This is a genomic window from Tractidigestivibacter sp. (assembly GCF_057241865.1).
In genome coordinates, this window is sequence record NZ_DBHHPX010000010.1 from 1 (window position 1) to 56,500 (window position 56,500).

The following is a 56,500-nucleotide window of genomic DNA, read 5'->3' on the forward strand; positions in this document are numbered from 1 at the left end:
TCGGGAAGCTGTGCCTCAATCTCTGCAACGCGCTGCTGGTTGTCGTCAATCTGCTGCTCGAGCTGGGTGACCTTGTCGTTGGCGGTGTCAAGTGCCTCGTTGGTCTCCCCGACCTTTGCCTGGAGGTCATCGAGCGTATCGCCCCACGCTATGGCGGGTCTGGCGGCCCCGGCGCCGAGCGTGATGGCGCCGACGAGCGCTATGACAAGGGCTCCGGTACGTGCTGTAGACGGGAACGACAAAGGTCACCTCCGTGTCTGGCGGGTACGGCGCACACTCTGAGGTATGGCAAGTGCGCAGTTAGATAACCTTAGCGCGAAAATTGAGATATCACGTTTCCTGCAAAAAGTCTCAAGTCGTCATATAGGGTTGCAGCCCCCCTGAGCGAGAGGGGCTGCAACCAAAAGCACATCGTCTACCAGCTAATTTACAAGTCATCTTCGCCTTACATCCAGAGGGGAGAACAAGCTATGGGATTTCTGTGGGATGCCGCGAAGGTCACCAAGAAATCCGTGAGCGGATGGCGAGCTCCCGTGGCTGCGCTACTTCACCACGAGGACGTCGCAGGAAGTTGACCGGGTGAGGAAGGTGGAGATGGAGCCGAGAATTGCGTACTTGATGGACGAGAGCCCGCGTGCCCCGCAGATGACAAGGTCGGGCTTGACAACGTCAATCATGTCGTCCTTCAGGGTCTCGCGGATGCGCCCGGCCTTGACGATGACCTTGACGCTCTTGATCTGCGGCTCTGCTTCGGCTTCGGCGACCTGCTTGGCAATGGAATCGCGGAAGTCCTTCTCCAGCGAGGGGATGAGGTCGATGGGATAGGTGCCTGCGGTCTCGAGCGCGGTCGAGTCGATCACGTGCCCAATGTAGAGCTCTGCGTTGTCGTTGGCCGCCATCACGATGGCACGATGGAGCACCTCGGTCTGGCGTTCTGTCCCGTCAAGCGATACGAAGATTCTGTCGTACCCAAGGTCCTGATAGGTCTGGTTAGTCTCTGCCATGGCGTCCTCCTTTGTAAGCGTGCCGTAGGGCAACGCCTGCGCACTGCCCTACGGCAGGTTTACCCGTCACAGCGGCAATCTGGACGAGAAAAGGCGCGGGATGTGCGTCCCGCGCCCCTGAACGGCAGATGCCCTAGACGAGTGAGTCCACAAAGCCCACGCGATAGGCCCTGAAGACCGCGGCGCCTTCGTCCTGCGTTGCATCGAGGTCCACGTCGCCCCAGATGCCAAAGTCGTGGTCATCGTCCGAGTCGCGGAACACCTGGTGGACGTGCCAGACGCGGTCGGTCCTCTCGTCTGCCTCGTCGATGTCGAGGTAGGCCGACGAGCGGGCGTCTGCGTCCAGCAGTATGCCCTCGTGCTCAGCGTGAAACGCGTCAAGCGCCTGCTGCCACACAACCGAGCGGTAGCCCCAGTCTGCATCAAGGTCGCCAAGCTCCTCGACCCTGCCTAGGGCAGCCAGTCGCACGCGGGCAAAGAGTGCGTTGCGTACGAGCAGGGTGAGACCGCGTCTGTCGTGGACGACCTCGTCTGCGATGGGGGCTGCCGGATTGGCGCCCTCGTCCTCGGTGCCGACGCCTTCCCACTCGTCGACGAGCGAGGAATCCGTGGTGCGCACAACAAGCCTGAGCCAGGTCACGATGTCGCCTAGGCGCTCATCGCGCTTCTCGGCGGGTACCGTGCGGTCAAGCACGCGGTAGGCGTCGGAGAGATAGCGCAACAGCGTTCCCTCCGAGCGGGCTATCTTGTAGCGTCCAATGTAGGTTTTGAAGTCACTGGCCGTCTCGACCATGTCGCGTAGGACGCTCTTGGGGCGTAGGCAGTAGTCGCTTGCCCAGGGAACCTTCTCGCAATATTCCGCAAAGGCCGTGTCGAGCAGCCCCTCGAGTGGCTTGGGATAGGTGACCTCCTGGGCGCGTTCCATGCGCTCCTCGTACTCGACGCCCTCTGCCTTCATGGCGGCGATGGCGGCACCCCGAGCCTCGCGCTCCTGAGCGCGCAGAATCTGGGGCGGGTCCTCGAGCGTCGCCTCGACCATCGAGATGAGGTCGAGCGCATAGGCCTCGCCCTCGGGGTCCAGAAGCTCGATGGCGGCGAGGAGGAAGGGCGAGAGGGGCTGGTCGAGCGCAAAGTCCTCGGGCAGGTCAACGGTGAGCAGGTAGGATGCCGTGCCGTCTGCCTCCTCGTGGCGCTCGATAACGCCGGCATCGATGAGCGTGGCAAAGACCTCGTCGGTGCGCTGGGAGAGCGCGGCCTTCTCCTCGGACGTCTGGGCCGAGTCTTCGATGAGCTTGTGCGTGCGCATCCAGGCATCCCCGCCCTGCTCGATCTCTGCGAGCACCATGGAGTGCGTGATGCGCAGCCGTGGGCGGAGCTTCTCGGGCTCTGCCGCAATGAGCCGCTCAAAGGTCTGCTTGTTCCATCCCACGAAGTCCGATGGAGGCGTCTTCACCTTGATCTTCCTGGCGCGCTTGGGGTCGCCGCCTGCCTTTGCCAGGGCCTTGGCGCGCTCGATGTCGTACTCGGTGGCCTCGGCGACTACGCGGCCCTCGGTGTCGAAGCCGGCGCGACCCGCACGGCCTGCTATCTGGTGGAACTCGCGCGCGTTCAAGCGCCGCATGCGCTTGCCGTCGAACTTGGTGAGCTGGGTGAGGAGCACGGTGTGGATGGGCACGTTGATGCCCACGCCCAGCGTGTCGGTGCCGCAGATCACGGGGAGGAGGCCCTGCTGCGCGAGCTTCTCGACCAGCAGGCGGTAGCGCGGCAGCATCCCAGCGTGGTGCACGCCCACGCCCGTCAGGATGAGGCGCTTCAGGGTCTTGCCAAAGGTGGTCGTGAAGCGCGTGCCCTTGACGGCGTCCTTCAGGGCCTCGCGTTGCCCTTTGGACGAGACGCCATAGCTCGAGAGGGCCTGTGCGCTCTTGAGGGCGGCCTCCTGCGAGAAGTGCACTATGTAGAGCGGTGCGTCGCCGTCGCGAAGCGCCAGCTCGACCGTGCCCTCGAGCGGGGTCTCGACGAACTCGTAGGAGAGAGGCACTGGTCTGGGCGCGTCGAGCACCTGGTCAACGGCGCGCCCGGTGTGCTCCTCCAGCGCGCTGGCGATGTCGGTGACGTCACCCAGGGTGGCGGACATGAGCAGGAACTGCGTGTGGGGAAGCGCCAATAGCGGCACCTGCCACGCCCAGCCACGGTCGCGGTCGGCGTAGAAGTGGAACTCGTCCATGGCGACGCAGCCGATGTCGGCGTGCTCGCCAAAGCGCAGCGCGTCTTGGGCCAAGATCTCGGCCGTGCAGCAGATGACGGGTGCCTCGCTGTTTATCACCACGTCGCCCGTGATCATGCCCACGCTGTCCTTGCCGAGGAGGTCCACGAGGTTGAAGAACTTCTCGCTGACAAGCGCCTTTATGGGCGCCGTGTAGTAGGCGCGACGGTTCGTGCAGTTGGCGATGAAGAGCATGCCCACGGCCACCATGCTCTTGCCCGAGCCGGTGGGGGTGCCCAAGATCACGTGGTCACCCGAGGCTATGTCGAGAAGGGCCTCTTCCTGGTGGTCCCAGAGCTGCATCCCGCGTGACTCGACCCATCCGAGGAAGAGCTCGAGTGCGTCCTCGGCGGGGATGTTGGGGTAGGTCTCGTCGTCTGGCCAGGGGATGAGACGCCCCAGCGAGCCTGGCCCGTTGGGGCCAAGGTCCACGGGGGTCGGCCCAGTCGCGTCGCTTGCTGTCGCGCTCATCGCTTGCCCCCCGAGCAGGGCTCGGCACTGCCGGCCAGCTCCGCGCGCACCACATCCTGGAGGTGTCGTTCGGCGGCAGCCGTGGCCTCGGCGTCATCTGAGCGCCTTGCCTGACGGTAGGCTGCCATCGCCTGGGCAAACGGTCCCTCGACGAGGCTCTCCGGATCATCCTGCTCATCCGCCGGTACACCCTGGGACGAAGTGCCGAAGGCCGTTCTCGCCCCGCCCGCCTCGAGCTGCTCGCGAAGTTGCTCGGCAAGCTTCCTGTCACTTTCGTCCATGCTGCCCTCCTCGGCCACCGGGGCCGGCCTCTCTCGCTATCCTGCGTTATCTTCCATGCGCCCGCTGGCGGCGCGGAGCTTGGTGGTCTCGCGCCTGGCCCAAGCGGGCCTGTTCAGTATCGCACGTCCAACGCCTGCGAGGTCGCACGCACCCTGCTCGAGAAGCACCTCCGCCGCCATGCCCGTCTTGATGCCGCCTGCCAGGAGCACGGGCACGCCTACGGTCTGGCGGATGGGGGTTGACGAATCGGCAAACCAGCCCGGCATGTCCTCGTAGCCGGGCCTGTCGTAGTAGCACATGCCGCCCGAGACGGATATGAGATTTGCGCCGCTGGCCTCCACCATGCGCGCGAGCTTTACGGCGTCAACGATGGCGTTGCCGCCGGGCAGGTAGTCGCAGCCGCCCAGACGCACCGAGACCGGGTAGTCAGAGGGAAGCTCGGCTCGCATCGCGGCGAGGACCTCCAAAAGCAGCCGCGCCCTGTGGGCAAGCGGGCCTCCGTAGGCATCCTGCCGCTGGTTCGTGAGAGGCGAGAGGAACTGATTCAGCAGATACCCGTGCGCCGCGTGGATTTCGACTCCGTCGAAGCCGGCCGCGCGGGCACGGCGTGCCGCTGCCGAGAAGAGCTCGGGTATGAGCGCGATGTCATCGCCGCCCATGGGGCGGGGGAGCGGGTGGCCCACCTTGGCTCCGGGGCAGGTCGCGGCCGAAGGTGCCAGGGGACGCATGCCCGTGAGCGCCTCCGTGGCGGCCGAGCCCGCATGCGAGAGCTGCACAAAGACGGGGACGCCCTGGTCGTGTACGGCTACGGCCTCGCGCTTGAGGCCCTCGATGTCTGCGTCGCGGGCAATGGACGCCTGGCGTGCCGTGGCGCGTCCCTCCTCGCAGATAAAGTGGTGGCCGCACTCGACAAGGCCGAGGTGGCCTCCGTGCGCCCGTGCGGCGTAGTGCTCGCAGAGGGCGGCTGTCACCTGACCCCGCGCGTCTGCCTTGCCCGTGGCGACAGGTACCATGACCAGGCGATTTCTCAGCGTGAGGCCACCTACGGCAAGCGGCTGGTCAAAGATCATGCATTCTCGCCTTCTGCTCCTGGGGCACAGACGACGGCTGTCGCCAGCGCAACGCCAGCTTCGTTCGTGATGGAGATGCGCGGAGGGTCCATGTTGCGCGCGGCTAGGGTGGCAGCCAGGTGTCCCGTGACCGTGCAGACGGGTGCGCCTGACGGGGCGTCTGTGGTCTCCAGCTCGAGGGGATTGATTGCCGTGCCCGCAGGCAGCGCCCGCTCCAATGCGTCTATCGCCGCACGCTTTGCGGCGAGATGCCCGGCAACGTACTCGGCGGGGTTCCTGCGTGCCTCCGCCTGTGCGAGCTCGGCGGTCGTGAGCAGGTGGGCAGTTCTGCCGTCTGCGCTCGCGGCAAGAAGGCGCTGCGCCGTGGCTATGCCCACGAGGCGCGTTCCCGTGGCATGTGTCCCCTCAGCCATGAAGTCCCTCTCGCCTCCGTGTTTCTCCGCAATGCGTACCAGCATAGGGTAGCGCGGACGGAAGCTATTCGTGCGATTGGGCCTTTCGGGGAGGCCGCTTGTCGCTCTTGCCGTGCGGGGGCTTCTGACTGTCCCAAACCTCTTGCAGGATGCGCTGCGGAGACACGCCCAGCGCCTCGGCGTAGGCGTAGACCTCACCCAAGTGGAGCGAGCGGTCGCCGGACTCGAACTTCGAAATCATCGACTGGGACGAGTCAAGACGCTCTGCGACCTGTTCCTGCCTCAGGCCGGACTCGATCCTCAGCTTGCGGAGGACCTTTCCCACGAGTCTGTCGGCAATTTCATACATGCGCGGGAATGTAGACCCCCACGCGCAACATTCAAAAATGGAATATTCTTGTGTCTACCGGGCAGACAACGCTATGTGGCAGGTGATACCTTGGAAAACCCACAAGATGAGCTCCATGGTTGCGCAGACATCGCCAGGGCGCTCGCCCGCCAGGCCGCCAGCGACCCCGTTTCGCCGGAGTCGCTCGACCTTCTCGCCGACAAGATCGAAGAAGCGGCGCGCCTGCTCGACGGGGAGCGCATCGAGCGTTGGGTGGAGGTCATTCGTGACGACAATGGCGTCGAGTGTGAGGTCCACACCCAGACGCGTTAGGTTGTGTTTGTCTGTGCGGGAGCGGGGCTATATCCCGTAGTCGAAGAAGGACGAGACGTGCACGGTGACGCAGCCGGTCTCTTGGTCGACAAGGTCGAGCGTCTTTACCGTGTCCTCGACGATGGCCACACGTCTCTCGGGAATGTCCAGCTCGCGCGCGAGCCGGCGGAGGAACTCGACCTTCTCGGCCTTCTGCGTGACGGTCACGACGTGGCTGGGGTCTAGCTCGTAGCAGCGCGTGACAAAGGCCCGCTTGCCGAGGGTCTCGAAGTCGCTTGCCTGAGAGCAGGCCCACACGTGGTCTGCGCCCTTGTCCGCGATGAAGCGCTGGATCTGCGGAACGGGGCGCGAGCTGGCATAGGGGTCGTGCGTGCGCACGTAGTCCTCCCAGTCCTCGTCGGGACAGGCGCTATGGGAGAGCTCGCCAAACTCGTAGACCGCGAGCACGCCGTCGATGTCGAAGACCACGGCGGTCTGTGGTTCTAGCAGGTAGTCCATGAGCCTGGTCATGCGCGTCCCTTCTCTGCGCTGCGGTAGTGTGCCTCGGAGTTTATCGCCTCTCTCAAACTCACACCTGGCTAGCCGGGCGAGCGCAGGGGTTTCCAAGAAAGGTTTCTCAGGGCGTGCGGTCAGCGATAAGGGGTATGCGTACGTACGATGCGGGATTCTGGGAATGCGTACCCGACGGCTTTCCCACCCTGCGGAGCTCGTCGCTCCTTCTGAAACGCCGTAAGCGCCCTCTGGGCAAACGTGAGGGCGTTTCAGAAAAAGCGATGAGCTGCGAGAATCGCAGGGGCCTGAGCTGACACGCCAACGCCCAAGTGGGTAGACGGAGTAGTGTTCGGTATGTCTTCAATGCCCCACCGGGCAGGAAGAAGGTTGCCATGGCTCTCGATGCCAAGGTCGCAGACGCTCTCAACACACAGATCAACGAGGAGCTCTACTCGGCTTACCTCTATCTCACCTTCGCCGACTACTACGAGGAGCGCGGCCTTAAGGGCTTTGCGAACTGGTACATGATCCAGGTGCAGGAGGAGGTTGCGCATGCCAAGATCCTCCGCCGCTACCTCTTGGACAACGACTATCCGGTCAAGATGGCAGCCATCGCCGAGCCGGACAAGACCTTCTCGAGCGATATCGACCCGCTCGAGGCCGGTCTCGAGCACGAGCGCCACATTACGGCTTGCATCAACAGGTGCTACCAGGCTGCGTATGACGTGCACGACTTCCGTACGATGCAGCTGCTCGACTGGTTTGTGAAGGAGCAGGGCGAGGAGGAGACCAACGCCTCCGACATGGTCAAGAACATGGAGCTCTTCGGCTCTGACCCCAAGGGGCTCTACGACCTTGACCGCGAGTATCAGACCCGCGCCTTTGTGGCACCTACGATGCCGATGTAGGGATGTAGGCTCTCACTTCTCGCATAGTCGCCCTTCACGAGGGGCGTGGTGGACGCAGGCAGTCCGCCGCGCCCCTTGCTGTGCCTAAAGCCACGCCTCGTTGACGTTTTCTCAAAACTGTTCGTTGCCACACATTCTCTCCACAACCTATGATTGAAGTCATCTCGTTGACAGGGTGTCAGCCAAGGAGGTGTGTCCCATGCGTGGTGAGATTGGTCAGGCGCGACGCGAGCAGGTCATTGCCGCAACCCGCTCGCTCTACGAAGAGCGGGGAATCGATTGCGTCTCGGTAAAGGACATCGCCGACAGGGCAGGCATCACGCGCAGCCTCTTCTACCATTACTTCTCAAGCCGCGACGAGGTCACCGACGCCATCCTCGACGACTACGTCGAGAAGTTCGTGGCTGCCGTGCGCGAGTGGAACGCGCGGCGCGTGCGTGGCGACGTCGCCGGTGCGCTCGAGAGTTGCGTGGCCATGCTCCGTCGTCACCTCTTTGATGCGGGCTCCTTTCGCACCGACCTTCTCAAGAGCCAAAACGCCCTTCTCTACCAGCGCTTTAGTCAACGGGTAGCCCGTACGCTCGCAAAGTACCTTACCCACACCACCGTGTCGGAGTACGCGCGCTACCACCGGATTGAGATCCGTCATCCCTACGAGGAGTTCTACCTCCTCATCATTGGCCTCATGAGCTACATGAGGACCCATCCCGACGCCTCGGACGGGCTTGTCGCCGATCTCATCGCCGACACCCTTCACCTCGACCTTGGCTCCCAACAAGACTAGCCGCGCAACGGCGCGACAGTAGCGTTTCTCCAAGAACGAGAGAGAGGAAGTGCCATGTTGTTCGACCACAGTGCCAACTTGCCATTCCAGCTTCTGGGGTGGGTAATGGTGTTCGTTGGGCTTATCGTGCTTAACGAGTTTGCCCGCAGGTCCAAGGTCGGGGGCCTTGTCATGTTTGGCGTGCTGCCCGTGGCCATGACCATCTACTGCATTGCCATTGCCGTGGGCGTGGCACAAGGCCAGGAATGGGCGCTCGCCAACCCCACCCATATCTACCAGAACAGCTGGTTCCACTATGCCAAGGTGTATGCCGCACTTGCCGGCTGCATCGGCTTCATGATCATCAAGTACCAGTGGGGGAGCCTTGGGCGCGCTCACTGGTTTCGTGCCTTCCCGTTTGCGATCGTCGCCATCAACATCCTGATTGCCGTGTGCTCCGACTTCGAGAGCGCCTATCACTTCTTCGCCCTGGGCGAGACCACGTGGGTTACCTCTGAGGGGGCGACGCAGCTCGCAGGCTGGAACAACGTCTTCAACGGGATCGCTGGCCTCATCAACATCTTCTGCATGACCGCCTGGTGGAACGTCTACTCCTCCAAGGACGGCCGAGACATGCTGTGGCCGGACATGACCTGGGTCTTCATCGTTGCCTATGACATCTGGAACTTCTGCTACACGTACAACTGCCTGCCCCACCATGCCTGGTACTGCGGCCTGGCGCTGCTGCACGCCCCCACGGTTGCAAACGCCGTGTGGAACAAGGGCGCCTGGATCCAGAACCGCGCCAACACGCTGGCCATCTGGTGCATGTTCGCTCAGGTCTTCCCTGCGTTCCAGGAGGAGTCCGTCTTCGTGACCCACTCGACGCTCGACCCTGTGGCAGCAACCACGGTCTCGCTCATCGCGCTTGCAGCCAACGTCGCCGCCATCTGCACAATCGCCTACCGTGCGAAGAGGCTGGGCGTCAACCCCTACAAGCAGGACGTCTTTGTTGGCACCCGTGACTTTGGCCAGGCCACGGCCCGCCGCGCAGACCTCGCGGCGTAGGGCACGCCGAGCGGGGACGTGTTCCCAATACGCATGCGGGGTGCCAGCCTGTGCTGACGCCCCGCGTTTTGTGCCGCCTGCGCGTGTGCGCTACTTCACGCCGTACTTCTCGTAGTACTCGGCAATGGCGTCCTTGAGCTGGGGGGTAACCACCGTACCCTCGAGCGCCTCGATGACCTCGGCCATGGTCACGATGCTTGCGACAGGAAATCCATAGCGCTCCTGGATCTCCTCCTGGGCGCTCACCCTGCCGCCCTTGCCAACCTCCATGCGGTTAAGGCTCACGATGAGGCCCTTGACCTCCACGTCTGCGGCCGAGCAGACCTTCGGGTACGTCTCGTCGATGGACTTTCCCGAGGTGGTGACGTCCTCGATCATGACCACGCGGTCACCGTCCCGAAGCTGGTGGCCGAGAAAACCGCCCTTGTCGGCACCGTGGTCTTTGGCCTCCTTGCGATCGGAGCAGTAGCGAACCTCCTTGCCGTAGAGCTCGTCCATGGCAATGGCGCAGCTCACGGCCAGCGGGATGCCCTTGTACGCGGGCCCGAAGAGCACGTCGAAATCAAGGCCGAAGCTGTCGTGGATGGCGCGGGCGTAGAACTCTCCCAGGCGTTTGAGCTGGGAGCCTGTCACATAGGCTCCGGCGTTCATGAAGAACGGGGACTTTCTGCCGCTCTTGAGCGTGAAGTCGCCAAACTTGAGAACGTGGCTCTCGACCATGAAGTCGATGAACCCGCGCTTGTACTCCTCCATCGTGGTCCTTCCCTCGGGTGTCTGCCTCGGTGTGATTCTACGTCCAGGGCTGTGTTGCGCGTACGGCGGGGCCTGCAAGACCGGCGGATTCCTCGACTGCTCGCGCAATGAGCCCGAAGCCTTCCTGGTCTTCTGCTGAGAAGCGCGTCGGGTGTGGGCTATCGCAGTCGAGAACTCCCCAGACGCGGCGTGTGCCATCTGCCGTTGGGACGAAGAGCGGAACCACCAGCTCTGAGCGCGAGGCAGCGTCGCAGGCAATGTGCCCGGGGAAGGCGCGAACGTCGGGGACGAGGACGCTGCGCCTCTCGGCGGCCGCCGTGCCGCACACGCCCTTGCCAAAAGGAATCGTGACGCAGGCGATGTGCCCCCAAAACGGGCCAAGTACCAGCGTGTCGTTGGGTGTGGCCACGTAGAAGCCCACCCAGTTGACGTCATCGAGCCTCTCGCCGAGAAGCGCTGCAACGTTGGCGAGTGCGGGCACCCAGCCTGGTGCCCCCATGGCGAGCGAGCGCACCTGGTCTGCGAGGAGCTGGTAAGCGTCGACGTCTTGCTGCACGGCAAGCCATCCCTTCTCGGCATACGAAAGAATCGGGCACCGGCTCTGCCGGCGACCCGATTCTACGGCTTTCTCGCTGCGCGTCTACCTCTCGGCAGGCTTGGCGTCGCGCTGCCCATGGCCACCCCTGCGGCCGTGCCCCTCGTCATGGCAGCATCCGTGGCCGTGCCCCTCGCCGTGGTGGCATCCGTGGCCGTGACCATTGTGGGGGCCGTGTCCGCAACCGTGGTGCGGTCCCTCGCCAAGATCGGTGAGCTTCTTCTCGACTTCTGCGGTTGCCTTGTCTACGAGCCTGCCCAACTCGGCGCGCTCCTCCTCAGTGAGCGAGTCAAAGGCGTCAAGATGCTGGCGCACCTCATCTGCCGGCGGCATGGCGGCGCGTCCGGCCTCGGTGAGGGTTACGGTGGTGACGCGCGCGTCCTCGTTGGAGCGCCCACGCTCCACATAGCCCTTCTCCTCGAGCTTTGCGAGCAGCTCCGATACGGACTGCTGGCGCATGTCGAGCCCCTCCTGCAGCTCCCTCTGGGTGACCTGCGGGTTCTCCCTGAGGAGGGAAAGCACGCGGCCCTGCCCTCTGAGGGGGTCACCCGCAGCGCCGCGGGCGTGGGCGCTTGCCATGTAGTAGTGGTGGACGAGGTGCCCGAGCCTCGAGACCTTGTGCTCGAGCGAGCCGTCCCCGTGGTGGCAGGCGTGAGCCCTGTGGTTGGTGTGGATGTGCCTCTCGTTGGAATTCGCGCTCTTCATATGAGCCGTCCTTTCGTCTTGCCTGCACCCGAAGCGCGGCCGTCACGCTTAACAACAGGTGCCTGTGTAACTGGGGACGATACTAACAGGTAGCTGTTGAACCTTGCGAGAACGGGTTCGAGCTCCATCATCCCTCCACAAATAACAGGTACCTGTGTAAGCTGATGGCGAGAGAAGCGGCTGCCGTCTCCCGGCATGCGTTTCTCGCTTGTCTCGCTGCGATATGATGGGTCGGTTAACGCGCTCGACACAGTTCTGGAGGAAGGAAGTCTCTTGGATCGCACAAGGATCGCCGCGCTGTACGCGGACATGGACCAGCTTGGCGGCACCAAGCTCGTGGTTGCGGGGTGGGTTCGCTCCATCCGAGACATGAAGAACTTTGGCTTTGTCACCCTGAACGACGGAAGCTGCTTCAAGGACCTGCAGGTTGTTGTCAACAGAGAGCGCCTTGGTGACGAGGAGTACGAGAGGATCGTTGGACAAAACGTGGGCGCGGCCCTTGTCGTCCACGGGACGCTTGCCCTCACGCCAGACCGTCCGCAGCCTTTCGAGCTGCAGGCGGCAGCCGTTGCCGTCGAGGGCATCTCCGCACCCGACTACCCCATGCAGAAGAAGCGCCAGACGCGCGAGTTCCTGCGCACCCAGCAGCACCTGCGCAGCCGCACCAACCTCTTCCGTGCGGTCTTCCGCGTGCGCAGCGTGGCGGCCTTCGCCATTCACCGCTTCTTCCAGGAGCGCGGCTTCCTCTATGTGAGCACCCCCATCATCACGGCAAGCGACGCCGAGGGTGCCGGCGAGATGTTCCGCGTGACCACCATCGACCCGGCCAACCCGCCGCTCACCGAGGATGGCAAGGTCGACTACAGCAAGGACTTCTTTGGCAAGCCCACCAACCTCACGGTGTCCGGCCAGCTTCAGGGCGAGAACTTCGCCATGAGCTTTGGTGACGTCTATACCTTTGGCCCCACCTTCCGTGCCGAGAACTCCAACACGCGTCGCCACGCAGCGGAGTTCTGGATGGTCGAGCCCGAGATGGCCTTCTGCGACCTTGAGGGCGAGATGGACGTCTCGGAGGAGATGCTCAAGTACGTCATCAACTACGTGATGGGGCACTGCCCGGACGAGTTGGACTTCCTCAACAGGTGGGTGGACAAGGGCCTCAAGGACCGTCTTCATCACGTTGCCACGAGCGACTTTGCCCGCGTGACCTACACCGATGCCGTGAAGGTCCTCGGGGATGCCCAGAACTCGGGCACGATGTTCGAGTATCCCGTCTCTTGGGGCGTTGACCTGCAGACCGAGCACGAACGCTACCTTACCGAGAAGCACTTCGAGCGCCCGACGTTCGTGACGGACTACCCGCGTGACATCAAGGCGTTCTACATGCACCTGAACGACGATGGCAAGACCGTTGCCGCTGCGGACTGCCTGGTCCCCGGCATTGGCGAGATCATCGGCGGCTCCCAGCGCGAGGAGCGCCTGGACGTGCTTCGTGACCGCATCAAGGAGCTGGGTATGGATCCCGAGCAGTACAAGTACTACCTTGACCTGCGTCGCTATGGCGGCTGCCACCATGCGGGCTTTGGACTGGGCTTCGAGCGCCTGGTCATGTACCTCACGGGCGTCGACAACATCCGCGACGTCCTGCCGCACCCGCGCACCGTGGGCAACGCGGACTTCTAAGGAACCCGCCTGGCGCCGGATGGCGCCCGAAGCCCAGGTTTGCGACGGGGTTGCCGAACAAACGCGCCCTCCGGCGCCAAAACGGCACCGGAGGGCGTTACTCTGGGAAGTGTTGTCGGGAAGGGGCCTTGTGGCGTCACGCCCGCGGCGCTTCGCCGCCCATCTCCCAGGAGCACGCACGCTCGCAGGTGGCATGCATGGTGACCAGCAGCGTGTCCGCGGTGGGGAACCACCTGGTGGAGAGAACCGCCGCACCGTGGTTTGCATAGACCTCGACGGCAGAGCCGTCAATCAGCACGCGCAGGTCGTGCAGGCTCTCGAGCGGCAGTATACGCTCGGTGCGTCCAGCCGCGGCCCTCTCGTCCACAAATGCCATGCTCAGCTGGCCTGCCCCTGCAGAGAAGGAGAGCCCAAGCGCCCCATCGAGCCCCAGCTCAAGGTCGCCTTCGATGCCTTCGAGCTCAATGTCGGCATAGTGGTGGGGGAGAATCGCGCCCACTGCCGGATCCACGGGCTGAGAAAAGCCACGCAGCCCGTCGATCTCGGTCACCGGCCACTGGCAGAGAAGGCCATCCTTGCCTACCGAGACCTCGCGCGGCACGGTGAGGCAGTGGCACCACGCAAGGCCATCCGGCGCTGAGGTGTAGTCCGCGTCTGGCATGCCCATCCAGCCGATGAGGATGCAGCGGTCCCTCTCGTCCCTAAACACCTGTGGCGCGTAGAAGTCAAAGCCATAGTCAAGCTCAACGAAGCAGCTCTCGTCCACCACCTGCGTATCGAGCACGCTCTGCGGCAGCGGGAAGTACCCTGCCTGGTAGACGTTTTGCCAACGCGCCTCTCCCGAGGGCAGCCCCTGCGGGCATACTACCAGGTAGTCGTGGCCGTCCGGCTGAATGACGTTGGGACACTCCCACATGTATCCAAAGGGGCGCTCGGACTCGATTCGCCCGCGGTAGGTCCACGCCACGGCGTCGGTGGACTCGTAGAGCAGGACATCGCCCACGTCATCCGCGCGGCGTGCGCCCAGCATCATGTAGTAGCGCCCGTCCTGCTCCCAAACAAAGGGGTCACGCACGTGGCGGGTGAGGTCCGAGGGGTAGTCCTCGGGGCGGAGAAGGACCTGCTTCTCCGAGAAGGACAGGCCGTCCTCGCTCGTGACCATGACCTCGTTTGCGTCACGCCCCGTGTGGATGTGGTCGCCCTCGTACTTCACGTTGCCGGTGTAGTAGAGCCGCATGAGGTCGCGGCCATCCGGGGCACCACCATGCACGACGAGCGCGGAGCCCGAGTACGCACCGTCCTTGTCCTCGGGGATGGAAGGGACCAGGGCCTCCCCAAGGTCCTCCCAGCTCACAAGGTCGCGGCTCGCAAAGTGCCCCCAGCCCTTCTTGCCGGGTGCCGGCCAAGAGGGATCTGCCTGGTAGAAGACGTGGTAGGTGCCATGGAACTGGCAGAGGCCGTTTGGGTCGTTGAGCCAGCCCGTGTGTGGAGCCAGGTGATAGCGCGTTGTCCAGCGCTCGTGCGCGGCGGTCATGGTGCTCCTCTCGGGTGAAAGGCGTTCCTCATTAGGGTAAAGCGCGGGCAGCCGCAAAGCGACCGCCCGCGCAACGATGTGCATGGGGTTCTATCTGGTGGCCACTACGGCGTCGCCAGCCTTGACCTCACCGGTGGCAAGCTGGTCGACCGAGGCATATGCGTCGGTGTTCGTGATGACGAGCATCGTCGTGGCCGCCTTGCCAGCGGCCTCGATGGCGGAGAGGTCAGCGTCCATGAGGACGTCGCCGCGCCTTACGCGGTCGCCCACCTTGGCGTGAGGCGTGAACGGCTCGCCCTTGAGCTCCACCGTGTCGATGCCAATGTGGATGAGGACCTCGGCGCCGGAGTCGGAGAGAAGCCCCAGGGCGTGTCCGGTCTCGGCGACAACGGTCACCGTGCCGTCGACGGGCGAGACGATCCGGCCGTCCGTGGGCTCCACGGCAATGCCCTTGCCCATGGCGAGAGAGGCGAAGACGGGGTCGGAGACATCTGCGAGCGCGACAGCGGTCCCCGTGGCGGGGGAGCCGATGGTCTCGGGGACGACACCAGCGGGAGCACCTGCTGCCTCGGCCTTCTCCTCGGCCTCGAAGGCGTGGTCCTCGTCAGCCGCGGCAGCGGTCTCGGCGGCCACCCTGCCTGCGTCTGCCGGGGGCTGCTCGTCGCGGTAGACCATGGTGGTGAGCCCGAAGGCAACGCCAAAGGCGACGGCGAACATGATGATGTACTGGACGGGCTGGGCGATGCAGAGCAGGATGCCAAAGATGCCAGTGACACCGATGCCCGTGGCGGCGAGCTGCGTGACGGAGCAGATGAAGGCGCCCACGGCGGCGCCGATCATGCCACAGACGAAGGGCTTCATCTTGGGGAGGTTGACGCCGAAGATGGCCGGCTCGGTGATGCCCAGCAGGCAGGAGATGCCGGAGGGTACGGCGAGGGCCTTGGTCTTCTCGGAGCGCGTCCTGAGCGCCACGGCCAGGCAGGCGCCGCCCTGCGCGATGTTGGCGGCCGATGCGATGGGCAGCCAGTAGGTGACGCCCAGGTTGGAGAGCATGCCGATGTCGATGGCGGTGTACATCTGGTGCAGGCCGGTGACCACCGATGGGCTGTAGATGAGGCCGATCACGATGGCACCAATGCCAAAGGGCACGCTGAGCAGGAACTGCAGAAGGCCGAGGATGTTGTTCTCGAGCCACACGAAGATGGGGCCGATGAACAGGATGGTGATGTAGGCGGCCAGGGACACGGAGACGAGCGGCGTCACGAAGAGGTCGAACATCTCGGGGACGACCTTGTGCAGGCGCTTCTCGAAGAAGCAGAGGATCCAGACGCCCACGAGGATGGGGATGACGTGGCCTTGGTAGCCAATCCACTGGATGCTGTAGAGGCCAGGGATGACGTCGAGTACGGGAATGGAAGTGATGCCGGGAACCTTGCCAGCCAGGATATTGGCGACTTGGTTGGCATTGATGAAGTCGGAGCTGATGAGTAGGGCACCGAACGATGCACCAAGGTAGGGGTTGCCGCCGAAGACGGTCGCCGCTGAGAAGCCGAGCAGGATCTGCAGGTTGGCAAGGGCGCAGGCATTGATGAGCCCAGCGATCTTCCACCACACGTTGGTGGTGTCGAGCACAAAGAGACCGGCGCCCTCGGGGGCGGGGGTGCCCATGAACTGGATGGCGCTCATGATGCCCATGAGCATACCGGAGGCCACGATGGCGGGGATGATGGGCACGAACACGTCGGAGAGCACCTTGATGGCGCGCTGGAACGCATTGCCCTGGTTGGCGGCGGCCTCCTTGGCCTCGGCCTTCGTGGCAGCGGTGACGCCGGACTGCTTGATGAACTCGTCGTAGACCTTATCGACGGTGCCGGTACCAAAGATTACCTGCAGCTGGCCGGCTGCCTGGAAGTTGCCCTTTGCACCAACGACGTCATCGAGCTTGGCCTTGTCAACCTTCGAATCATCGGCAATGACCAGGCGTAGGCGTGTGGCGCAGTGTGCGGCCGAGACAATATTGCCCGAGCCCCCAATGGCCTCCAAGACCTCACGCGCCGCCTGTGCGTAATCCAAAGCCATGCATGCTCCCTTCCCCTCTTGGTTTCGTAGATGTGGAACCGTTCCCACAATAGATTTCATGGAGTAAAAAGTTATTTAAACTAGTTACTTATGAAATCGTTCTCACAGACTCAATGGTAGTCAAAGGCTGGCCATGCAAATGTGGATTGTAGGAATAACGGTGAGTGGTAGAAAAGCAGACGCGAACGGTACGACATCATTGCGCTGGAGCTAGCGCGTGCTGGTGCGCGCATAGATTTCGTAGCCCATGCGGAGTTCGCGGGGGACACCATCTCCGTCGGTCATGGCATCCACCAACATCTTTGCCGCTTCGACGCCGCTCGTTTGGTAGTAGAAGTGCACCGTGGTGAGGCTGGGGATCATGATCTTCGAGAGCTTGGAGTCTCCCACACCTGTGACCTGGACGTCTTCGGGGATGCGCTTGCCGTACTCACGCAGGCAGGTCATGGCGCCAAAGGCGATGTCATCCGTGGCGCAGACAAGCGCGTCAACATCGGGCACGGCGTCGAGGACCTTCTCGGCGCAGAGATAGCCTGAGTCCACCGTGAACGTGGCGCTCTGCTGGGCCTCGGGAGCTACGACCACGCCCATGCTGCTGCAGGCGTCGAGGAACGCACGATGCCGCTCGAGGCCTGCCGCCACGTCCTTCTCGTACACCCCTATGTAGCCAGGCTTGTGCGCGGTCTTGAGAAGCGAGTGCGTGAGGTCGTAGACGGCGTGGTAGTCGTCCTGGTAGACGCATGAGTGGGCATCAAGGCGCTGGCCCAATATGACCACGGGGATGTTAAGCGAGTCGATGGCACGATGGTGCGCGTGGGTGAAGACCGTTGCGATGAGGATGATTCCGTCGACCTTGTTGCGCTCGGCAAAGAGGTTGAGGTAGTCGACCTCGACCTTCTCGTCGTTGTCCGTGTTGGCGAGAAGAACCTGGTAGCCGTCTCGACTCAGCACCTTGGTAATGCCAGCTACCATGCGGCCGATGGAGTGCGAGTTGACCTTGGGAATGATGACGCCCACGAGCTTGGTCTTGCCCGTGCGCAGCGTGCGTGCCTGCTGGGAGGGGACATACCCCGTCTCGTTAATCACATGCGCGATGAGCTCACGCTTCTCCTTTGAGACATAGCCGTCGTTGAGGTAGCGCGAGACCGTCGCCCGGGAGACCCCGGCGAGCTTTGCAATCTCGTTTATGTCCACGTCTACCTGCCTTCCGTTTCCCTGTGGATCCCCCGCGCGTCCTGAGAACGATACCAGACGAAAAGGGGCAATGCCTTACGAAAGCGGTGAGGGGTGTGGGGTAAGCTTTTGGACGGAGCGTCGCTCGTGTGGGTGACAAGGAAGGAGCGCACCATGCTGATGGAAGACGTGCGCGAGCGCATCGTCGCGTTTGGAAAGCGGATTGCTACGGAGGGCCTTGCCGTTGGGACGAACGGGAACCTCTCGGAGTATGACCCCACGACTGGCCTTATGGCCATAAGCCCCTCCGGGCTTGGGTACTTCGATACCACGCCCGAAGACATCGTGGTGCTTCGCCTGGACGGCACTGTGGTTGAGGGCACCCGTCGGCCGTCCTCCGAGGCGCCGCTGCATGTCGAGGTCTATCGTCGTCGCCCTGCGGCTCGCGCTGTGGTACACACGCACTCGCCCTATGCGACCACGCTGGCTGCACTCGCCGAGCCCATTCGCGCGGTGCACTTTACGATTGCAGACTCCGGAGCCGAAGAGGTGCCCCTCTCGCCCTATGCTACCTTTGGCACACCGGAGCTTGCCGCCTCGGTGGGCAAGGCCTTTGGTGAGCACCCCGAGACAAGCGCGGTGCTCATGGAAAGCCACGGCCTTGTCGCCTGTGGGCCCAATATGGCTGCTGCGTTCGGCTTGGCCGTCAACCTGGAGTTTGTTTCGCGCATCCAATGGCAGGCCGAGTGCGCGGGCACGCCGCGCGTGCTCTCGGGTGAGGAGGTCATGGGCGTCGCGAAGCGCTTTGAGGTGTATGGTCAGCCTGCTGATGGCAAAGAATAGTTGCCCCGTGCGGGAGTGCATGGGTGTGTCTGCTGGGTCTTCCCCCAAGTGAAGGAGCATGTGATGGACGAGAACCACGTGAACGGCTGGCCGTTGCGCTTTGACTCCGAGGGGCACTTCCGCGTGCTGCAGCTCTCCGACATCCAGGAGGTCTCGCATGTGCGCAACGACACGATGGCGCTTATCCGCGCGGCCCTCGACGAAGCGCGGCCGGACCTTGTGGTGCTCACCGGCGACCAGATCAAGGGCTATGCGATGGAGTTTTCGCTTGCCGATGGCGCGGCGCGTGCCCGCACGGTGGTGCGAAAGGTCTGCTCCCCCATGATCGAGCGGAACATTCCGTTTGTTGTCACCTACGGCAACCACGACCGCCAGTGCGGCGTTGGGAACGAGGAACAGGAGGGCTGGTACAGGGCCATTCCCGGGTGCGTGAACGAGCTTGTGGCATCTCGCGAGCCCGCGCTCTACCGTAGTGCCGGGACGCTTGCCGTGCCTGTGTTGTCGCACGGTCGAGAGGACATCTGCCTTGCCGTGATGATGGCAGACTCCGGTGCGGGCACGGGTGTCGGCGGCTACGAGCCCTTTGACCCCGCCGTGACCTCATGGATCACAGGCTGTGCGCACGACCTTGCGGAGCGGATGGGACACCAGGTGCCCTGCATTCTCTACCAGCACATACCGCCTGCCCAGGTATATGACTGCCTGTGCGACGCCTTTGGTGCCGAGCGTGGCGTCCCGGGGTTTCGCGCCCACTACCGACCCGGCCACACGCTCGTTCCCATCGACGACCTGCGGGTGTCCGGAGAGCTTCGGGAACCCGTGTGCGGTTCCGACACGGACACCGGCGAGATTGCCGCCCTCGCTCGCGAGGGAAGCACGTTTGCGGTCTACTTTGGCCACGATCACAAGAACACGCTTGTCTGCCGCTGCGGCGACATCGACCTTGGCTATGCACCCGCCGCCGGCTTTGGCTCCTACGGGCCAGGCACCTCGCGTGCGGCTCGTCTCTTCATCTTTGACGAGCAGGACCCTGCGCGCTATGTGACGCGCCTTCTCACCTACGCGGAGCTCGTTGGTCCTCGAACGGAGCGCCCCCTTACGGATTGGGCGTCCGAGCGGGTCCCCCTCACGGCGGAGGAGGCTCGCGAGGCGGTTCGCCCTGCGTTGCCGGCGCTTGGTGCGGCGGCGGTCGCGGCGCTTGCGCTCGGTGTGGCAAAGCGGCAGAGGAAGGGCAGGTAGATGGCCGAGAAGAAGCAAGACGAGATCGTCGGCCGCAGTCTTGCCATGCTCAACGTGAGGCGCACCGTCCTGGTGACGCTGCCCTTCATGGGGGCGCTCACGTTCTGGCAGGCCTACGACGGCCTGGTCCCCCTCATGCTCAAGAATACCTTTGGCATGGGCGATACCTCGACCGGCGTTTTTATGTCGCTCGACAACGTGCTGGCGCTCTTCATGCTCCCACTCATGGGAGCGCTTTCCGATCGCACGACTACGCGGTGGGGCAGGCGTACGCCGTTTATCGTTGTGGGTGCGCTTCTCGCTGCGGCGCTGACCCCGCTTATCGCAGTGGCTAACGGCATGCACAACCTGCCACTCTTTGTGACGGTGCTCGTAGCGACGCTTGTCGTGCTCTCAATCTACCGTTCTCCCTCCGTGGCGCTCATGCCCGACGTCACGCCGCGTCCGGTGCGCAGCAAGGCCGACGCCTTCAACTCGCTTATGGCCGCCGTGGGCGGCGTCATTGTGCTTGTCGCCATCTCGCTGCTTGTCCCTGCCGAGGAAAATCCGGACTACATTCCCGTCTGCCTCGTCATCTCCTTCATGCTTTTGATGACGACCATCATCTTCATGGTGTTCTTCCGCGAGCCTAGGGAAGTCGGGGCGATGCACCACGAAAGTGCCGAGCTCGGCATCCCCGAGGATGAGATTGAGGCCTCTGACGAGGGTGGCAAGGAGCGCGAGAAAGATCCGGTGAGGAGGCGCTCCCTTGTCTGCGTGCTTGCCTGCGTCTTCTTCTACTTTATGGCGAACAATGCCGTGACCAGCGGAATTTCTCGTTACGCAGACGTGGTGTGGGACATGGCCGGGGGTTCCTACGCGCAGGTGCAGACTGTGGCCACGCTTGCGGCGATTGTCGCCTACATGCCCATGGCCGAACTCTCCTGCAGGATAGGGCGAAAGGTTACGACCTACGTTGGCATTGCGCTTATGGTGGCGTCCCCGCTGCTCATCTCAGGTGCCTCAGAATTCTCAATCATCATCTACATGTGGGTGGCCGCCTTTGGCATAGGTATGGCGACGGTATCACTCACCGTGTATCCCATGATCATGGAGCTGGCGAGCGCCAACTCGACGGGGCGCTACACCGGGCTCTACTATACGGCAAGCATGTCGGCGCAGATAGTAACGCCCATTCTTTCCGGTGCCGTCATGCAGTTTGTGGGCTACCGATATCTCTACGTCTACGTTGCGGTTTGCGCTGCTATCTCGGCCGTGCCACTGCTGTTCGTGAAGAATGTGGACTCGCTCACCATGGATGAGGTGCGCGAGCGCCAGGCTGCTGCAGGAGAGGGGGAGCCTGGGTGACGCCACCGCATGCACCAGTGACGCCGAAAGGCCCCCTTCCGACGTGATGCATAGAGAGAGACCCTCCGGCGCCGGGTTCACGCCGGGGGTCTCTCTCTATGCAGTTCAAACGCTGGCCGATAAGGGCTATGCGCCGAGAAACTACAGTGCGCAGGACCAGCGGACGTTCTCGTCGTCTAGCTTGGTAGGGTCAAAGTCGTCCTTCACAAGGCGAGGCCCGCTAAAGCGACGGTCGCGCACGACCTTGGCCGGAACTCCCGCAACTGTCACGTTGCACGGGACGTCGTGGACGACAACCGAGCCAGCGGCAATCTTGGCATCGTCGCCAACGGTGATGTTGCCAAGGACAATGGCCCCGGCACCCACCATGACGTTGCTGCCGAGCGTGGGGTGGCGCTTCCCACCGTGCTTGCCGGTCATCCCCAGGGTCACACCCTGGTAGATAAGGCAGTCATCGCCAATGATCGACGTGGCGCCAATGACCACGCCAATGCCGTGGTCAATCGAGAAGCGCCTGCCAATCTGCGCGGAGGGGAAGATGTCTGCCCCAAGCTTGCGACGGGTACGCTTGGCAAGGAGCAGGGCCAGCCCCTTCATGCCGTGGGTGTAGAGCCAGTGGTGGCGCCTATACGTCCAGACGATGTGGGTCCCCGTGGAATAGAGCACGATGTCCCAGATCGAGGTGGCCGAGGGGTCACGCTCAAGCGCCGCATAGGCGTCCTCGCGCATGACCTCGTGAAGCGGCATCTCGTCAACGGTCCGCGTGTCCTCGGCAGAGCTGGCTGCGCCGACAGGGCGGGTCATAGGGCGGGCGTCCATTAGAGGTCCATCGAGAGGTAGCGCTCGCCCGTGTCGGGGAGAATTGCGACAATGACCTTGCCGGCGTTCTCGGGACGCTTGGCAAGCTCGACGGCAGCGGCCACCGCCGCGCCCGAGGAGATGCCAACGAGCAGGCCGTAGTCTGCCGCGAGGCGCTTCTTGATGTCGATGGCGGTCGCAGAAGTGACGGGCACAACCTCGTCAACAACGGAGGCGTCATAGGTCTTGGGGATGAAGCCAGCACCGATGCCCTGGATCTTGTGGGAGCCAGCGGGCTTGCCCTCGAGAACCGCGGACTCTGCGGGCTCGACGGCGATACCCTTAACGGAAGGCTTCTTCTCCTTGAGGAAGCGAGCGGTTCCGGAGATGGTGCCACCGGTACCAACGCCTGCCACGATGAAATCGACCGTGCCCTCGGTGTCCCTCCAGACCTCGGGGCCGGTGGTCTCGTAGTGGGCCTGCGGGTTGGCGGGGTTTTCAAACTGGCCGGCAACGATGGCGCCCGGGGTCCCCTGACGGAGCTCCTCGGCCTTGGCAACGGCGCCCCTCATGCCGTCCTTGCCAGGCGTGAGAACGATGCGTGCGCCATACGAGGCGGCAAGCTTGCGGCGCTCAATGGACATGGTCTCAGGCATAACGAGAACCATCTTGTAGCCACGTGCCGCAGCGAGCATGGCCAGGCCCACGCCGGTGTTGCCTGAAGTGGGCTCAATCACAGTGCCGCCGGGCTTCAGGCTGCCGTCCTTCTCGGCCGCGTCGAGCATCGCGCGAGCGATGCGGTCCTTGACGGACCCGCCTGGGTTCGTGGCCTCGTATTTGCCATAGATGGTTGCTGCGCCATCCACGAGCCCCGAGAGGTCTACGAGGGGGGTTGAGCCAATGATGGCTTCGATCTTCCTTGCTGCCTTCATCCTGCTACTCCTTGTGCGTCTGGTGACGAGGCAAGTCGGCTGCTCCCAATGGGGCTCCTCCGCCGGACAACTCGTCACGAACAAGGGTGACACTTATAAACCCACTGTACAAGTAGGAATTAATGAACGGAAACAAAATCCTATTTTGGTGGTGGGGTATTTCCGTCTCGCCTACCACAGGTTGCAGTCCGTTGACTTACTTCGCACAAGATGTTGTTACGTCGAAGCAGAAGACGACCGCACACGGAGAAAAACGAACCGCCTGCATGAAGCCTGCTGCATTTGCTGTCCAAGCAGCAATGTGAGCCGGGTAGACTATACCTGTATGCACAGGGCCATGAGTTCTCGGCTCGGGATGGCAATCTTTGTGAGGGATGCCATGTACTCGAGTTACCCCATCCAGACGGGGGAGCGCCAGAGGCGGGGAAGCGCCGGTGCGCCGTATGGGCGCTCGGTCGCCCTCACAAGGCCTCGCGCAACTGCCTCCAGACGCCAGCGTGTTCGCAGAGGCGCTGCCGCAAGACCGCATCCCCGCGAAGACACGTCGTGCTTCGCGGTTCAGCATGCTGCTGCGGCGAGAAACGCCCGCATCCACGAGGCACCCATCCCGCAGCTGCCATCCTACGTGGCACGCCATTCTCGCCCACGGCCAGTCTCCACGTTTCCTGTGGTTGCCGCTGTGCTGGTCATCGTTGCCATTGTGCTTGCGGTGATTGCCTAGCTGGGGCCGTGTCAGTAGAGTGGCAGGTCTCCCGTGATGGGGTCGATCTTCTCGGCGGGGAGAGGCTCGAATGCCAGGCAGGTGAGCGTTGCCTCTCCGTGGAACTCCGTAAGTCCCGCGTCACGCACGAGCGCTACGGCAAAGCCCTGCTCACGGCCCTTCTCGGCAATGTCGAGCAGCGCGTCCTCAGAGTCCACGTACACGCAGACCTTGGCCACCCCCGAGTCAAACCAGTCAGAGAGGGGAGTGGAATCTGCCTCCGGGTGGTCGAGGTAGACCCAAACCGGCGTCCCGTCCGGTGCGGTACGAACCCGCACCTGGTCAGGACGTCCCTCGCGGGCAAGTGCCATAAGCGTCGCCTCCACGCATGCATGCCCCGCCTGAGCCGCGATCTTTCCCTTGCGCATCTTGAGGTCTCGCCTCATGACGATCATTTGCTTGGACTTGTAGCCTGTCATGGAATTCCTTACTGTTGCGACGATACGTAGCTGCTGTCGATGGTGATCTTGCAGACTGCCTGCGGGTATCTTGCCGTGACGATCCTCGAGATGGCCTGCTTGAGCTCGTCGTTGGCCATTGCAAGGTCGTGCGGGCGCACGCAGTCAAAGATCACGTTTGTGTGCGTTGGGCCTGGTACCGTGCGCAGGTCGTGGATGGTAAGACGGGGGTCAATCTCGCGGATGTGGATGGAGATCCAGTGGCGCATGTCGGTGACGCGTGGGTCGTCTGTCACAATTGGGTCGTAGTGCAAGGTCATGACCAGACCCTCCTTAAGGAAGGCCTGCTCGATGTTGTCGAGAAGGTCGTGACTTGCAAAGACGTCGCCCTCGCCTGCCATCTCGACATGGGCACTTGCAAATTGGCGGCCTGGACCGTAGTCGTGGACCATGAGGTCATGCGTTCCCAGAACGCCGGGGTAGCCCATGATCTTGTCGTGGATGTGGGCGATGAGCGCCGGGTCGGGCGCGCGGCCCAGAAGCGGGTCGATTGCATCACGCACAAGCGAGAAGCCGCTCCAGCAGATGAATGCGCCCACGATGGTGCCGGCAATGCCGTCGAGGTCAATGCCTATGAAGTATGAGACGATGGCAGCTGCGAGGACGGCGCCCGAGGTGATGACATCGTTTCTCGAGTCGATGGCAGTGGCCGAGAGCGTCTCGGACGAGATGCGCTTGCCTATCGAGCCGTTGAAGACGGCCATCCACGACTTGACGGCCATCGAGAGCACGAGAACCGCAACGACTGCTGGCCCAAACTCCGGGGGCTCGGGAGAGACGATCTTCTGGATTGACGTGATGATCAGGTTGATGCCAACGGCAAGCACGAGTGCGGCAACGGTGAGCGAGGCTAGGTACTCAAAGCGGCCGTGACCGTAGGGGTGCCCATCATCTGCGGGTTTGCTTGCCAGCTTAAAGCCGAGAAGTGCGACGATGTTGCTCGAGGCGTCAGACAGGTTGTTCACGGCGTCTGCCACGATCGAGACCGACCCAGCGACAATGCCCACGGTGCCCTTTACGATGCAGAGCACCACGTTACACACGATGCAGACGATGCCAGCAAACTGTCCATAGCGCGCTCTGCCTTCGGGATCCGTTGTGCTTACGCTGGCGAGAAACCTCCGCACAAGCCACTCTGTCATCGCTGCCATCTCCTTTCGGTGGGTTGCTTGGGCCATTTGGGCATGAGTCTAGTCCTTTTCGCAAGCTAGGGCCTGGAGTTCCCCAAGCGTTGCGTTTCCGCCGCATGCGAATCTGTCACGAATCTGACGGCTTGGGTCACTTTTCGTGCTTTGCGCAGGTCATACGATGCGTCTTGTTAGCTCTGCCCCAGTACCGAGCGGTCTGGCACCCTCTATGGGCCAGAAATGAGTACGTGTGTTCGCATATCATCTCCATGTGCGAAGCCTTGTTGGTAGGGGGTGCTATGGGAATCACAGGCATGCTGGGCCTTCGCCTCCTGGTGGCGTGCGTGCTGTGCGCATGCGCTGGGGGAGGCGTGGGCCACGTTGCGGCCAAGCGCGAGCTTGGGGGATGGACGGCAGGTTCGAGAGCCCTGGTGTCTCTCTGCGGCGCACTGGCGGGGGCCTGTGTGGGCCTTGCTGCCGAGGGGCTGCCAGAGATGGTTGAGCTTCTTGTGCTGATCGTGGCCCTTCTCGTGTGCAGCGTGACCGATCTTGGGAGGCGCGTCATACCCAACTACGCGGTGGCGTTTCCCGTCGTCGTTCGTGGGGTGTTTCTCTGTCTGGTTGCCATTGGCGCGCTGGGAGACGATGGGGTCGGTGCCCATGTCTTTGTCGGTGTGGGAGAGGCGCTCGCGGGCGGGGCTGCGGTGCTCGCCGTTCTCGCCGGGACATGTCTAGCCTGGGCTCGAGTGAGGGGAAGCCCTGAAGGGGGTATTGGGGGAGGAGACGTCAAGCTCCTCTCGGCATGTGCGCTGTATTTTGGGCCTATGGGTGGCATGGCGTGCGTTGCGCTCTCGTGTCTGCTTGTGTTGGCAAGCTGTGCCGGTGTGTGGCTCGCCTGCCGCATGCGGAGCAAGGAGGCCTCATTTCCATGTGCTTTCCCGCTTGCCCCAACCATCATGTCATCGGTGCTCATTCTGACCGCCTACCGAGCATTATGACCGTTCGCACCTTGTGTTCCTTACGTTTGATTGCATAAAAAGTTTTTTAGTGTTGGGAGGGCCGTGGTAGTCGTAACATAAGTGGGCCACTGGCGGTCCCCCCCAATACCCGTCAGCGGTTCGGCTGGGACCCGCGCTTCGCGCCGCTCCCTGTCGAATGGTCTTGCCCTTCGAGTGCGCGGCCTCGCGCCCCGGTGTCCCCCCTACGTCGGGGCGCCTGATGGCCGCAATGTCGGTGCGCTCGCATCGCGTTACACTCGTGGGGCAAGGCCTGTATGTGATTCGGCCATGGCTGTTTGGGGGATTGCGTGATCAAGCTCATCCTTTCAGATTTAGACAACACCCTCGCATGGGCGGGAGAGCATGTCGTTACGCCGTATGCCCGTGATGCCATCCATGCTGCACAGGCTGCGGGCGTGCACTTTGCCCCTGCTACGGGAAGGGCCCCCTCGGCCCTTACCTGGATGTTCGACAACGACGAGGCCTGCCTCTCAACGGTGCTGGCTGACAATGGCCAGCTCATCTACGTAGATGGCAAGCTCGTCCACGAGGTCCCGCTCGGCTGTGAGGCGCTCCGCCAGTGTGCCAGGGTGCTTGACAGCATGGACGATGCCTGGCTTGTTCTCGACTATGTCGGCACGGGCGAGCAGTATGCCGTGAGGGCTCCCGCGGACTACCTCGAGAAGTACCGGGCGCCATACTTCTTCGTGGTGACAGGCAGTGTCGATGAGGTTCCGGATCGTCCCGTCGTGAAGGCAAACGTGCGAGTCGTGGGCGATTTTGTTCGCGGCCGAGAAGTTCGCTCCGTACTCAAGGAGGCATGTCCCGAGCTCGACTTCGTCTTTCCCATGCAGGAGCGCCCGCACATCGACATCCTTCCTTCGGGGTGGGACAAGGGCGCCGCTGGGGAATGGCTCGCCCATAGCCTTGGCCTCACGAACGATGAGGTCTGCTGCTTTGGTGATGCCGAGAACGACCTGCCCCTCCTCACGCGCTTCGAGAACTCCGTGGCGGTGGGCAACGCTACGCCGGTCGCAGCCCAGGCGGCTCGCTGGCACATCGGTCGCGCCGACGAGGATGCGGTGGCGGATGCCATCTTTGACATTGCCCGCTCCACTGCGGCAGGGGAGATGCCCTCGTTCATGCGCGGCTAGTGCGTGATGGGCGGCCGTGGCAACGTGCCCCGACTTCTCGGTAGCCATTCCGTAAACCAATCGAAGCGCCCGTCTGGCCGGGTTTAGTATGTGTCGTTACAAGCTCGGGGTCATTTCTGTGCGATGGGGGAGTTATGAGGATCACTGATAAGCTTGCGGCAGGGCAGACGCTCTCGTTTGAGATCTTTCCACCCAAGGGAGAGATGCCGCTTGAGGAGGCCTATCGAGTTGCATCCCAGATTGCCGAGAATAGGTCCGACTGGATTTCGGTGACGTATTCCGCGGGAGGCTCGAGGAACTCGGCAAACACCGTTCCCATTGCTGCCAGGATCGAGGGTGACCTTGGGGTTACCGCGCTGGCGCACCTCACCTGCATGGGCGCAACCGCTGCCGACGTTGACGCCTACGTGGATGGACTGCGCGCGGCTGGCATCCAAAACGTACTGGCGCTCCGTGGCGACCGCAGGCCCGGCTCGGACGTGGTCGACTTTGCGCACGCCTCAGACCTCATCGCTCACCTGCGAGAGACGGCGCCCTCGCTCTGCATCGGTGCCGCATGCTATCCCGAGGGCCATGTCGAGTCCGCCTCCCTCGATGAGTCTATGCGCACCCTGCGCATCAAGCAGGAGTCGGGGACAGACTTCCTGGTCTCGCAGCTCTTCTTCGACAATGACGACTTCTATCGCTTTCGTGAGCAGTGCCTGCGCTACCGCATCAAGCTTCCCGTTGTGGCTGGCATCATGCCCTTCACGAGCATCAAGCAGATTCAGCGCATGGCATTCAGCTGCGGCGCGTCCATCCCAGCAAAGGTCGTGAAGCGTCTCGTGCGTGCAGGGGATGACCCGGTGGACCAGGCGCGCGCCGGTATCGAGTACGCCTGCGAGCAGATTTGCGACCTTGCCAAGAACGGTGTCGACGGCATCCACATCTACAGCATGAACCATCCGGAGATTGCCCGCGCCACCCACGACGCCCTTGCAGCCATGGGCTACTTTGGATGATCCCATGGTCGAGTCGTACACCATAGATTCAATCGACCGCTCCGAGGTGCTGCGCTACCTGGGCTATGCGGGCCAGGAGATGACGCCCGAGCTCGAGGGGCGTATCGGCAGCGGTGCGAGCCGCTGCCTCTCCATTGGCACCCCTCGCGGTGTCTGGCGCATCTTCGATGCCGAGGGGCGCGGTACCAAGGAAGACGGCACGCCCTACGTTCGCCTTGCTGGTACGCCTCTGGAGCTTCTCGGCACGTCCATGCAAAAGCACATGGACGGTGCCGTTGCGGTTGGTGTCATGGCGGTGACCGTGGGCATGGGGGTCGAGCGCGAGCTGCGTCGCCTCTCGCTCACTGACCGCGTTGGGCAGGTTGTCTTTGACGCGGCAGCAACAACGCTGGTCGAGCGCGCGGCCGATGCCTGTGAGGCATCCATCGTATCGGCGGGATACGAGCGTGGCCTCTTTGCCAACTCCCGCTTTAGCCCTGGCTACGGTGACATGCCCATGACAACGCAGCCCGTGCTCCTCCAGGCCCTCGATGCCCAGCGACAGCTTGGCATCACCCTTACAAATACCCTGCTCATGGTACCAACCAAGAGCGTGACGGCAGTGGTTGGCCTCTTCGAGGCCATCCAGCCATCGACGCACGCAACCTGCGCCGGCTGCTCCTGCTTTGACTTCTGTACCATTCGGCCCACCGGCCACACCTGCCGCGGATAGCGGCGAGAGGAGCTGCTCATGAGCGTCAAAGATTCCACTCGGGAAGAGACCCGCTGGCCCAGGGACCGCCTTGTCCTGCGTCCTCGCCGTGTGCGCGACGAGCACCTCGCCTCCGTGCTGCGCGGTGAGGAGTTCCTGCTCTTTGACGGTGCCATGGGCACGCAGCTACAGGCTCGTGGTGGTCTGGCGGCGGGCGAGTTGCCCGAGCTGCTGTGCCTTACGAATCCCGTGGAGATTCGCGAGGTGCATGCCGCCTACGTCGCCGCCGGTGCCGAGGTCGTGACAACCAACACCTTCGGTGCCAACGCGACCAAGCTGGGAGATGCCGCAAGCGTCGAAGAGGTCTTCTCGGCGGCGGTCGCCTGTGCCCGCGATGCCGGTGCCCGCTACGTGGCGGCCGACCTTGGCCCCACCGGACAGCTCCTCGAGCCCATGGGCCCCCTTCCCTTCGATGACGCATATGACCTCTTTGCCGAGCAGGTGCGCGCCGCAGACGCTGCCGGTGCCGACCTCTTTGTGATCGAGACCATGGCCGACCTTGCCGAGGCAAAGGCGGCGCTTCTCGCCGTGCGCGAGAACTCGGACCTTCCCGCGTTTGTGACCATGACATTTGGGGAAGACGGGCGCACCTTCCTGGGCACTACGCCCGAGGCGGCTGCGGTCACGCTCTCTTCCCTGGGTGCCGACGTCGTGGGCATCAACTGCGGGTTGGGTCCCGCGGCGGTGGCTCCGCTGGTCGGGCGCATGCTCCCGTGGGCGTCATGCCCCGTGATGGCGCAGGCGAATGCCGGCCTTCCGCACGTGGTCGACGGCGTGACCACCTATGACGTTGGGCCCGAGGAGTACGCGAGGGACGTCGAGAGGATGCTGGATGCGGGCGTCACCGTGATTGGCGGCTGCTGCGGTACGACTCCAGAGCACATTGCCCTCGAGCGCGAGCTCCTCTCTGGTCGCGCGCCTGCCGGGCGGCACGTGCGCGACAGCTTTGCCGTGTCGAGCGCCCAGGACGTCTGCTCGCTCGACTATGGGCAGGTGGGAGTCATTGGGGAGCGCATCAACCCCACAGGGAAGCGCTTGATGAAAGAGGCGCTGCGTTCGGGCGACCACGACTACGTGATGACCATGGCTATCGAGCAGGGTCGCGCTGGTGCCCAGATCCTCGACGTGAATGCCGGCCTCCCCGAAATAGACGAACGTGCCGTGATGTGCCAGCTGGTCTCGGAGCTCCAGGGCGTGAGCACGCTCCCCCTGCAGATTGACGCGGCCGAGCCGGCCGTGATCGAGGCCGCCGTGCGCAGCTATCCCGGCAAGGCGCTGGTCAACTCTACCAACGGCAAGGCGCAGACCATGGCAGGCGTGCTGCCCATCGTGAAGCACTATGGCTGCGCTGTGGTGGGGCTCACCCTCGACGAGGACGGCATTCCCTCCACGGCCGAGGGTCGCCTTGCGGTTGCCAGGAAGATCGTGCGCGAGTGCGAACGGCTTGGCATCCCACGGCATGATGTGGTCATCGACTGTCTCACCATGGCGGCCTCGACCGACCAGACCCAGCCGGGGGCCATTCTCGACGCCATTCGCCTGGTCAAGCGGGAGCTTCCCGGCGTGCGCACCGTGCTTGGCGTGAGCAACATCAGCTTTGGCCTGCCCTTCAGGCCTCTCGTGAACGGCACCTTCCTCGCCGCGGCCTTCTCCGCCGGCCTCGACCTCGCCATCATCAACCCCTGCCTCACGCGCATGATGGACGTAGTCGACTCCTGGCGTGTGCTCTCCGGCGAGGACGAGAGCGCCCAGCACTTCGTGGCCAACTATGCCGAGAGAAGCGACCGCGCCCCCGTGCCGGCATCACCCGCCGAGAAGGGTGCCGTGCCCTCGACCGCGGCTCCCGCTGAGCCCGCAGATCCCGCCGCCCGCGCCCGCGAGCTGGTGCTTGCTGGCCGCAAGGGGCCCATGCCCGAGGTGGTAGCCCAGGTCATCGCCGAGCACGACCCCATGTACGCCATCAACGAGGTGCTCATTCCCGCGCTCGACGTGGTGGGGGAGCGCTTCGAGAAGGGCATCTTCTTCCTGCCGCAGCTCATGGCCTCGGCCGAGGCCGCCAAGGCGGGCTTCGAGACCATCAAGAGGGCCGTAGACGCCAACGGGCAGGACGCCAACGTTCCCGAGAAGGGCTCAATCGTGGTGTGCACCGTCCACGGCGACATCCACGACATCGGAAAGAACATCGTGCGGATGCTCTTGGAGAACTACGGCTACAGCGTGATTGACCTCGGCCGAGACGTACCGCCCCAGGTGGTCGCAGACGCCGTGGCGAAAGACCACGTGAGACTCTGCGGGCTCTCGGCCCTCATGACCGCGACCGTTCCGGCCATGGCAGAGACCATAGAGCTTCTCCGCAAGGACGCCCCCTGGTGCAAGGTCGTGGTCGGCGGTGCCGTGCTCAACCCCGAGTACGCGAAGATGGTCGGCGCCGACTTCTATGCAAAGGACGCCACCGAGACGGCCCGCATTGCGGCAGAGGTGCTGGGGTAGGGCTACATCACGCGATGCACGGCGTCGTGCCAGCCTGCCACGAGCTTCTCCACGCGCGCTGGGTCCATCTGGCGGCAGAACACGTCGTCTGACTCGCGCAGCGCCTTGAGCTCGTCGATGCCGCTCCAGTAGTCCGTGGCAAGTCCCGCGAGAAACGCAGCGCCCAGCGAGGTGGTCTCGGTGTTCTGCGGCCTTCTCAGCTCGCAGCCCAGGATGTCGGCCTGGAACTGCATGAGGAAGTCGTTCGCGCTGGCACCGCCGTCCACATTGAGCACGCCAAGGGGATGTCCGGCATCTCGGGCCATGGCATCGGCTAGGTCGAAAATCTGGTACGCAAGCGCCTCGAGCGCCGCGCGGGCTATGTGGTTGCGCGTGGTTCCACGAGTGATGCCGAGGATGGCCCCACGCGCGTCTGGCTTCCACCAGGGTGCCCCCAGTCCCGTGAACGCTGGCACGATATAGACGCCGCCGGTGTCATCGACGCTCTTGGCCAGCCACTCGGTGTCGGCGGCGCTCTGGACAATGCCGAGTTGGTCACGGAGCCATTGGATGAGGGCGCCCGCGACAAAGACAGAGCCCTCGAGCGCGTATTCGGTGCCCTCTGCCTCGGGTGCCGAGGCAACGATGGTTGTGACCAGGTTGCTCGTGCTGAGCTTTGCTTCGTGACCGGTGTGCATGAGCATGAAGCAGCCGGTGCCATAGGTGTTCTTTGCCTGGCCGGGCTCAAAACAGCACTGGCCAAAGAGGGCTGCCTGTTGGTCGCCCGCCACACCGGCGATGGGGATGCCCGCCGGCACGCCAGGGTAGCTTGTCTCGCCAAACGGGCCGCTTGAGCGGCATACCTCTGGCATCATCGACGCCGGGATCCCAAAGAGGCCGAGCAGGTCCTTGTCCCAGCAGTTCTCGTGGATGTTGTAGAGCATCGTGCGGCTGGCGTTGGTGGCATCGGTGGCGTGTACCAGCCCGCCGGTGAGTATCCAGATGAGCCAGGTGTCCACGGTGCCAAAGAGAAGCTCGCCTGCCTCGGCGTGTTCGCGGGCGCTTGGCACGTTGTCAAGGATCCAGCGTATTTTGCTGGCCGAGAAGTATGCATCGGGAAGAAGACCAGTCTTCTCTTGAATCATCTGGCGAGCCCCCGGCGTGCCGCAGAGCTGTTCCACGAGGCCCGCCGTGCGTCGGCACTGCCACACGATGGCGTTGTAGACGGGCTGGCCCGTGGTGGGGTCCCACACGATGGTCGTCTCGCGCTGATTGTCGATGCCAATGGAGTCGATGTCGTCTGCTGTGAGGCCGCGCTTGGCCAAGAGCTCCGTGAGCGAGCCAAGCTGCGAGTAGAGAATGTCCTGCGGGTTATGCTCGACCCAACCGGGCTTGGGAAAGATCTGCTGGAATGGACGCTGTACGCAGTCGACCATGCGACCCGCGCGATTGATGAGCACCGCACGGCTGGAGGTAGTGCCCTGGTCGAGCGCAATGACGTACTTCTCGGCTGTCATGGCTAGGACTCCTTGGGTGCGCTGGCAGCAGCGGCTGCGCTTTTCCTGGACACGCGCTTCTCGATCCATGCCAGCACGTCGGCAAAGACCTGCTCATGGCCCGCCTCATTGAGGATCTCATGCCTCATGTGCGGATAGATCTTCACCGTTACGTCTGCGGAGCCAGCACCACGAGCTAGCGCTGCTGCCTTCTCGACGCCCTCGCCGTTGCTGCCCACAGGGTCTTCGGCACCGGCAATGTAGAGCAGCGGCAGGTCTCGCGGAACGCCTGCGGCGCATGTGGGTGAGTTGGCTTCGGCGGTGAGAGCGGCAAGCTCATGGTAGGCGCCCACGGAGAACATGAAGCCGCAGGAGGGGTCTGCAATGTAGTCATCGACGTTCTTGCGGTTGTAGGAGAGCCAATCGAGGTTTGTCCGGGCGTCGGGGATGGCCTTGCCATAGCCGCCCGCCCCCATGGAGTCGACGAACTCGGAGTGATAGTCCGCACCCCTGAAGAACGCCTCGAGCCACGTGATCCGGAGCGCTGCCCTCGACGCTGCGGAGGGAAGAAATCCGGTGCCGCAAACGACCGCCCCCGCCAGGCCCTCCCCATGGCGCGAGACGTAGGCGCGCACCTCGAAGCTGCCCATGCTGTGCCCAAAGATCACGTAGCGAGTCCCTGGGGCAACGCGCTCCTGTGCAATGCCGCGCAGGACGCCGATGTCTTCCACGAGCGCGCGTGCCCCACTCCCAACAGGCAGCTCACCCCAATGCTCTGGGGAGCAGGAGCGGCCGTGCCCTATCTGGTCGTGGCCAACCACGAGGAACCCGTGCGAAGCGAGGAAGCGCGCAAAGGCGTCGTAACGGTCAATGTGCTCGGCCATACCATGGACGAGCTGCACTACGCCTCGGGGAGCTGGCCTCTCCTCAGCTTTGGCCGACGCCATGCCCGTCGGCCACCAGGCGCACGCGCTGATGGTCGACACACCGTCTGTCGAGGGGAACGTAAAGCGCTCAAGGGTGACCTCTGTAGACATGCTGCTCCTTCCTCTGTCGTGACTGAGCAAACATTATTGTTTGCCGCTCCCGGAGGTGTGGGTAGATGTCCGTGGCCGCGCAAAATGGAGCTGCGTGTGGGCAGACAGGGTCGGCGAGTGGTAGGTGCGCGGTGCACTGGGCTCGCACGGCCCCACGGCCTCCCAGTTTCGCAGCCCCTCGCGGATGCTCCCGGCGGTCGTTGCACAAAAGTGCCCTATCGACGGGAAATCCTAGCTGCCATGCACAAAACCGCCCTATCGCGGGGCACTTTGGGATGCGAATATCAGGAATGTAATTACTATATTCATACTTATAAATTAATCATACAGAATATCCATAATCTTGTAACTATTGTTCAGCCATTGATGTCATCGCTCTCAGAAGTCCCCGCGATAGGGCGGTTTTGTGCATGGAAAGCCGAAATCTCCCGCGTTAGGGGAGTTTTATGCAGACCGCCCCGCCTTGGAGTCGATTTGCCCTACCCTTGCTGGCCCTCGAGCGCAAGGTCTTGTGTCTCAAGCTCCTCGGCCTTTCGTATCGCCAGACGTGTCGCAAAGAATATCGCGCAGACGCCCCCTGCGAGCTTGCCCAGCAGCACGGGCACGATGAGCGTTGGCTGGAAGTTCGCAGTGAACGAGAGGTGATCGCCAAAGAGGAATGCGCAGCACACGCTGAACGAGATCACAATGACCTTGTCACGTGCCCTGAGGTCCTTGACCATGGCAAGTGCGGCAAGCACGTTGGCGGATGCGGCAAGCAGGCCAGCTGTGGCATCTGCGCTCAGGCCCACGGCGCGACCGATTTTCGAGAGGGGCTTATCGAGGTATGTCTTGATGAGCCACACCATGGGGAAGGCGCCGCAGAGCATCATGCCAATGGCGCCCGAGACCTCCAGGGCGCGGAACTGGTCCTGTTCATCCGCGATGATGGGGTCGAAGCCAAAAGAGCCGAAGATGGTCGAGAAGAATCCGGTAAAGTACTCGATGACCACAACGACAAAGACAATCTTGAGCACGCTGTCGAGCACGCGACCAAAGACGATGAACCCGTGGATCATCGCATTGGGCCTGGTGGCGAGCCCCACGGCAAGGACCACGCAGATGATGATGAGCGGCAACAGGTTATGGGCGATCTGCGACCACGTGAGAGCCAGTTGGTATGTCGCGGCCGCATTGGTCGAGACGGTCTCGCGAATCACGGGGTTTGCCAGTGCGATGATCGCGCTTGCCGCGAAGACGCCAATGGGGATGGCGAGAAGCCCGCTCATGACGCCCAAGGCAAGGTACTTGCGGTCTTTCGCCTCGAGCATCTTGAGCGCAACGGGTACGGTGAAGACGATGGTTGCGCCGGCCATGTAGCCGGTCATCATGGCCATGATCCAGCTCTCGCGCGTCTGCGCGAGAGCGTCTGCCAGCTGGTAGCCGCCCATGTCAACAGCGACGACCGTCGTGGCTGCCATCGCGGGGTCTGCACCGAGGGTGCCAAAGAGAGGCCCAAAGACCGCCGAGACAAACGAGGTGAGATAGGGGGCAGACGCCATGATGCCTGCAACTGGCAGGAAGATGGGACCAATGGAGTCAATGCCTGCCACGAATTCCTTGCCCAGCTCGCTTTCGGGACGTACGACCGATGCAACGCACCCCGCTACCGCGCAGCCCATGATGATGAAGACGACAATCCTTCCAAAGACTTCCATGCTGCTCCCCTAGTCGCATCTACATGAAGGTGCCCGGCTCGTCATCAGTGACGCCGGGCGCCCTATCGTTTGTTCGATCAGAGCTCGTTTGCGAGATGTGCCGCATGCCTGCCGTACTCGGAGGCATAGCGGTGCCAAAGGTCCTGCCAGCCGCCCACCGGGTCGCCGCACTGGTCTTTGTAGAGCGCCCATACGAACCAGTACCAGGCGGCAAATGCCACGTAGGAGATGCAGTGGAAAAGCTCGTCGTCCGTGGGGTCGCGCTGGAAGTACTGACGGAGAACCTCGAGCGCCTCATCGTAGCCGTAGTCGCTGCAGCAGATGAAGGTCCCCAGATCGCTGGCGTAGTCGGACATGCCGGCGTACTCCCAGTCGATGAGCGAGATGTCCGTGCCCCTTACGAGAAAGTTGGGGTCGTAGAAGTCGTTATGGCAGAGGACCGGCACGCCAGACGTTGCGCGCACGCGCTCCTCGAGGCCCTCAACGCATGCGCGAATGGTCTCAAAGTCCCGGTAGCGCGACCTCTCGTCGCTGTTCAGAAGCTCGAGAATGCCTGCCGTGTTTTTGAAGACGTCAAAGTTCCACTTGGACATGACACCGCAGGAGTGGAGCTTGCGTGCCATCTCCATGGCCCGGGCAACGTGGATGGGGTTGTGGTAGTCGAAAGGCACGCATCCGTCGACGAAGCGCGAGATCTTCCAGCCCTGGTGAGGGTCCTCGTGGATGAAGGTACGGTCGAGCCCCAGCTTGGCGGCAATGCCCTGCGCAAACGCCTCGCCCTCGCGGTTGATGATTTTCTCGGTTCCGGCGCCTGGCCTGCGATAGACGTAGGCCTTGCCGTTTGCGACGAAGCGGAACGAGTCGTTCGTGAGCCCCTCATCGATGGGCGCGAACTCTGTGACGTCGCATGGCGTGCATCCGAGTGTCGCGCAGATGTTGTCGAGCGTCGTCTTGTCTGCCGTAAGTCGAATGGCGGTCGCTGTCCGTGGCATAGCCGTCTCCCCACTCGCCGGGCGGCGAATGTTTGCTGTGCATTCAGTGCACCCAAAGATAACGTAAAGACAGAACAGCATCGTGTACGAACAGCACGTCACGCCATTGACAGACTTCGTATAGATGCGACCTAACGATGATTCTTGAACAACGCCGAGAGGAACTTCTCGCTTATCGCCGCGCGCGGCGTCTTGCCAGCCCTGATGCCCGCCGCCGGACCGCCGTGGCAAAAGACGGCAACCATCATAAGCGCTGCACCGGCAATCGCGTGGAGCGTGTCCCCCAAGGCCAGCTCGATGACGAGCCACGCCGCGGGAATCGCCAGGGCGCCCAGGCACAGGTAGCCACCAAAGAGCACCACGAGAAGGCCGATGACCGCCGCAGCACCTCCTGCCACAGGCGTCATGAGGATGATCCCCGTGCAGGTCGTGGCCACGCCCTTGCCGCCATGAAAGTGGTGCCAGGCGGGAAACACGTGTCCGAGCGTCGTGCCAACCATGGCTGTGGCGCTGGCAACTTGAGCGTCGGTGGGGAAGAGCGCGCCTGCCACCACAAACGCGAGAATCGTCTTGGCAATGTCACCCGCGAGCGTGACCGCTGCCCACGTGGTGCCATAGGTGGCACCCATGTTTGCCATGCCGGGATTACCCTCCCCCACATCGAAGGCGCTCTTGCCGCTCGCATGCCTGCTCGTCAGCTCCGCCGTGAGAAATGACCCGCAGGCGTAGCCCACGGCGAGCGAGCACGCAACCACAATTCCCATACCTGACATGGCGGTCAGCCTCCCATGGATGCCGCAAAGGTATCGATGAAGTGAAGAGGTTTTGATGCTTCCCAGTTAGGGTACCCTACAACGAGGCGTGTGCCTAAGAAAGCGATGGAAGGGGTTGCGCCACATGTTCGACGGCGTCATCTTCGACATGGACGGTCTGATGGTCGATACCGAGCCCGTGTGGATGGAGTGTTGGGCCCCGGCGCTGGCCCATTTTGGCTATGATGTGCCACCCGGCCTCGCCGACGCAGTGCGTGGCTCGGCTGGTGACAATGCCGTCCGTCTCCTTCACGAGATGGTAAGCTCGCAGCTGGACACCAAGGCGTTCTGGGCGTACTTCTCGCTTCTTGCCGAGAGGGTCTTTGCCCAAGGAGTCGAGAAGAAGCCGGGCCTTGATGAGCTTCTGGCGTATCTGGGCGAGCAAGGCGTTCCCTGCGCCGTGGCTTCGTCTTCGTCCAAGGAGGGCATTGAGCGCAACCTGCGCTTCATTGGCCATCTCGACTGCTTCCAGGTAATCGTTCCGGGCAGTGAGGTCCCTCACGCAAAGCCGGCGCCCGACGTCTTCCTCGAGGCGGCAAAGCGCCTGGGCACCAAGCCCGCTCGCACGATGGTGCTCGAGGACTCCTTCAATGGGGTGCGCGCAGGAGCAGCGGGCGGTTTCTATACGGTGATGGTTCCCGATCTTGCCAGTCCCAACGACGAGATTCGTTCCGTCGCTTCATGCGTGTGCCCGAGCCTGCTCAAGGTGCGCGACCTTCTCGCCCAAGGGGAAATGGGCTAGCGTGGGAGCTTGAGCACGCGCGTCCGTGCGCCAACAGCTTTTCCGACTCGTACTGGGAGGATTCTCTCATGGCTGGCTTTCACTGTTCGGATTGCATCTACGGCTCCTTTGCCATAAACAAGGAGACCGGAAAGTATCAGGGCACCTGCAGCCGCGGCTTCACGCTGGCGGTGCCCCATGTGTACAAGGAGCCGGAGATGTTCTTTGCAGACAGTCCCGATGGACTGGTCCCCGTTGTCGATCCATATGGTAAGGAGTACCTCCGGCGAAGCAATGTCTGCGACCACTTTCTGCGTCTTCAAGACGCACGGCCCTAAGCGGCTGGCAAGCCATGGAGAAGTTTCTGAGATTTTTATCAAATAATGCACTTCTAATGCGTGGTGAATTGCGCATTGAGTTCATAATGAACGGCTGGTACAGGCTAGTGTCGACAGAGTATTAGCAGTATCTAGCCACATGCTGAAGATGGAAAAGGCGGTAGCCAGATGTCGAGAAGGGCTCAGACCGACAGCGGCGAGACAAAGAGGAGTCTTGTCGCGTCAGCGACAAAGGAGTTTGCAGAGTGCGGGTACGAGGGTGCCTCCCTTCGTCAGATCTGCTCGAAGGCCGGCGTGACAACCGGGGCGCTCTACTTCTTCTTTACCAGCAAGGAAGACCTGTTCAAGAGCGTTGTTTCTCCTTTGATGAGCAAGCTTCCCAGCATTCTTGCGAGTTGGATCGAGCACGATATTGCCGTAATCTGCGACGGGGAGGGCGAGCCCACAAACGTTGAGGCGCTGCCCGACGGCTTGGCAGAGCTCATGAAGGAGTATCCGCTGGTCCCGAAGATTGTCCTGAGCAACCGAGACAATCCCGTGGTCAAAGAGTTCCTTGACGAGAAGGTCGATGAGATTGCCGAGATGGTCTCGAATCGCTTGGCCCGCAAGAACGCCGCCAGCGCAGACGGCTTCTCTTCGCGCCTCTTTGCTACCATGAGTGCCGATGCGTTCATCCAGATCCTTGCGAACGATGAGGGCCTTCACATGGTCGCTGGGCATCTCGCCGGGTTCTCCACGTTCGTGCGTGGGGGCCTGAGGGCTGCGCTCCAGTAGATATGTCGAGAAACGTGCGAGGCGGGAGGTACCAGGGTGGCCAGCCAGCTCCTCTCGCTCTCGGTCGCCATGCTCGTTGCCGCGCTTGCCCCCTTCGTGGCGAGCGTCGTTCCGGGCAGGGCTATCCCTGAGGTCGTCTTCCTCGTGTTTGCCGGAGCGCTTCTCGGCCCCTATGGGGCAGACGTGATTCGCCCCAGCGGTGGAACGCTTTCACTCATCTCCGAGCTTGGTATGGCGTTCCTCTTCTTGATGGCCGGCTACGAGATAAAGCCACCAGAGCTCGTGGGGCCCTTGGGAAGGCATGCCTCGATATGCTGGGGAATCTCCATGGTGGCGGCCATTGCGCTTGCGAGCCTCACCGGGTTCAAGCGCTTTACCGGCATGGCAGGCATTGCCTTTGCCATCATGCTCACCACCACGGCATATGGAACCCTGGCGCCCATCATGCGTGCCCGCAACCTCACCGACACTCCCGTGGGCCGCGCCGTTACCGCCTATGGCGCTACGGGAGAGGTGCTTCCGGTTATAGCGGTGGCGCTGCTGCTCTCCACCAGGTCTCTGGTTGCCACGGTGATCGTGCTTGTGGCCTTCCTCCTGGTCTGCGTACGCATCGCGCACCTCTCGAAATCCACCGCGCGACTTGGTGCGCGCTTTCGCGACTTCGTTCGGTCAGGCGCTGGGGCCAGCACGCAGACGCCCCTTCGCCTCGTAGTGCTCCTCCTCGTGTTTCTAGTCTTTCTCGCAGATGTCTTTGGGTTTGACTCGGTGCTGGGGGCGTTTGCCGCTGGCTTTGTGCTGCGCGTCTTCTTCCCGGACGGCAACGAGGAGCTGGAGGAGAGAATCGAGGCCATCGGCAACGGCTTTCTCATCCCTGCGTTCTTCGTGATCTCTGGCGCAGGGATTGATCTTGCCGCGGCGCTCTCTGACCCCGGCCTGCTCTTCCTCTTCATCGGACTCATTTTGGTGGTGCGTGGCGTCTCGGTGGCGATATCGCTGCACGTGAACCCCGAGACTCGTGGCATGCAGTCGCAGGAGCGCTTTGTGACCACTGCCTATTGCGTGATGGCGCTGCCGCTTGTGGTGGCCATCACCCAGATTGTGGTCGATGCGGGTGCTATGACCACGCAGGACGCCTCTGTTCTGGTGACGGCCGGCGCAATTACGGTACTCGTGGTGCCTATCCTTACCTCAGCCGTACGTGTGGCTGCGCCGGCGCATCCCGTCCACGCCCTCTCGAATATCGTTTCGGGCAAGGAGAACGCGAACGAGGCCTTGGCTCGTCAGCGCCAGGCAATCCGGGCTTCCCGCAGGCGCTTTGAGGCCGCCCGCGCCCGTCGCAAGCGCGAACTGGGTAGGGGCCTCTCATCCGTCGAATACATTGCCCGACACGATGGAGACGAGACCACGGACAGTTCCAATCGTACATGATTAGGCCTGTAATATAAAAAATAAAATATGTCAGATTCTTGCAGTGTCTGGTGCGGAGGATTCGTCGGCGGGTCAATCGTATGATGGTTACGTTGACGGTGGTCTTGGGAAGGGTGGCTCGTATGGCAGGCGCAGCAACTGGTTCGGCACGAGACCTCATTTTCCTCGCGCCCATCTTTCACGAGAAGATTTGGGGTGGTCGCGAGCTTGAGAGGTGCTTTGGCTACGACATCCCGGATGGCCCTATTGGCGAGTGCTGGGGCATCTCGGCTCACCCCAACGGCGACTGCACGGTTGCTGGCGGCGAGTTTGACGGCCTTCACCTCTCCGAGCTTTGGGAAGGCCACCATGAGCTCTTTGCCGGGGCCGAGGGAGACCGCTTCCCGCTGCTTGTCAAGATCCTCGACGCGCGCGAGGACCTCTCTGTGCAGGTGCATCCGGACGACGCCTACGCAGCCGCGCACGAGAATGGCTCGCTCGGCAAGCGCGAGTGCTGGTACGTCATCGACTGTGAGCCCGGAACGCGCATCATTGTGGGACAGCGTGCCAAGAGCCGAGAGGAGCTTGCGGCCATGATTGCCGAGGGCCGTTGGGATGATATGCTCAACTACGTGCCCATCCATCCCGGCGACTTCTTCCGCATCGAGCCGGGAACCATGCACGCCATCATGGGTGGCACGCTCATCCTGGAGACCCAGCAGTCCTCCGACGTCACCTACCGTGTCTACGACTACGATCGCGTACAACCCGACGGGACCAAGCGTCCGCTCCATGTGAGGCAGTCCCTCGACGTGGTTGACTACGACCAAGTCCCGCCCGCGTCGGGCAAGGTCACCGCGTCCGAGAGGGATGGCGTGACCGAGCTTATGGCCTGCCCCAACTTCGATGTCGAGCGCGTGCGCGTCTCTGGCGAGAAGGTCCTTGAGCAGCCATGGCCGTTCATGTGCCTCTCGGTGATCGAGGGCTCCGGAACCGCCTGCGATGGCGCCGGCGTCGAGCACGGGGTGTGCGCGGGAAGCCACTTCCTAGTCCCGTCTGGCTCCGGTGACGTTTGCCTGGCGGGCGAGATGACCCTCATCACCTCGCACCTTCCGGAGTAAGTTTACGGTCAAGGATCGGTGCCCGGAAGCGTCTCGGCAGCAGATGCGCCACTCGTGCCCCGCGCAATCCAGAGCCGCTTGCCTGTCGGGGACGGCGATATCACCGAGGCGCTTCGCACCACAGCCGGCGTGGGATAAGAGGCTCTGGAGCGCAAGGCCGAGCGTCTGGCAGAACTCATCGACAGCTCAGATGCCGTAGTGGTAGGCATCGGGTCGGGGGTGTCCACCTCCGTCGGATACGACTTCTACCATCCATCGGCCACGTTCGGCGAGGCGTTCGGTCCCTTCGAGAGGGCCCATGGCTTCAGGACGCTCTTCGATGGGCTCTACCACCCCTTCTCATCGAACGAGGAGGCGCGGGCGTTCAATTCGGCGGTCTTCGCCTATGTGGCGCGCCTACCTCTTGGCAAGGTGTACAAAGGGCTCGCCCGTATCCTCGCAGAGAAGCCGCACGTCGTACTCACGACGAATGTGGCTGGGCAGGTGCCACGCGCCTTCGGAAGAGACCGCGTCTGGGAGTTTCAGGGAAACCTGCGCTTCGTGCAGTGCAGCCAGCCATGCACCGACAATACGGAGGACTTCCTCTCACATGCAGACGAGCTTGTTGCGGCGACAGAGATTGTGAACAGTGTGCCATGCATCAAATACGACCTTCTGCCGCGCTGTTCTGAGTGCCACCATCTGATGGTTCCCTGGATTCGCGATGAGCACTTCTGCGAGAGCAAAGAGTGGAAGGCTGCGCGCGCTGCCTATGAGACGTTTCTGCATGACCATCTGACGGAAGGTGCCGAGCACGTGCTCTTCCTTGAGATGGGCGTGAGTTCGATGACGCCAGCGATCATTAAACTGCCGTTCTGGAGCATGGTAGAGAGCTTCCCTAGAGCTTTCTATGTGAACGTGAATGTCGGGGATGCCTCTGCTCCGGCGCAGCTTGGATCGCGTGCGCTCACGATCACGGCAGACGCCTCGAGGGCGGTGAGTCTCGTCTCGTCGAAGCTTGGCCGATTCCCGCATCGTGGGGCATCTCCGTCCCCGGTCGAAGAAGGAGATTACGAGGTGGAGGTAGTCGATGGGCGTATGGCAGACACGGGGGAGAGCCCCGCGGCGGCAATGCCTGTGGGCCCTCCCCTTGGCTGTCAGAAAAGCCAGCTCGCATGTACGCGCAAGGCGGGGTCCGACGTCTCCACCTTATTCCGCCACTGGTGTTTCTGCGCTCAACCCGTCTCTCACGGTGCAATAAGCGTTACACGTCGGGGTTTCTTCAGAGAAGCCGAAGCCTGCAGCGAATGGGCGTCCCACGGTTGAGCCATCTTGCACGAAAAGGCGATATCGTACGGTTTTTCGGCAACCGCTGCATGAAAACGCGATATCGTGCGGTCCCTTTTTGCCAACAGGATAAAAATTTCAACCATGTTTGCGTGATTTTGCATATATAATATAAAATATACATAAATATGCAAACATGATTCAATATTTTATCTTACGGCGCTAAAACCGCCTTACGATAACGCCATTTCATGCAGCGATGAACAAAAAACCGTACGATATCGCACTTTTATGCGACGGGCCCACTGTTGGTCCAAGGCAAAATCGCCAAACTAACGCCGAGAGAGCAATAGACCTTGTCGCTATCGCGCAAATGTAGCTGAACGGCGGGCCGATTTTGCCCCGTTGTTCGGCTTGTGCGCAGCCGCCCACTCGCCCATATTGTCGCTGGCGGCCTCGGTCTCAGACATGGCGCCATCCCCCTGCCCCCGATGCCGTGGGCGCGCTCATGGCAAAGGAAAAGCCCCCGCCGAAGCAGAGGCCTCAAATCAGGTGACGTTTTAGACCAGGGCGCTAGAGCGCGATATCCGAGTCGGAATCCCATTTCCCTGCTCCGACACTCAGGGTAGGTCTTACCGGCGCGGATGCACCTACTTATAACTTTGATGCCCTTTGCCCATCTACGCTGCAGGCTTCGCGCCGCCGGGGATTTCACCACCGCAGTGCGGGCAGCGGGTGGCACCGGCCTTGACCTCCTCCAGGCAGTGCGGGCAGATGGGGGCGGCCGCCTCCTTCTCCTCTTCCTGCTTGCCGGCAAGCTTCCTGGTCTCTTCGGAGAGCTTGTTCATGCTCTTGACCAGGCAGAAGATGATGAACGCAATGATGACGAAGTTGATGATGGCCGAGATGAACGCACCAAAGTTGAGCTGGGCGGCGCCAACGTTCACCACGAGGCCAATCTCTGTGCTGCCGCCGGTAAGACCGGTGATGAGCGGCTGGATGATATCGCCAACCAGCGAGTTCACGATGGCGGTAAACGCGCCGCCGATGATCACGCCAACCGCCATGTCCATCACGTTGCCACGCGAGATGAACTCGCGGAACTCGCTGAAGAAGCCCTTCATGATAATCTCCCCTCCGGAACTGCCATTTTGCTAGCTAGGAAAATGCCTGCATGCACTCGTGTTGCAAGATGTCGCTGTCGCCTAGCATGAAGAGACTCTACCACGCCCAACGTCGCAACACCTCGAGCGTCATCAAAAGCCAAGCTCCCCAGAGTCGAGCATCACGGTGAAGGGGCCGTCGTTTACAAGGCTCACGCGCATGTGGGCGCCAAAGACGCCATGCCCCACTCGACCCGGTCCCAGGTCCCTCTCGGCAAGCTCGCAAAAGAGCCCGTAGAGGCGGTTGGCACGGTCTGCCGGGGCGGCTCCCGCAAAGGAGGGCCTGTTGCCGTTGCGCGCGTCGGCGTAGAGCGTGAACTGGCTCACCACGAGGAGCGACCCCCCCACGTCGACGAGCGAGAGGTTCGTGCGCCCCTCCGCGTCGGCACAGATGCGGAGCTTGCGCACCTTCTCCCACATGCGGCGGGTGACGTTCTCGTCATCTGTGGGGCCAACGCCGAGAAGCACGAGGTAGCCGGCATAGCAAGACCCCACCTCGACGCCGTCCACCTCTACGGCAGCGTGTTCTACTCTCTGGATAAGCGCGCGCACGCTAGCGGTCCAGCTCGTAGACTGCCGAGAACTTCTCGACGAGGTAGTCCGTGTAATAGCGCGGCTCAAAGTCCTCGCCGCACGCCATGCGCATGAGCTGCGCGGAGTCCTTGGCGCGCCCCCAGTGCCAGATGTTGGAGCGCAGCCACTCGCGGATCGGTGCAAGGTCGCCCGAGGCGCAGCAGCCATCGAAGTCCACGCCCTGGCGAACCATGGCAGCCTTGAACTGGGCGCCAAAGGCGCTGCCCAGCGCATAGGTGGGGAAGTAGGCAAAGTCGCCGTCGGACCAGTGCGTGTCCTGCAGGGCACCCTCGGTGTCCGTGGGCACCTCAAGGCCAAGGTAGGTGCGGCAACGATCTGCCCAGAGTCCGGGCACGTCTGCCGCCTTGGCCTCGCCCGAGAAGAGCAGCTGCTCAATCTCGTAGCGCAAAAGGATGTGTAGAGGGTACGTGAGCTCGTCAGCATCGCAGCGGATAAGTCCCGGCTCGGCGCAGTTCTCGGCCATGTAGAGCTGGTGGGCCGTCATGCGGCCAAGCTGACCGGGGAAATGCTTGGCGAGAAGGCGCGTGAGCTGTTCGGAGAAGGCCTCGCTTCTTCCCACGTAGTTCTCGAAGAAGCGCGACTGGGACTCGTGCATGCCGGAGCTGGTTCCGCCCTTGAGCGAGGTGAAGCGGTAGGCGGAATCAACGTTTTGCTCGTACATGGCGTGTCCGCCCTCATGGAGCATGCTGAAGACGTTCGAGAGCACGTTATCGGGGTAGATGTGCGTCGCGATCGCGACAAAGCCAATGGAGGGGCCGCCGGTGTAGGGGTGCTCGGTCGAGCCAAGCCACAGGGCATCCGCATCCACGCCCTCGATGCGCATGAGGTTGCGGGCCAGGTCCCACTGACGGCGCTCGTCAAAGGTGCCCTCCACCACGCGGTGGCTGGGCTTTCTCGGCGACGCCATGCACTCTGCCAGAAGCGGCACCACGCACTCCTTGACCCTCTCGAAGAAGGGGCCGTAGAAGGCGCGGCTCGTGCCATGCTCGTAGTGGTCAAGCCACACGTCGTAGGGGTCGGCATCGGGGTTCATGGCGTGGGCCATGCTCACGCGGGCGGCCACAAGGCGGTCAAGGTACGGCTCGAAGCTGGCCCAATCGTTCGCGGCCTTGGCGCGACGCCAGACGTCATTCGCCTGGACGGCAAGGCGCGAAAACGCCGCCTGCTCCTCGGGCGGCACATTCACCAGCGAGGCGCGGTCGCGCTTCAAGATTTTGACCTGCGCCGCACGGGTCTCGCCAATGATTCCCGCATTGGACTCAAGGCGGTCGAGCAGGGCACCCACCTCCGGCGCGCAGAGAAGGCGCGTGGCCTCCTCGTCGAGCACGGCAAACGCCTCTGCGCGCTCCTCCGTAGCCTTGGGCGGGTCGATCGAGGGGCCAAACGTGGCAATCTCATCGAGCGCGTAGCGCAGCGCAAAGCGGCGAAGCTCGAGCGCGTCGAGGTCTGCCATGTCCTTCTTGGGATTGGGAAGCGCTGCGTTGGGCGTGGTAGGTGTCTTGGTGTCCATGATGTCTCCAATATGGTCTCGTGGGGCAATTGAGTGATGGTCGAGCCATGCCAACGAGTGTAGTCGATGGGGTGGCGCACGCCTTGCCCGAACGCAGCCTACACCGACATGCCAAACGCGTAACCATACCGACGTTCTGCGTCATGGGGCGTGCACAGATGGGCTTGTCGTGGGATGATGGATGCAGCATGCCCGGCCGCTATCCAGCGGTGAGAAAAGCCAACGAAAGGGGAAGCCATGCAAGCCGTCCTCGGCATCGATATCGGGGGTACCAGCATCAAGGCGGGATTGTTCTCGCCCGAGGGCGAGCTCCTCGAGGAACGCAAGATTCCTACGCCCGCACTTGTGACGTCGGAAGCGTTTGCCGTTGTGACGGACGGCATCACGCGCCTCCTCGCCGCCCATGACAATACGCCGGAAGACGTCATTGCCTGCGGACTCGACATCCCTGGCCCCGTTGCGGACGACGGTACTGTGGGCTTTCTCCCCAACATCGAGCTCGACCCGGATGGCCTTGTCGCCGCGATGAGCGCTGCCTTCCCCAATGCCTCGATTGCCTTCGTAAACGACGCCAACGCCGCCGCGCTGGGCGAGCTCTGGGCAGGGGTTGCCCATGGCGTCTCGAGCTTTGTGCTCATCGCCCTGGGCACGGGCGTGGGCGCCGGCGTGGTGGTAAACGGACGCCTGGTCGCAGGTGCCTTTGGCGCCGGCGGCGAGGTGGGTCACATCACGGTGAACCCCCACGAAACGGAGACCTGTGGGTGCGGGCGCCACGGCTGCCTCGAGCAGTACGCCTCCGCAAAGGGCATCGTTCGCCTCTACCTCAATGAGTGCGAGAGGCGCGGCGTCACGCCGGTGCACGTGGAGCACGCCACCGACACGCTCTCGGTGTTCCGTGCCCTCGCGAAGGGCGACGAGTGCGCAAAGATTGCCGTGGACCAGATGTGCGAGTACCTTGCCCTTGCCATGTCGCAGATCTCCTGCATCGTTGATCCCGCCATGTATCTCATCGGTGGTGGAGTGGCTGGCTCGTTTGCGACGTTTGCGCCCGAGCTCCGCCAGCGCTTCCAGGCGCACTCCCTCTCCACGTGCAAGGACGTTGCCATTGAGGCGGCGTCCCTTGGCAACCAGGCAGCCATGTACGGCTGTGCCTACGAGGCGCTGCGTATGCGCAAGGAGTCAGTGGGGGAGTAGCGCATGGGTGAGCCTGCTTTCGACATAGTCGCAGTTACGGGTTGCCCCACGGGCATAGCCCACACGTTCATGGCTGCCGCCGCGCTTGAGAAGGCGGCCCAGGATCGTGGCCTTACCATTAAGGTCGAGACGCACGGCCAGGTGGGCGTCGAGGGCAGGCTCACGCCAGATGAGATTGCACGTGCGAGGGGCGCGATCGTTGCCTCGGACCGTGACGTGAATGCCGGGCGTTTCTCAGGACGACCCACCGTGATCGTTCCTGTGACCGATGCCATCATGGACCCCAATGCCCTTATCGACCGGGCGTTCTCCATTGCCGAGGACTACATTGCCAACCTCGACTCGAAAGGCGACGCGGCAGCGAAGGCTGCGGCACACGCGGCTGCCGCAGCCGGGGGCAGAGCAGAGCACGACGATGACACGGGCCCCCTCCATGCCTTCTACCGCCACATCATGGGTGGCATCAACCACACGCTGCCCTTCCTCGTGGTTGGCGGCATTCTCACCGCAGCGGCGCAGCTCATGGGCACCCCTGCGGGCTTTGTGCCCGATGCGCTCTACGCCATAGGGCGGCTGATGGTGCTTCTCGCCATGCCGGTTCTCTCGGCCCACATTGCCGAGTCCATCGCCGGCAGGCCGGCCATTGTCTCGGGTTATGCCGTGGGGCTTATCGCCGAGGCGGGCCTTGCCGAAAACGCCTCTACCTGGGGTGTCATCACGGGCCTGGCGTTCTCGGGAGGCCCCGGCTTCATTGGGGCCGTTGTGGGAGGGTTTCTCGCCGGCTACATCACAAAGGCCCTCATGCGGGGGCTCATTCGCCTGCCCAAGCTCATAGACGGTCTCAAGGTGGGCGTGCTCTATCCACTGGTTCCCACCGTGGTCGCGGGCCTTGTCATGTGCGCCATTGCTGCTCCCACGGCTGGCATGAGCCGCGTCTTTACGGAGATCCTCGGCTCCTGCGTCCTGGCGGCCCCCGTCGTCGCAGGAGTTTTGCTGGGGTGCCTCTGCGCTTGGGACTTTGGCGGGCCCGTGAACAAGGTTGCCTTTGTCACGGGCGTGCTCACGCTCATGACGGGGCTGCTCGAGGGAGGGGGGAGCCTTGCCTATGCTGCGGGCACCGCAATCACGGCGGCCGTGTCTGCTGCGTGCATGACGCCTCCCATCGTGACGAGCATTGCGTGTGCCCTTGTGCCCTCGGCCTTCTCGACAGACGAGCGCAGGGAGTCCCGCAAGAACCTCGTGCTTGGGATCACCCACGTGACGGAGGGCACGATTCCCTTCGTGAAGGATGGTCCCGCCGCGGCGCGGCCCATCATGATGGCGTCATCGTCGCTTGCGGCCGTCCTGAGCTTCGTGTGGGGCGTGCGCTCCCCCTCGCCCGTAGGCGGCTTGCTCATCTGCCCGGTGGTGACGGGTTGGCAATGGTGGCTGCTTGCAGTTCTTCTTGGGAGCATTGCGGGCGGCGTGCTCTTTGCGCTTGCCAAACGGTATGATGGACATAGAGCTTCCGAGAGCGTCTCGTAAGGAGTTGACATGAGCGAATTTGTTTCTGCATCGCACGTCTATCTCGACAACCCCGCCACCAACGTGGACGAGGTCTTGCACTTCTTGGCCGACAAGTTTGTCGCCAACGGTGTCGCTGCCTCTGCCGATGACATCTACGAGGCCTTCAAGAACCGTGAGGAGGAGGGCACCACCGGCATGATGGGCGGCTTTGCCATTCCTCACGCCAAGTGCCCAGGCAGCAAGGAGGCCTCGGTCGTCGTCGTGAAGTTCGCTGGTGACGTGGACTGGAACACCATGGACGGCAACCCCGTCCACTGCGCCATCGCACTGCTCATCCCCGAGGGCGACTCTCCGGCCCCGCAGCTCCGCGTGCTCTCGAAGGCCGCCGTCCTGCTCATGGACGCCGACTTCCGACAGAAGGTCCTGGACTCCACGAGCGCAGATGAGATTGCCTCGATCATCAATGACGGCCTTGGCCAGTAAGGCTCTGTGACTGGCCTCAGCTGTCCTTGCTTGAGCGTTTGCCCTCTGGCACCCGGTGGATGCCGGAGGGCTTTTTGCTGGCGAGGCGCGCGCGTCCCTCCGTCTCGTGTGGATTCACCGTTTAGGCCCAGCTAACCGTTCGGAATTCCCGGTTGCATTGGAAGCGACATGACGGTCGTCTCGCGCTCGCGGAGTGCCTCTGCGGCCTCCATGCACGCCCTCCCTCGCCTCGAGTGCCAATCCTGGTGGCAGAGGCTCCGATTATGAAGGACCTCTCCCCGCATCGAGCCCTGATGATACCTTGAAGGCATGGACAATGGCAGGGAGAGTGAGCGGGGAAGGGGTATGTATGGGTCTGTTTGGCAAGAAGGACAGGCAAGCCGATGGGAGGAAGAAGCCCAAAGAGCGCAAGCCGCACCTGGTGCGTAAGAGCATCGGGCTTGTGCTGGCCGCGGGCTTTCTGGCAGTCGTGCTCGTACTGGGGTCGATATTGGGCGGAAGCATGGGTTCGCTGGTGACGCGCCTCTTTGGCTCGCCCGCCGACGCGCCCAGCTCCCAGACGGTGCAAGAGACAAACGGCACGGCGCGCCAGGCCGCCGACCAGGTCGAGGAAGAGGGGGCCATCCTTCTCCAGAACAGCGACGCGACGCTGCCCCTCTCGCCCGACGTCACGCGCGTGAACGTGTTTGGCTGGGCGTCTGTCGACTGGCTTGGTGGAGGCTCTGGCTCCGGCGGTGTCTCCTCCACCGAGGTAGGCCTGCTCGACGCACTCAAGTCCTACGGCATCGAGACAAACGAGGACCTCACCAAGATGTACGAGGACTTCCATGCCGCGGGCCAGCGCCCCAAGACGCTTGCGAGCAAGCCGTCTGAGTCGAGCGTGCTCTACGAGCCCTCGATCAGCAATCGCGACTACTACACGGACGGCCTTCTCAACGGGGCAAAGGACTTCTCGGACACCGCCATCGTGGTCCTGCAGCGCTACTCGGGCGAGTCCAACGACATGCCACTCGAGCAGTACAAGGTCACGACAAAGGACGGTGACGTCCAGGTGGACGCCAGCCGGACCTCGCTAGACCTCTCAACAGAGGAGGAAGAGCTTCTCGCATACGTGGGCGCCAACTATGCCCACGTCATCGTTGTGGCAAACGCTGCCAACGCGATGTCTTTGGGGGCCGTGGAGTCTACACCGGGTGTTGACGCGGTGCTGTGGGCAGGATATACGGGCCAGTACTCCGCAGAGGTGCTGCCCAAGATCTTGTGGGGAGAGGTCAACCCCTCGGGACGCACGGCGGACACGTTTGCCTATGACTTCTCCACGGCACCGAGCTATGCCAACGCAAGCGAGCACGTGGGAGCCTACATTGGGGCGGATGGCCTCTACCCCGCGGACGGCACCCAGATGGGCAACTTCTCGAGCCCAGAACCCTACACGCAGGTCTCGTACGTTGACTACGCCGAGGGCATCTACGTGGGCTACAAGTGGTACGAGACGGCAGATGCCGAGGGGTTCTGGAGTGCGACGTCGAACGAGCACGGCACGGGCTATGAGGGCGTGGTCCAGTACCCGTTTGGCTACGGCCTCTCGTACACGAGCTTTGGCTGGCAGGTAGTGGACGAGCCGGAGCAGGGCTCTGCGCTGGGCGACAAGACCTCCATCACGGTGCGCGTGACCAACACGGGCAGCGTTGCCGGCAAGGACGTCGTGGAGCTCTATTACTCGGCACCCTACACGGCAGGCGGCATCGAGAAGAGCGCCGTGGTCCTGGGCGACTACGCCAAGACCGGTCTGCTTGCCCCTGGCGAATCCCAAGACGTCACGCTCTCGGTGGATGCGCGCTCGATGGCGAGCTATGACGCCTACGACGCCAACGGCAACGGCTTTGTCGGCTACGAGCTCGACCCCGGCACCTATACGCTGACGCTTCGCCATGACGCGCATACGGTTGACGCGGCGGATGGCGCGACCCTCTCGCTTACGCTTTTCGAGGGCAGACAGTTTGCCACAGACGAGAAGACCGGCGAGACCGTCTCGAACAAGTTCACCGGCGATGCCGCAGTGGACGGCGTGGGCGTGGACGGGCTGGGCTCCGGGCAGGACATCACCTACCTCACGCGCGCGGACTTTGCGGGCAGCTGGCCTGCGGTTGCCTCTTCTCGCGAGATGCCCCAGAGCGTGGCCGCGCTTAACCTCTACTCCGCCGATCAGCTTGCGGCTGATGATGCCCGTGAGGCCACGATGCCTGCCACGGGTGCCAAGAACGGGCTTGCCATCGAGGAGAACGGCGTCATCACCGATCTGGGGCGCGAGCTGGGCGCAAGCTACGACGACCCCCAGTGGGACAACCTTCTCGACCAGCTGACGGTCTCCGAGATGGAGAACATGGTCGCGAACGGCTACTCCGGCACCTCGGCTCTACCCAGCGTGGGACGCGACTATGAGACGCGCGAACTCGACGGCCCGGCGCAGGTGGGCGGCTTTGTGCCGACGAACCCCGGCACCGGATTCCCAAGCGCCACCGTGCTCGCCCAGACCTGGAACCGCGACTTGGCACTGCAGATGGGGCTTCTTTGCGGCGAGCAGGCCTCTCAGCGCGGGCTCTCCGGCTGGTACGCACCGGCGACCAATATCCACAGGAGCCCCTTCAACGGGCGCAACTACGAGTACTACTCGGAAGACCCGCTGCTCTCTGGTCAGACCTGCGGAAACGTGGTGGCGGGTGCAAGAAATGCCGGCGTGTACTGCTACGTCAAGCACTTCATCTGCAACGACGGCGAGGCAGGCGTCTACCGTGACGGCATCTACACCTGGATGGGCGAGCAGGCGCTGCGCGAGGAGTACCTCGAGCCCTTCCGCCAGGTGGTCGAGGACTTTGGCGGAACCGCCCTCATGAGCTCCTATGGTCGCATTGGCGCCGTGTGGGCGGGTGGCAGCGAGGCGCTGCTCGCGGGCGTGCTTCGTGGCGAGTGGGGCTTTGACGGCGTGGTCGTCACCGACTACTCCGACCACCCGGCATACATGAACGGTGACCAGGCCCTGCGGCATGGCGGAGACCTCTGGATGTGCATGGGTGGCTCCCTGACGACTGACTCAGGCTCTGCAAGCTACGTGAGCGAGCTGCGCCGTGCGACGAAGGATGCGCTGTTCGCCTACCTCGACGCTCGTGTGGCCAACGAGAGCTACGTAGCGTCTACGGGCGATACCGCCGCCGCACGTCCGGCAAGCTCTGCAATCACGACGCCGGTTCCTCTCGTCTTGAACGTGCTTCGAGCTGTTGCGCTGGCGCTTGTCGGCCTGGCCGTCTGGCGTCTGCTCGTGGGCATCCGCCTCAGGCGAGACAAGGGGAGTTCCCCCTTGTCTCGCGCGAGCAATGCTTCCCTGCGATAACACGAATATGACGGTCGATTGTGCGGGCCTCGACAAAAAGGGGGCCTGCACAATTGTCTGTGCAGGCCTCGGATGAGACAAGGAGGAACTCCCCTTGTCTCATGCCTTGTTGGTGGAGCCGAGGTTGTCCATGTGGGATGCGACGACCCTGTAGATCTCCTCCATGCCGGGCTTCGAGGGCTTCTTGGGATCGAAGTTGCCGGGGTTCTCGGCCATGTAGCCCATGAACCCATGGGTGAAGGCCTGGCGCAGCTCGGTGGCATAGTTCACCTTGCAGATGCCGTTCTGGATGGCCTCGGCGACCTGGTCATCGGGCACGCCGGAGGTGCCGTGAAGAACCAGCGGCACGTCGACGCGGTTGCGGATTTCCTTGAGGACGCCCTGCTCGATGTGCGGGGTGCCCTTGTAGACGCCGTGCGCAGTGCCCACGCCAACGGCGAGCGAGCTGCACTTGGTGCGGTTCACGAACTCCTCGGCCTCATCGGGGTCGGTGTAGGGGTTCTCGCCCTTGACCGCCGGACCGTCGTCCTCCTTGCCGCCAACCTTGCCAAGCTCGGCCTCCACGGGAACGCCCATGGCGATGGCGACCTTGGTCACGCTCTCGGTGAGGGCCATGTTGTCCTCGAAGGGCACGTGGGAGCCGTCGATCATGACGGAGGTGTAGCCGGCGCGCAGCGCCTGCATGCAGCGGTCGAAGCTGTCGCCATGGTCGAGGTGCAGGGCAACGGGAACGCTCGCCTGCTCGGCGGCAACGCGCACCATGGCAACGAAGTAGTCGAGGCTGGCGTACCTCACGGTGCCCGGGGTGGTCTGCATGATGACGGGGGAGTGCTTGTCCTCGGCTGCCTTGACGACAGCCATCACGAACTCGAGGCTTTCCACGTTGAACGCACCCACGGCGTAGTGGCCGGCTTGGGCGTCGAGCAGCATTTCCCTGGTTGTGACGAGCATCGTACTCTCCCTTCGCATGCCCGCGATTCGTGTCGCGGGGCTTTCCCTATCGTGCAAGGCGATTGTATCGTGCGTGGTTGCCGGTGCGGCTCCATGCGTTTGCACGTCGGTGGATCTGGTGGCACAAAACGAAAAGAGAGTGCAAGGTGGACGAGTGGGGAAGCGTCTTGGCGGGCTTGTCGTAGCTTTCCTAAACGCAGAAAAGAAAGAAATTATCTTGTGGTATCTTTCTTTTTGACAAAGGCTTGGAAACATGATTTGCACACATGCGCTATGCAAGCGGCCGGGGGGTGCCACATGACGGAGTTTGCCGAAGAGAGGCGAGCAGCGATTCTCTCAATGCTTGAGAGGAGCTCGTCCGTGCAGGTGGCGGAGGTAGCAGACGCGCTGGGTGTGTCCCGTGTTACCGCGCGAGCAGACCTCGACGCCCTTGCGCGTGATGGCAAGCTGCGCCGTACGCATGGCGGCGCAGTGTCGCTCTCCCGTACGCTCACGGTGTCGATACAGGACCTGCGCGTCAACGTGAACGCCGAGGCCAAGCGTGCCATTGCGCGCGTGGCGGCAACGCTTGTGGAGCCGGGCCAAGCCGTGCTCGTGGACACGGGGACCACGGGCCTCGAGCTTGTGCGTGCCCTTGGCGAGAGGGGCGGGGTCACCATTGTGACCGCAGACCTCACCATTGCCGACTACGTTGACCGTTCGATGCCCTCGGCAGAGGTCGTGCTTCTGGGCGGGGCGCTTCGCAAGGGCCACCGCTACACCTCGGGTGCCGTGGCGGTCTCGGCGCTTTCCATGCTGCGACCCGACGTCGCCTTCGTGTGCCCTACGGCCTTTGCCCCTGGCCGAGGCTTCATGACCGGCTACGAGGGCATGGCCGAGCTCAAGCGGGCGTTTCTCGCATGCGCGGGCACAGCCTGTGTGCTCATGGATGCAAGCAAAGTGGGCGCTCGGGGCCTCTTCTTCTTTGGCGACGTTGGTGACGCCGACGTCATCGTGATGGAGAAGGACCCCGAAGGTACCGTTGCCAGCTGTCTTGAGGACGTGCCAACCCGGCTGTTCCTAGCCGGGGAGTAGGGCCGAGAACAACCTACAAGCCGAGTGCCCCTACGCCACGCGCTCCACGCTAGTACCGTCCATGAGTCCGCGGGCAACCTCCATGTCAAAGTGACCGGTCGAGGCAGACATGCAGTTGGCGCTTGCGCAGGCCATCGCGTAGCGCAGCTGCTCTGTGGGCCTCATTTTGCGAGCCATCGACACGGCAAACGCGCCAACCATGGTGTCACCTGCGCCCACGGGGTTTACGACCTCGATCTTGGGGGCAATGCCGCGGAAAGTCCCCTCCGCGCATGCCATCACAGCGCCGTCACCACCAAGAGACACCACCACCTGCGCAATGCCGCGCTTGCAAAGCTCGCGTGCGGCCGTGATGACCTCGTCCGTCGAGGAGACCTTGCGACCGGGTATCTGGCCGATCTCGTCGGTGTTGGGCTTCACCATAGTGGGGAGGGCGTCAATGCTTCTCTTGAGCGTGGTCCCTGAGGTATCAAGGATGCAGGGCTTGCCCAGCGAGCGCACTAGCTTGATGAGACGCGCGTAGGTGTCTGCGGGCAGGCCCCTGGGGAAGCTGCCGTTCATAGTTACCACGTCCGCGCATGCGGCAAGCGAGGAGAGATGCCCCTCAAGGGTCCCAAGCTCCCCTTCCGTGATTTCGCGGCCAGGCTCCAAGAACTCGGTGGAGAGCCCATCGGGCTCGAGCACGTTCACGCAGCAGCGCGTCTCGGTTGCAACCTCAACAAAGTCATGGGGAATTCCGTCACGGTCGAGAAGCTCACAGAGAAGCCGCCCATTGTTGCCGCCCACAAAGCCGGTCGCGAGAACCTCCTCGCCGCACGTGGCAACGGAGCGCGAGGCGTTGAGGCCCTTGCCGCCGGCGTTGTCGATGCACTCCGCCACGCGCATGACGGTGCCACGCTCGAGGGTGGAGGGGATGCGATAGGCCTTGTCGATAGAGGTGTTGAGCGTGACGGTGAGAATCACGGCGCTCCTCCCTGTGTTCTGGGGTGCGAATATAATACCAGTTCCTGAAAGACCATAGCGACCAATACAAGCCCGTCTGTTGGTGGCAATCACTTGATATACCAGAAATAGTATGAGAGTATGCGATAAATCTTGGGGTAAGACAAGCTGGTATTTGGATAAAGAGACCACTACCAGCAGAAATATCTGTGACCGATATGAATTTTCCCGTAAGCGGCA

The 56,500-nt window shown here is 62.8% G+C and carries 52 protein-coding genes and 1 pseudogene; 25 read left to right on the plus strand and 28 right to left on the minus strand.

Annotated features, from left to right (window positions below; genetic code table 11):
• The 7 genes and pseudogenes from ACO59D_RS04715 to ACO59D_RS04745 form a co-directional block, all read right to left on the minus strand.
• A pseudogene (locus tag ACO59D_RS04715) lies at positions 1-242 on the minus strand (hypothetical protein); the annotation flags it as partial.
• 300 nt (positions 243-542) lie between these two features.
• The gene (locus ACO59D_RS04720) at positions 543-1,004 is read right to left on the minus strand and encodes a universal stress protein (RefSeq protein WP_130812859.1); all 462 of its coding nucleotides are present in this window, start codon (positions 1,002-1,004) and stop codon (positions 543-545) included.
• A gap of 133 nt (positions 1,005-1,137) precedes the next feature.
• Positions 1,138-3,738, minus strand: a complete 2,601-nt coding sequence (locus ACO59D_RS04725; protein WP_485125977.1) for a DEAD/DEAH box helicase — start codon at positions 3,736-3,738, stop codon at positions 1,138-1,140.
• Positions 3,735-4,019 carry a hypothetical protein gene (locus ACO59D_RS04730; protein WP_485125978.1) on the minus strand — a complete coding sequence of 95 codons (285 nt, stop codon included), beginning with the start codon at positions 4,017-4,019 and terminating at the stop codon, positions 3,735-3,737. Before ACO59D_RS04730 ends, ACO59D_RS04725 begins: the two co-directional genes overlap by 4 nt.
• 36 nt (positions 4,020-4,055) lie before the next feature.
• The gene (locus ACO59D_RS04735; RefSeq protein ID WP_485125979.1) at positions 4,056-5,090 is read right to left on the minus strand and encodes an NADH:flavin oxidoreductase; all 1,035 of its coding nucleotides are present in this window, start codon (positions 5,088-5,090) and stop codon (positions 4,056-4,058) included.
• Positions 5,087-5,503, minus strand: a complete 417-nt coding sequence (locus ACO59D_RS04740; RefSeq protein WP_485125980.1) for a holo-ACP synthase — start codon at positions 5,501-5,503, stop codon at positions 5,087-5,089. The genes ACO59D_RS04735 and ACO59D_RS04740 overlap by 4 nt, the downstream gene beginning before the upstream one ends.
• Before the next feature lie 64 nt (positions 5,504-5,567).
• The gene (locus tag ACO59D_RS04745; RefSeq protein WP_485125981.1) at positions 5,568-5,852 is read right to left on the minus strand and encodes a helix-turn-helix domain-containing protein; all 285 of its coding nucleotides are present in this window, start codon (positions 5,850-5,852) and stop codon (positions 5,568-5,570) included.
• A 75-nt stretch (positions 5,853-5,927) separates the two neighbouring features.
• Between ACO59D_RS04745 and ACO59D_RS04750 the strand changes: the two genes are divergently transcribed.
• A complete protein-coding gene (locus ACO59D_RS04750) occupies positions 5,928-6,164 on the plus strand; it encodes a hypothetical protein (RefSeq protein ID WP_485125982.1) in 237 nt (78 codons plus the stop codon).
• Between the two features lie 27 nt (positions 6,165-6,191).
• On the opposite strand, the gene ACO59D_RS04755 is transcribed toward ACO59D_RS04750, so the two are convergent.
• Complete coding sequence (locus tag ACO59D_RS04755) at positions 6,192-6,674, minus strand: hypothetical protein (protein WP_485125983.1); 483 nt, start codon at positions 6,672-6,674, stop codon at positions 6,192-6,194.
• 374 nt (positions 6,675-7,048) lie between these two features.
• Here ACO59D_RS04755 and ACO59D_RS04760 point away from each other — a divergent pair, with 374 nt between their 5' ends.
• The 3 genes from ACO59D_RS04760 (at position 7,049) to ACO59D_RS04770 (ending at position 9,395) form a co-directional block, all read left to right on the plus strand.
• A complete protein-coding gene (locus tag ACO59D_RS04760) occupies positions 7,049-7,564 on the plus strand; it encodes a ferritin (protein WP_130812867.1) in 516 nt (171 codons plus the stop codon).
• 199 nt (positions 7,565-7,763) lie between these two features.
• Positions 7,764-8,348 (plus strand): TetR/AcrR family transcriptional regulator, encoded by a 585-nt coding sequence (locus ACO59D_RS04765; protein WP_485125984.1) that lies wholly within the window; start codon positions 7,764-7,766, stop codon positions 8,346-8,348.
• 54 nt (positions 8,349-8,402) lie between these two features.
• Positions 8,403-9,395 (plus strand): DUF5692 family protein, encoded by a 993-nt coding sequence (locus ACO59D_RS04770; protein WP_485125985.1) that lies wholly within the window; start codon positions 8,403-8,405, stop codon positions 9,393-9,395.
• Between the two features lie 90 nt (positions 9,396-9,485).
• Here the strand turns inward: ACO59D_RS04770 and pyrE are convergent, their stop codons facing one another.
• From pyrE to ACO59D_RS04785, 3 genes are all read right to left on the minus strand, one after another.
• Complete coding sequence (gene pyrE, locus ACO59D_RS04775; RefSeq protein ID WP_485125986.1) at positions 9,486-10,148, minus strand: orotate phosphoribosyltransferase; 663 nt, start codon at positions 10,146-10,148, stop codon at positions 9,486-9,488.
• Positions 10,149-10,185: 37 nt separating this feature from the next.
• Positions 10,186-10,704: a GAF domain-containing protein gene (locus ACO59D_RS04780; protein WP_485125987.1), complete on the minus strand. Its 519-nt coding sequence runs from the start codon at positions 10,702-10,704 to the stop codon at positions 10,186-10,188.
• A gap of 84 nt (positions 10,705-10,788) precedes the next feature.
• Positions 10,789-11,448 (minus strand): MarR family winged helix-turn-helix transcriptional regulator, encoded by a 660-nt coding sequence (locus ACO59D_RS04785; RefSeq protein ID WP_485125988.1) that lies wholly within the window; start codon positions 11,446-11,448, stop codon positions 10,789-10,791.
• A gap of 273 nt (positions 11,449-11,721) precedes the next feature.
• On the opposite strand from ACO59D_RS04785, the gene asnS reads away from it, so the two are divergent.
• Positions 11,722-13,131 carry an asparagine--tRNA ligase gene (gene asnS, locus ACO59D_RS04790; RefSeq protein ID WP_485125989.1) on the plus strand — a complete coding sequence of 470 codons (1,410 nt, stop codon included), beginning with the start codon at positions 11,722-11,724 and terminating at the stop codon, positions 13,129-13,131.
• A gap of 136 nt (positions 13,132-13,267) precedes the next feature.
• On the opposite strand, the gene ACO59D_RS04795 is transcribed toward asnS, so the two are convergent.
• The 3 genes from ACO59D_RS04795 to ACO59D_RS04805 all read right to left on the minus strand — a co-directional run bounded on the left by ACO59D_RS04795 (position 13,268) and on the right by ACO59D_RS04805 (position 17,938).
• A complete protein-coding gene (locus ACO59D_RS04795; RefSeq protein WP_485125990.1) occupies positions 13,268-14,665 on the minus strand; it encodes a sucrose-6-phosphate hydrolase in 1,398 nt (465 codons plus the stop codon).
• Between the two features lie 90 nt (positions 14,666-14,755).
• The gene (locus ACO59D_RS04800) at positions 14,756-16,744 is read right to left on the minus strand and encodes a PTS sucrose transporter subunit IIABC (protein ID WP_485125991.1); all 1,989 of its coding nucleotides are present in this window, start codon (positions 16,742-16,744) and stop codon (positions 14,756-14,758) included.
• Positions 16,745-16,954: 210 nt separating this feature from the next.
• Positions 16,955-17,938 (minus strand): LacI family DNA-binding transcriptional regulator, encoded by a 984-nt coding sequence (locus ACO59D_RS04805; RefSeq protein WP_130812874.1) that lies wholly within the window; start codon positions 17,936-17,938, stop codon positions 16,955-16,957.
• Positions 17,939-18,031: 93 nt separating this feature from the next.
• Between ACO59D_RS04805 and ACO59D_RS04810 the strand changes: the two genes are divergently transcribed.
• The 3 genes from ACO59D_RS04810 to ACO59D_RS04820 all read left to right on the plus strand — a co-directional run bounded on the left by ACO59D_RS04810 (position 18,032) and on the right by ACO59D_RS04820 (position 21,346).
• Positions 18,032-18,760: a class II aldolase/adducin family protein gene (locus ACO59D_RS04810; RefSeq protein ID WP_485125992.1), complete on the plus strand. Its 729-nt coding sequence runs from the start codon at positions 18,032-18,034 to the stop codon at positions 18,758-18,760.
• A 63-nt stretch (positions 18,761-18,823) separates the two neighbouring features.
• Positions 18,824-19,999, plus strand: coding sequence for a metallophosphoesterase (locus ACO59D_RS04815; RefSeq protein ID WP_485125993.1), 1,176 nt, complete (start codon positions 18,824-18,826; stop codon positions 19,997-19,999).
• Complete coding sequence (locus ACO59D_RS04820; RefSeq protein ID WP_485125994.1) at positions 20,000-21,346, plus strand: MFS transporter; 1,347 nt, start codon at positions 20,000-20,002, stop codon at positions 21,344-21,346.
• A 141-nt stretch (positions 21,347-21,487) separates the two neighbouring features.
• Here ACO59D_RS04820 and epsC read toward each other — a convergent pair whose 3' ends face one another.
• Positions 21,488-22,150 (minus strand): serine O-acetyltransferase EpsC, encoded by a 663-nt coding sequence (gene epsC, locus ACO59D_RS04825; RefSeq protein ID WP_485125995.1) that lies wholly within the window; start codon positions 22,148-22,150, stop codon positions 21,488-21,490.
• Between the two features lie 14 nt (positions 22,151-22,164).
• Positions 22,165-23,076 carry a cysteine synthase A gene (gene cysK / locus ACO59D_RS04830; RefSeq protein ID WP_485125996.1) on the minus strand — a complete coding sequence of 304 codons (912 nt, stop codon included), beginning with the start codon at positions 23,074-23,076 and terminating at the stop codon, positions 22,165-22,167.
• A 355-nt stretch (positions 23,077-23,431) separates the two neighbouring features.
• Between cysK and ACO59D_RS04835 the strand changes: the two genes are divergently transcribed.
• Positions 23,432-23,797 (plus strand): hypothetical protein, encoded by a 366-nt coding sequence (locus ACO59D_RS04835; RefSeq protein WP_485125997.1) that lies wholly within the window; start codon positions 23,432-23,434, stop codon positions 23,795-23,797.
• An 11-nt stretch (positions 23,798-23,808) separates the two neighbouring features.
• Here the strand turns inward: ACO59D_RS04835 and pth2 are convergent, their stop codons facing one another.
• Positions 23,809-24,255 carry an aminoacyl-tRNA hydrolase gene (gene pth2 / locus ACO59D_RS04840; protein WP_485125998.1) on the minus strand — a complete coding sequence of 149 codons (447 nt, stop codon included), beginning with the start codon at positions 24,253-24,255 and terminating at the stop codon, positions 23,809-23,811.
• Positions 24,256-24,263: 8 nt separating this feature from the next.
• Positions 24,264-25,436: a cation diffusion facilitator family transporter gene (locus ACO59D_RS04845; protein WP_485125999.1), complete on the minus strand. Its 1,173-nt coding sequence runs from the start codon at positions 25,434-25,436 to the stop codon at positions 24,264-24,266.
• A gap of 284 nt (positions 25,437-25,720) precedes the next feature.
• On the opposite strand from ACO59D_RS04845, the gene ACO59D_RS04850 reads away from it, so the two are divergent.
• The 5 genes from ACO59D_RS04850 (at position 25,721) to ACO59D_RS04870 (ending at position 31,815) form a co-directional block, all read left to right on the plus strand.
• On the plus strand, positions 25,721-26,419 hold the full coding sequence (locus tag ACO59D_RS04850) for a prepilin peptidase (RefSeq protein ID WP_485126000.1): 699 nt from the start codon (positions 25,721-25,723) through the stop codon (positions 26,417-26,419).
• 308 nt (positions 26,420-26,727) lie between these two features.
• Positions 26,728-27,573, plus strand: coding sequence for an HAD family hydrolase (locus ACO59D_RS04855; protein ID WP_485126001.1), 846 nt, complete (start codon positions 26,728-26,730; stop codon positions 27,571-27,573).
• A gap of 134 nt (positions 27,574-27,707) precedes the next feature.
• The gene (locus tag ACO59D_RS04860; protein ID WP_485126002.1) at positions 27,708-28,574 is read left to right on the plus strand and encodes a methylenetetrahydrofolate reductase; all 867 of its coding nucleotides are present in this window, start codon (positions 27,708-27,710) and stop codon (positions 28,572-28,574) included.
• Between the two features lie 4 nt (positions 28,575-28,578).
• Entirely contained in the window at positions 28,579-29,286 is a 708-nt protein-coding gene (locus tag ACO59D_RS04865) for a vitamin B12 dependent-methionine synthase activation domain-containing protein (RefSeq protein ID WP_485126003.1), read from the plus strand.
• 18 nt (positions 29,287-29,304) lie between these two features.
• Positions 29,305-31,815 (plus strand): homocysteine S-methyltransferase family protein, encoded by a 2,511-nt coding sequence (locus ACO59D_RS04870; protein ID WP_485126004.1) that lies wholly within the window; start codon positions 29,305-29,307, stop codon positions 31,813-31,815.
• Between the two features lie 2 nt (positions 31,816-31,817).
• On the opposite strand, the gene glpK is transcribed toward ACO59D_RS04870, so the two are convergent.
• The 5 genes from glpK to ACO59D_RS04895 form a co-directional block, all read right to left on the minus strand.
• A complete protein-coding gene (gene glpK / locus ACO59D_RS04875) occupies positions 31,818-33,311 on the minus strand; it encodes a glycerol kinase GlpK (protein ID WP_485126005.1) in 1,494 nt (497 codons plus the stop codon).
• 2 nt (positions 33,312-33,313) lie between these two features.
• A complete protein-coding gene (locus ACO59D_RS04880; RefSeq protein ID WP_485126006.1) occupies positions 33,314-34,327 on the minus strand; it encodes an alpha/beta fold hydrolase in 1,014 nt (337 codons plus the stop codon).
• Between the two features lie 479 nt (positions 34,328-34,806).
• On the minus strand, positions 34,807-36,024 hold the full coding sequence (eutH, locus tag ACO59D_RS04885) for an ethanolamine utilization protein EutH (protein ID WP_485126007.1): 1,218 nt from the start codon (positions 36,022-36,024) through the stop codon (positions 34,807-34,809).
• Positions 36,025-36,101: 77 nt separating this feature from the next.
• Positions 36,102-37,016 (minus strand): choline/ethanolamine kinase family protein, encoded by a 915-nt coding sequence (locus ACO59D_RS04890; RefSeq protein ID WP_485126008.1) that lies wholly within the window; start codon positions 37,014-37,016, stop codon positions 36,102-36,104.
• A 131-nt stretch (positions 37,017-37,147) separates the two neighbouring features.
• Entirely contained in the window at positions 37,148-37,789 is a 642-nt protein-coding gene (locus tag ACO59D_RS04895; RefSeq protein ID WP_485126009.1) for a glycerol-3-phosphate acyltransferase, read from the minus strand.
• A gap of 124 nt (positions 37,790-37,913) precedes the next feature.
• On the opposite strand from ACO59D_RS04895, the gene ACO59D_RS04900 reads away from it, so the two are divergent.
• From ACO59D_RS04900 to ACO59D_RS04925, 6 genes are all read left to right on the plus strand, one after another.
• On the plus strand, positions 37,914-38,570 hold the full coding sequence (locus ACO59D_RS04900; RefSeq protein ID WP_485126010.1) for an HAD family hydrolase: 657 nt from the start codon (positions 37,914-37,916) through the stop codon (positions 38,568-38,570).
• A 68-nt stretch (positions 38,571-38,638) separates the two neighbouring features.
• Positions 38,639-38,887 carry a hypothetical protein gene (locus ACO59D_RS04905; RefSeq protein WP_485126011.1) on the plus strand — a complete coding sequence of 83 codons (249 nt, stop codon included), beginning with the start codon at positions 38,639-38,641 and terminating at the stop codon, positions 38,885-38,887.
• A gap of 168 nt (positions 38,888-39,055) precedes the next feature.
• A complete protein-coding gene (locus ACO59D_RS04910; protein WP_485126012.1) occupies positions 39,056-39,661 on the plus strand; it encodes a TetR/AcrR family transcriptional regulator in 606 nt (201 codons plus the stop codon).
• A gap of 36 nt (positions 39,662-39,697) precedes the next feature.
• Positions 39,698-41,089 carry a cation:proton antiporter gene (locus ACO59D_RS04915; protein ID WP_485126013.1) on the plus strand — a complete coding sequence of 464 codons (1,392 nt, stop codon included), beginning with the start codon at positions 39,698-39,700 and terminating at the stop codon, positions 41,087-41,089.
• 122 nt (positions 41,090-41,211) lie between these two features.
• Positions 41,212-42,189 (plus strand): type I phosphomannose isomerase catalytic subunit, encoded by a 978-nt coding sequence (locus ACO59D_RS04920; protein ID WP_485126014.1) that lies wholly within the window; start codon positions 41,212-41,214, stop codon positions 42,187-42,189.
• Positions 42,190-42,387: 198 nt separating this feature from the next.
• The gene (locus ACO59D_RS04925; protein WP_485126015.1) at positions 42,388-43,494 is read left to right on the plus strand and encodes an SIR2 family NAD-dependent protein deacylase; all 1,107 of its coding nucleotides are present in this window, start codon (positions 42,388-42,390) and stop codon (positions 43,492-43,494) included.
• Between the two features lie 641 nt (positions 43,495-44,135).
• Here ACO59D_RS04925 and mscL read toward each other — a convergent pair.
• The 3 genes from mscL to ACO59D_RS04940 form a co-directional block, all read right to left on the minus strand.
• Complete coding sequence (gene mscL / locus ACO59D_RS04930) at positions 44,136-44,579, minus strand: large conductance mechanosensitive channel protein MscL (RefSeq protein ID WP_130812898.1); 444 nt, start codon at positions 44,577-44,579, stop codon at positions 44,136-44,138.
• A 132-nt stretch (positions 44,580-44,711) separates the two neighbouring features.
• Positions 44,712-45,170 (minus strand): D-aminoacyl-tRNA deacylase, encoded by a 459-nt coding sequence (dtd, locus tag ACO59D_RS04935; RefSeq protein ID WP_485126016.1) that lies wholly within the window; start codon positions 45,168-45,170, stop codon positions 44,712-44,714.
• A 1-nt stretch (position 45,171) separates the two neighbouring features.
• On the minus strand, positions 45,172-46,722 hold the full coding sequence (locus ACO59D_RS04940) for a carboxypeptidase M32 (RefSeq protein WP_485126017.1): 1,551 nt from the start codon (positions 46,720-46,722) through the stop codon (positions 45,172-45,174).
• 237 nt (positions 46,723-46,959) lie between these two features.
• Between ACO59D_RS04940 and ACO59D_RS04945 the strand changes: the two genes are divergently transcribed.
• The 4 genes from ACO59D_RS04945 to ACO59D_RS04960 all read left to right on the plus strand — a co-directional run bounded on the left by ACO59D_RS04945 (position 46,960) and on the right by ACO59D_RS04960 (position 53,293).
• Positions 46,960-47,916, plus strand: a complete 957-nt coding sequence (locus tag ACO59D_RS04945) for an ROK family protein (protein ID WP_485126018.1) — start codon at positions 46,960-46,962, stop codon at positions 47,914-47,916.
• Positions 47,917-47,919: 3 nt separating this feature from the next.
• On the plus strand, positions 47,920-49,440 hold the full coding sequence (locus ACO59D_RS04950; RefSeq protein ID WP_485126019.1) for a PTS fructose transporter subunit IIC: 1,521 nt from the start codon (positions 47,920-47,922) through the stop codon (positions 49,438-49,440).
• A gap of 9 nt (positions 49,441-49,449) precedes the next feature.
• On the plus strand, positions 49,450-49,905 hold the full coding sequence (locus ACO59D_RS04955; protein ID WP_485126020.1) for a PTS sugar transporter subunit IIA: 456 nt from the start codon (positions 49,450-49,452) through the stop codon (positions 49,903-49,905).
• A gap of 349 nt (positions 49,906-50,254) precedes the next feature.
• Positions 50,255-53,293 carry a glycoside hydrolase family 3 N-terminal domain-containing protein gene (locus ACO59D_RS04960; RefSeq protein WP_485126021.1) on the plus strand — a complete coding sequence of 1,013 codons (3,039 nt, stop codon included), beginning with the start codon at positions 50,255-50,257 and terminating at the stop codon, positions 53,291-53,293.
• A gap of 99 nt (positions 53,294-53,392) precedes the next feature.
• On the opposite strand, the gene ACO59D_RS04965 is transcribed toward ACO59D_RS04960, so the two are convergent.
• On the minus strand, positions 53,393-54,244 hold the full coding sequence (locus ACO59D_RS04965; protein WP_485126022.1) for a class II fructose-bisphosphate aldolase: 852 nt from the start codon (positions 54,242-54,244) through the stop codon (positions 53,393-53,395).
• 297 nt (positions 54,245-54,541) lie between these two features.
• On the opposite strand from ACO59D_RS04965, the gene ACO59D_RS04970 reads away from it, so the two are divergent.
• Positions 54,542-55,318 (plus strand): DeoR/GlpR family DNA-binding transcription regulator, encoded by a 777-nt coding sequence (locus ACO59D_RS04970; protein WP_130812906.1) that lies wholly within the window; start codon positions 54,542-54,544, stop codon positions 55,316-55,318.
• Positions 55,319-55,348: 30 nt separating this feature from the next.
• On the opposite strand, the gene ACO59D_RS04975 is transcribed toward ACO59D_RS04970, so the two are convergent.
• Positions 55,349-56,281, minus strand: a complete 933-nt coding sequence (locus ACO59D_RS04975; protein WP_485126023.1) for a 1-phosphofructokinase family hexose kinase — start codon at positions 56,279-56,281, stop codon at positions 55,349-55,351.
• Positions 56,282-56,500 lie beyond the last annotated feature (219 nt).

Excerpts from the sequence above, each read along its gene's own strand:
- ACO59D_RS04940 (WP_485126017.1), bottom strand. The coding sequence starts at position 46,722 with ATGGACACCAAGACACCTACCACGCCCAACGCAGCGCTTCCCAATCCC.
- ACO59D_RS04870 (WP_485126004.1), top strand. The coding sequence starts at position 29,305 with ATGAGCGTCAAAGATTCCACTCGGGAAGAGACCCGCTGGCCCAGGGAC.
- pyrE (WP_485125986.1), bottom strand. The coding sequence starts at position 10,148 with ATGGAGGAGTACAAGCGCGGGTTCATCGACTTCATGGTCGAGAGCCAC.
- ACO59D_RS04745 (WP_485125981.1), bottom strand. The coding sequence starts at position 5,852 with ATGTATGAAATTGCCGACAGACTCGTGGGAAAGGTCCTCCGCAAGCTG.
- ACO59D_RS04720 (WP_130812859.1), bottom strand. The coding sequence starts at position 1,004 with ATGGCAGAGACTAACCAGACCTATCAGGACCTTGGGTACGACAGAATC.
- ACO59D_RS04965 (WP_485126022.1), bottom strand. The coding sequence starts at position 54,244 with ATGCTCGTCACAACCAGGGAAATGCTGCTCGACGCCCAAGCCGGCCAC.
- ACO59D_RS04970 (WP_130812906.1), top strand. The coding sequence starts at position 54,542 with ATGACGGAGTTTGCCGAAGAGAGGCGAGCAGCGATTCTCTCAATGCTT.
- ACO59D_RS04800 (WP_485125991.1), bottom strand. The coding sequence starts at position 16,744 with ATGGCTTTGGATTACGCACAGGCGGCGCGTGAGGTCTTGGAGGCCATT.
- ACO59D_RS04945 (WP_485126018.1), top strand. The coding sequence starts at position 46,960 with ATGCAAGCCGTCCTCGGCATCGATATCGGGGGTACCAGCATCAAGGCG.
- ACO59D_RS04955 (WP_485126020.1), top strand. The coding sequence starts at position 49,450 with ATGAGCGAATTTGTTTCTGCATCGCACGTCTATCTCGACAACCCCGCC.
- epsC (WP_485125995.1), bottom strand. The coding sequence starts at position 22,150 with ATGACCCGCCCTGTCGGCGCAGCCAGCTCTGCCGAGGACACGCGGACC.
- ACO59D_RS04900 (WP_485126010.1), top strand. The coding sequence starts at position 37,914 with ATGTTCGACGGCGTCATCTTCGACATGGACGGTCTGATGGTCGATACC.
- ACO59D_RS04770 (WP_485125985.1), top strand. The coding sequence starts at position 8,403 with ATGTTGTTCGACCACAGTGCCAACTTGCCATTCCAGCTTCTGGGGTGG.
- ACO59D_RS04905 (WP_485126011.1), top strand. The coding sequence starts at position 38,639 with ATGGCTGGCTTTCACTGTTCGGATTGCATCTACGGCTCCTTTGCCATA.
- ACO59D_RS04725 (WP_485125977.1), bottom strand. The coding sequence starts at position 3,738 with ATGAGCGCGACAGCAAGCGACGCGACTGGGCCGACCCCCGTGGACCTT.
- mscL (WP_130812898.1), bottom strand. The coding sequence starts at position 44,579 with ATGAAGGGCTTCTTCAGCGAGTTCCGCGAGTTCATCTCGCGTGGCAAC.
- ACO59D_RS04860 (WP_485126002.1), top strand. The coding sequence starts at position 27,708 with ATGAGGATCACTGATAAGCTTGCGGCAGGGCAGACGCTCTCGTTTGAG.
- eutH (WP_485126007.1), bottom strand. The coding sequence starts at position 36,024 with ATGGAAGTCTTTGGAAGGATTGTCGTCTTCATCATCATGGGCTGCGCG.
- ACO59D_RS04910 (WP_485126012.1), top strand. The coding sequence starts at position 39,056 with ATGTCGAGAAGGGCTCAGACCGACAGCGGCGAGACAAAGAGGAGTCTT.
- ACO59D_RS04730 (WP_485125978.1), bottom strand. The coding sequence starts at position 4,019 with ATGGACGAAAGTGACAGGAAGCTTGCCGAGCAACTTCGCGAGCAGCTC.
- ACO59D_RS04895 (WP_485126009.1), bottom strand. The coding sequence starts at position 37,789 with ATGTCAGGTATGGGAATTGTGGTTGCGTGCTCGCTCGCCGTGGGCTAC.
- pth2 (WP_485125998.1), bottom strand. The coding sequence starts at position 24,255 with ATGACAGGCTACAAGTCCAAGCAAATGATCGTCATGAGGCGAGACCTC.
- ACO59D_RS04815 (WP_485125993.1), top strand. The coding sequence starts at position 18,824 with ATGGACGAGAACCACGTGAACGGCTGGCCGTTGCGCTTTGACTCCGAG.
- ACO59D_RS04920 (WP_485126014.1), top strand. The coding sequence starts at position 41,212 with ATGGCAGGCGCAGCAACTGGTTCGGCACGAGACCTCATTTTCCTCGCG.
- ACO59D_RS04765 (WP_485125984.1), top strand. The coding sequence starts at position 7,764 with ATGCGTGGTGAGATTGGTCAGGCGCGACGCGAGCAGGTCATTGCCGCA.
- ACO59D_RS04735 (WP_485125979.1), bottom strand. The coding sequence starts at position 5,090 with ATGATCTTTGACCAGCCGCTTGCCGTAGGTGGCCTCACGCTGAGAAAT.
- ACO59D_RS04960 (WP_485126021.1), top strand. The coding sequence starts at position 50,255 with ATGGGTCTGTTTGGCAAGAAGGACAGGCAAGCCGATGGGAGGAAGAAG.
- ACO59D_RS04740 (WP_485125980.1), bottom strand. The coding sequence starts at position 5,503 with ATGGCTGAGGGGACACATGCCACGGGAACGCGCCTCGTGGGCATAGCC.
- ACO59D_RS04785 (WP_485125988.1), bottom strand. The coding sequence starts at position 11,448 with ATGAAGAGCGCGAATTCCAACGAGAGGCACATCCACACCAACCACAGG.
- ACO59D_RS04850 (WP_485126000.1), top strand. The coding sequence starts at position 25,721 with ATGGGAATCACAGGCATGCTGGGCCTTCGCCTCCTGGTGGCGTGCGTG.
- ACO59D_RS04760 (WP_130812867.1), top strand. The coding sequence starts at position 7,049 with ATGGCTCTCGATGCCAAGGTCGCAGACGCTCTCAACACACAGATCAAC.
- ACO59D_RS04795 (WP_485125990.1), bottom strand. The coding sequence starts at position 14,665 with ATGACCGCCGCGCACGAGCGCTGGACAACGCGCTATCACCTGGCTCCA.
- ACO59D_RS04755 (WP_485125983.1), bottom strand. The coding sequence starts at position 6,674 with ATGACCAGGCTCATGGACTACCTGCTAGAACCACAGACCGCCGTGGTC.
- ACO59D_RS04890 (WP_485126008.1), bottom strand. The coding sequence starts at position 37,016 with ATGCCACGGACAGCGACCGCCATTCGACTTACGGCAGACAAGACGACG.
- cysK (WP_485125996.1), bottom strand. The coding sequence starts at position 23,076 with ATGAAGGCAGCAAGGAAGATCGAAGCCATCATTGGCTCAACCCCCCTC.
- ACO59D_RS04845 (WP_485125999.1), bottom strand. The coding sequence starts at position 25,436 with ATGACAGAGTGGCTTGTGCGGAGGTTTCTCGCCAGCGTAAGCACAACG.
- ACO59D_RS04950 (WP_485126019.1), top strand. The coding sequence starts at position 47,920 with ATGGGTGAGCCTGCTTTCGACATAGTCGCAGTTACGGGTTGCCCCACG.
- ACO59D_RS04865 (WP_485126003.1), top strand. The coding sequence starts at position 28,579 with ATGGTCGAGTCGTACACCATAGATTCAATCGACCGCTCCGAGGTGCTG.
- ACO59D_RS04835 (WP_485125997.1), top strand. The coding sequence starts at position 23,432 with ATGGCAATCTTTGTGAGGGATGCCATGTACTCGAGTTACCCCATCCAG.
- ACO59D_RS04820 (WP_485125994.1), top strand. The coding sequence starts at position 20,000 with ATGGCCGAGAAGAAGCAAGACGAGATCGTCGGCCGCAGTCTTGCCATG.
- ACO59D_RS04880 (WP_485126006.1), bottom strand. The coding sequence starts at position 34,327 with ATGTCTACAGAGGTCACCCTTGAGCGCTTTACGTTCCCCTCGACAGAC.
- glpK (WP_485126005.1), bottom strand. The coding sequence starts at position 33,311 with ATGACAGCCGAGAAGTACGTCATTGCGCTCGACCAGGGCACTACCTCC.